The sequence below is a fragment of the Pseudomonas sp. P20 genome (genome assembly GCF_016463925.1).
Classification (GTDB): domain Bacteria; phylum Pseudomonadota; class Gammaproteobacteria; order Pseudomonadales; family Pseudomonadaceae; genus Pseudomonas; species Pseudomonas aeruginosa.
On sequence record NZ_JAEMVM010000008.1, the window covers coordinates 1 to 56621 of the forward strand.

49 protein-coding genes, 1 other RNA gene and 1 pseudogene are annotated in these 56621 nt (G+C 64.7%); 21 read left to right on the forward strand and 30 right to left on the reverse strand.

Annotated elements, in window-relative coordinates:
* Window positions 1-44 precede the first annotated feature (44 nt).
* The 4 genes from JHD77_RS10570 to JHD77_RS10585 all read left to right on the forward strand — a co-directional run bounded on the left by JHD77_RS10570 (window position 45) and on the right by JHD77_RS10585 (window position 4446).
* A complete protein-coding gene (locus JHD77_RS10570) occupies window positions 45-335 on the forward strand; it encodes a hypothetical protein (RefSeq protein ID WP_174818327.1) in 291 nt (96 codons plus the stop codon).
* Between the two features lie 228 nt (window positions 336-563).
* A complete protein-coding gene (locus tag JHD77_RS10575; RefSeq protein ID WP_003449595.1) occupies window positions 564-1088 on the forward strand; it encodes an RNA polymerase sigma factor in 525 nt (174 codons plus the stop codon).
* Window positions 1085-1927: a FecR family protein gene (locus JHD77_RS10580; RefSeq protein ID WP_003101998.1), complete on the forward strand. Its 843-nt coding sequence runs from the start codon at window positions 1085-1087 to the stop codon at window positions 1925-1927. Before JHD77_RS10575 ends, JHD77_RS10580 begins: the two co-directional genes overlap by 4 nt.
* Window positions 1928-2004: 77 nt before the next feature.
* Complete coding sequence (locus tag JHD77_RS10585; protein WP_003082867.1) at window positions 2005-4446, forward strand: TonB-dependent siderophore receptor; 2442 nt, start codon at window positions 2005-2007, stop codon at window positions 4444-4446.
* 195 nt (window positions 4447-4641) lie between these two features.
* Here JHD77_RS10585 and JHD77_RS10590 read toward each other — a convergent pair whose 3' ends face one another.
* The 3 genes from JHD77_RS10590 to JHD77_RS10600 all read right to left on the reverse strand — a co-directional run bounded on the left by JHD77_RS10590 (window position 4642) and on the right by JHD77_RS10600 (window position 6673).
* Complete coding sequence (locus tag JHD77_RS10590; protein ID WP_023112887.1) at window positions 4642-5412, reverse strand: Fic/DOC family protein; 771 nt, start codon at window positions 5410-5412, stop codon at window positions 4642-4644.
* Window positions 5409-5669: a hypothetical protein gene (locus JHD77_RS10595; protein ID WP_003102002.1), complete on the reverse strand. Its 261-nt coding sequence runs from the start codon at window positions 5667-5669 to the stop codon at window positions 5409-5411. Before JHD77_RS10595 ends, JHD77_RS10590 begins: the two co-directional genes overlap by 4 nt.
* Window positions 5670-5836: 167 nt before the next feature.
* A complete protein-coding gene (locus JHD77_RS10600; RefSeq protein ID WP_003082875.1) occupies window positions 5837-6673 on the reverse strand; it encodes a PhzF family phenazine biosynthesis protein in 837 nt (278 codons plus the stop codon).
* 268 nt (window positions 6674-6941) lie between these two features.
* Here JHD77_RS10600 and JHD77_RS32340 point away from each other — a divergent pair, with 268 nt between their 5' ends.
* Entirely contained in the window at window positions 6942-8135 is a 1194-nt protein-coding gene (locus JHD77_RS32340; protein ID WP_176608084.1) for an HNH endonuclease, read from the forward strand.
* Between the two features lie 93 nt (window positions 8136-8228).
* Here the strand turns inward: JHD77_RS32340 and JHD77_RS10610 are convergent, their stop codons facing one another.
* Window positions 8229-9209: a Shedu immune nuclease family protein gene (locus JHD77_RS10610; protein ID WP_020750495.1), complete on the reverse strand. Its 981-nt coding sequence runs from the start codon at window positions 9207-9209 to the stop codon at window positions 8229-8231.
* A gap of 348 nt (window positions 9210-9557) precedes the next feature.
* Entirely contained in the window at window positions 9558-10826 is a 1269-nt protein-coding gene (gene fabF, locus JHD77_RS10615; protein WP_003122983.1) for a beta-ketoacyl-ACP synthase II, read from the reverse strand.
* Window positions 10827-10934: 108 nt separating this feature from the next.
* On the opposite strand from fabF, the gene JHD77_RS10620 reads away from it, so the two are divergent.
* A complete protein-coding gene (locus JHD77_RS10620) occupies window positions 10935-11441 on the forward strand; it encodes a winged helix-turn-helix transcriptional regulator (protein ID WP_003086962.1) in 507 nt (168 codons plus the stop codon).
* 214 nt (window positions 11442-11655) lie between these two features.
* Window positions 11656-12798 (forward strand): 4-phosphoerythronate dehydrogenase PdxB, encoded by a 1143-nt coding sequence (gene pdxB / locus JHD77_RS10625; RefSeq protein WP_023085067.1) that lies wholly within the window; start codon window positions 11656-11658, stop codon window positions 12796-12798.
* Window positions 12799-12832: 34 nt separating this feature from the next.
* On the opposite strand, the gene aceK is transcribed toward pdxB, so the two are convergent.
* Window positions 12833-14566 carry a bifunctional isocitrate dehydrogenase kinase/phosphatase gene (gene aceK, locus JHD77_RS10630; protein ID WP_003082886.1) on the reverse strand — a complete coding sequence of 578 codons (1734 nt, stop codon included), beginning with the start codon at window positions 14564-14566 and terminating at the stop codon, window positions 12833-12835.
* A 135-nt stretch (window positions 14567-14701) separates the two neighbouring features.
* Here aceK and JHD77_RS10635 point away from each other — a divergent pair, with 135 nt between their 5' ends.
* Window positions 14702-15235, forward strand: coding sequence for a GNAT family N-acetyltransferase (locus JHD77_RS10635; protein WP_003082887.1), 534 nt, complete (start codon window positions 14702-14704; stop codon window positions 15233-15235).
* 158 nt (window positions 15236-15393) lie between these two features.
* On the opposite strand, the gene guaD is transcribed toward JHD77_RS10635, so the two are convergent.
* From guaD to alkB2, 5 genes are all read right to left on the reverse strand, one after another.
* Entirely contained in the window at window positions 15394-16698 is a 1305-nt protein-coding gene (gene guaD / locus JHD77_RS10640) for a guanine deaminase (protein WP_003117776.1), read from the reverse strand.
* A 69-nt stretch (window positions 16699-16767) separates the two neighbouring features.
* Window positions 16768-17607, reverse strand: coding sequence for a xanthine dehydrogenase accessory protein XdhC (gene xdhC, locus JHD77_RS10645; RefSeq protein WP_003083344.1), 840 nt, complete (start codon window positions 17605-17607; stop codon window positions 16768-16770).
* Window positions 17608-17633: 26 nt separating this feature from the next.
* Window positions 17634-20033: a xanthine dehydrogenase molybdopterin binding subunit gene (xdhB, locus tag JHD77_RS10650; RefSeq protein ID WP_003102015.1), complete on the reverse strand. Its 2400-nt coding sequence runs from the start codon at window positions 20031-20033 to the stop codon at window positions 17634-17636.
* Entirely contained in the window at window positions 20026-21480 is a 1455-nt protein-coding gene (xdhA, locus tag JHD77_RS10655; RefSeq protein WP_034022147.1) for a xanthine dehydrogenase small subunit, read from the reverse strand. The genes xdhB and xdhA overlap by 8 nt, the downstream gene beginning before the upstream one ends.
* 220 nt (window positions 21481-21700) lie before the next feature.
* Window positions 21701-22834, reverse strand: coding sequence for an alkane 1-monooxygenase AlkB2 (gene alkB2, locus JHD77_RS10660; RefSeq protein ID WP_003083349.1), 1134 nt, complete (start codon window positions 22832-22834; stop codon window positions 21701-21703).
* A gap of 180 nt (window positions 22835-23014) precedes the next feature.
* Between alkB2 and JHD77_RS10665 the strand changes: the two genes are divergently transcribed.
* The 7 genes from JHD77_RS10665 (at window position 23015) to JHD77_RS10695 (ending at window position 32703) form a co-directional block, all read left to right on the forward strand.
* Window positions 23015-23674 carry a GntR family transcriptional regulator gene (locus JHD77_RS10665; RefSeq protein ID WP_003087224.1) on the forward strand — a complete coding sequence of 220 codons (660 nt, stop codon included), beginning with the start codon at window positions 23015-23017 and terminating at the stop codon, window positions 23672-23674.
* 25 nt (window positions 23675-23699) lie between these two features.
* Window positions 23700-27188 (forward strand): chromosome segregation protein SMC, encoded by a 3489-nt coding sequence (gene smc / locus JHD77_RS10670; protein ID WP_003083351.1) that lies wholly within the window; start codon window positions 23700-23702, stop codon window positions 27186-27188.
* Between the two features lie 164 nt (window positions 27189-27352).
* Window positions 27353-28222, forward strand: coding sequence for a cell division protein ZipA (gene zipA / locus JHD77_RS10675; RefSeq protein WP_003083352.1), 870 nt, complete (start codon window positions 27353-27355; stop codon window positions 28220-28222).
* 90 nt (window positions 28223-28312) lie between these two features.
* On the forward strand, window positions 28313-30697 hold the full coding sequence (gene ligA / locus JHD77_RS10680; RefSeq protein ID WP_003083353.1) for an NAD-dependent DNA ligase LigA: 2385 nt from the start codon (window positions 28313-28315) through the stop codon (window positions 30695-30697).
* Between the two features lie 45 nt (window positions 30698-30742).
* On the forward strand, window positions 30743-31120 hold the full coding sequence (locus JHD77_RS10685) for a hypothetical protein (protein ID WP_003083354.1): 378 nt from the start codon (window positions 30743-30745) through the stop codon (window positions 31118-31120).
* A gap of 110 nt (window positions 31121-31230) precedes the next feature.
* Window positions 31231-31327, forward strand: an RNA gene (ffs, locus tag JHD77_RS10690) — signal recognition particle sRNA small type.
* Between the two features lie 293 nt (window positions 31328-31620).
* Window positions 31621-32703, forward strand: coding sequence for a type I restriction endonuclease (locus tag JHD77_RS10695; RefSeq protein ID WP_003133016.1), 1083 nt, complete (start codon window positions 31621-31623; stop codon window positions 32701-32703).
* A gap of 178 nt (window positions 32704-32881) precedes the next feature.
* Here the strand turns inward: JHD77_RS10695 and JHD77_RS10700 are convergent, their stop codons facing one another.
* Window positions 32882-33748: a substrate-binding periplasmic protein gene (locus JHD77_RS10700; protein WP_031278138.1), complete on the reverse strand. Its 867-nt coding sequence runs from the start codon at window positions 33746-33748 to the stop codon at window positions 32882-32884.
* A 36-nt stretch (window positions 33749-33784) separates the two neighbouring features.
* Here JHD77_RS10700 and dnaX point away from each other — a divergent pair, with 36 nt between their 5' ends.
* The 4 genes from dnaX (at window position 33785) to JHD77_RS10720 (ending at window position 38214) form a co-directional block, all read left to right on the forward strand.
* Window positions 33785-35896: a DNA polymerase III subunit gamma/tau gene (gene dnaX / locus JHD77_RS10705; RefSeq protein WP_023110180.1), complete on the forward strand. Its 2112-nt coding sequence runs from the start codon at window positions 33785-33787 to the stop codon at window positions 35894-35896.
* 45 nt (window positions 35897-35941) lie between these two features.
* A complete protein-coding gene (locus tag JHD77_RS10710) occupies window positions 35942-36268 on the forward strand; it encodes a YbaB/EbfC family nucleoid-associated protein (protein ID WP_003087236.1) in 327 nt (108 codons plus the stop codon).
* A 78-nt stretch (window positions 36269-36346) separates the two neighbouring features.
* Window positions 36347-36943, forward strand: a complete 597-nt coding sequence (recR, locus tag JHD77_RS10715) for a recombination mediator RecR (protein ID WP_003087237.1) — start codon at window positions 36347-36349, stop codon at window positions 36941-36943.
* A 122-nt stretch (window positions 36944-37065) separates the two neighbouring features.
* A complete protein-coding gene (locus JHD77_RS10720; protein WP_003103930.1) occupies window positions 37066-38214 on the forward strand; it encodes an acyl-CoA dehydrogenase family protein in 1149 nt (382 codons plus the stop codon).
* A 12-nt stretch (window positions 38215-38226) separates the two neighbouring features.
* On the opposite strand, the gene JHD77_RS10725 is transcribed toward JHD77_RS10720, so the two are convergent.
* From JHD77_RS10725 to JHD77_RS10735, 3 genes are all read right to left on the reverse strand, one after another.
* The gene (locus tag JHD77_RS10725) at window positions 38227-38766 is read right to left on the reverse strand and encodes a CbrC family protein (RefSeq protein WP_003103931.1); all 540 of its coding nucleotides are present in this window, start codon (window positions 38764-38766) and stop codon (window positions 38227-38229) included.
* A gap of 73 nt (window positions 38767-38839) precedes the next feature.
* Complete coding sequence (locus JHD77_RS10730) at window positions 38840-39727, reverse strand: SDR family NAD(P)-dependent oxidoreductase (RefSeq protein WP_003103932.1); 888 nt, start codon at window positions 39725-39727, stop codon at window positions 38840-38842.
* Window positions 39724-41307, reverse strand: a complete 1584-nt coding sequence (locus JHD77_RS10735; RefSeq protein ID WP_003121915.1) for a flavin-containing monooxygenase — start codon at window positions 41305-41307, stop codon at window positions 39724-39726. Before JHD77_RS10735 ends, JHD77_RS10730 begins: the two co-directional genes overlap by 4 nt.
* 122 nt (window positions 41308-41429) lie before the next feature.
* Here JHD77_RS10735 and JHD77_RS33080 point away from each other — a divergent pair.
* Window positions 41430-41597: pseudogene (locus JHD77_RS33080) on the forward strand (TetR family transcriptional regulator); the annotation flags it as partial.
* A gap of 525 nt (window positions 41598-42122) precedes the next feature.
* Here JHD77_RS33080 and mdtI read toward each other — a convergent pair.
* From mdtI to anr, 5 genes are all read right to left on the reverse strand, one after another.
* Window positions 42123-42452, reverse strand: coding sequence for a multidrug/spermidine efflux SMR transporter subunit MdtI (gene mdtI / locus JHD77_RS10745; protein ID WP_003117768.1), 330 nt, complete (start codon window positions 42450-42452; stop codon window positions 42123-42125).
* Complete coding sequence (locus JHD77_RS10750) at window positions 42446-42814, reverse strand: multidrug/spermidine efflux SMR transporter subunit MdtJ (protein ID WP_003087256.1); 369 nt, start codon at window positions 42812-42814, stop codon at window positions 42446-42448. The genes mdtI and JHD77_RS10750 overlap by 7 nt, the downstream gene beginning before the upstream one ends.
* 408 nt (window positions 42815-43222) lie before the next feature.
* Entirely contained in the window at window positions 43223-44059 is an 837-nt protein-coding gene (locus JHD77_RS10755; RefSeq protein WP_003087258.1) for a metal-dependent hydrolase, read from the reverse strand.
* Between the two features lie 239 nt (window positions 44060-44298).
* A complete protein-coding gene (locus tag JHD77_RS10760; protein ID WP_003087259.1) occupies window positions 44299-44847 on the reverse strand; it encodes an adenine phosphoribosyltransferase in 549 nt (182 codons plus the stop codon).
* Window positions 44848-44932: 85 nt separating this feature from the next.
* The gene (gene anr / locus JHD77_RS10765) at window positions 44933-45667 is read right to left on the reverse strand and encodes a transcriptional regulator Anr (protein WP_031755760.1); all 735 of its coding nucleotides are present in this window, start codon (window positions 45665-45667) and stop codon (window positions 44933-44935) included.
* A 245-nt stretch (window positions 45668-45912) separates the two neighbouring features.
* On the opposite strand from anr, the gene JHD77_RS10770 reads away from it, so the two are divergent.
* On the forward strand, window positions 45913-46380 hold the full coding sequence (locus JHD77_RS10770; RefSeq protein WP_003103936.1) for a hypothetical protein: 468 nt from the start codon (window positions 45913-45915) through the stop codon (window positions 46378-46380).
* 48 nt (window positions 46381-46428) lie between these two features.
* On the opposite strand, the gene hemN is transcribed toward JHD77_RS10770, so the two are convergent.
* The 10 genes from hemN to ccoN all read right to left on the reverse strand — a co-directional run bounded on the left by hemN (window position 46429) and on the right by ccoN (window position 56616).
* Window positions 46429-47811, reverse strand: a complete 1383-nt coding sequence (gene hemN, locus JHD77_RS10775; RefSeq protein WP_003087267.1) for an oxygen-independent coproporphyrinogen III oxidase — start codon at window positions 47809-47811, stop codon at window positions 46429-46431.
* Between the two features lie 127 nt (window positions 47812-47938).
* Window positions 47939-48622, reverse strand: a complete 684-nt coding sequence (locus tag JHD77_RS10780; RefSeq protein ID WP_003087270.1) for a sulfite exporter TauE/SafE family protein — start codon at window positions 48620-48622, stop codon at window positions 47939-47941.
* On the reverse strand, window positions 48615-48824 hold the full coding sequence (ccoS, locus tag JHD77_RS10785) for a cbb3-type cytochrome oxidase assembly protein CcoS (RefSeq protein ID WP_003087273.1): 210 nt from the start codon (window positions 48822-48824) through the stop codon (window positions 48615-48617). The genes JHD77_RS10780 and ccoS overlap by 8 nt, the downstream gene beginning before the upstream one ends.
* Window positions 48803-51238: a heavy metal translocating P-type ATPase gene (locus JHD77_RS10790; protein WP_003111083.1), complete on the reverse strand. Its 2436-nt coding sequence runs from the start codon at window positions 51236-51238 to the stop codon at window positions 48803-48805. Before JHD77_RS10790 ends, ccoS begins: the two co-directional genes overlap by 22 nt.
* Window positions 51235-51774 carry a FixH family protein gene (locus JHD77_RS10795; protein WP_003159982.1) on the reverse strand — a complete coding sequence of 180 codons (540 nt, stop codon included), beginning with the start codon at window positions 51772-51774 and terminating at the stop codon, window positions 51235-51237. The genes JHD77_RS10790 and JHD77_RS10795 overlap by 4 nt, the downstream gene beginning before the upstream one ends.
* Before the next feature lie 11 nt (window positions 51775-51785).
* Complete coding sequence (gene ccoG / locus JHD77_RS10800) at window positions 51786-53201, reverse strand: cytochrome c oxidase accessory protein CcoG (RefSeq protein WP_003087288.1); 1416 nt, start codon at window positions 53199-53201, stop codon at window positions 51786-51788.
* Window positions 53202-53418: 217 nt separating this feature from the next.
* Window positions 53419-54375, reverse strand: a complete 957-nt coding sequence (gene ccoP / locus JHD77_RS10805) for a cytochrome-c oxidase, cbb3-type subunit III (RefSeq protein ID WP_003103943.1) — start codon at window positions 54373-54375, stop codon at window positions 53419-53421.
* On the reverse strand, window positions 54372-54557 hold the full coding sequence (locus JHD77_RS10810) for a CcoQ/FixQ family Cbb3-type cytochrome c oxidase assembly chaperone (protein ID WP_003087298.1): 186 nt from the start codon (window positions 54555-54557) through the stop codon (window positions 54372-54374). Before JHD77_RS10810 ends, ccoP begins: the two co-directional genes overlap by 4 nt.
* A gap of 5 nt (window positions 54558-54562) precedes the next feature.
* Complete coding sequence (ccoO, locus tag JHD77_RS10815) at window positions 54563-55174, reverse strand: cytochrome-c oxidase, cbb3-type subunit II (RefSeq protein ID WP_003087303.1); 612 nt, start codon at window positions 55172-55174, stop codon at window positions 54563-54565.
* 14 nt (window positions 55175-55188) lie between these two features.
* Window positions 55189-56616, reverse strand: a complete 1428-nt coding sequence (ccoN, locus tag JHD77_RS10820; protein ID WP_003087306.1) for a cytochrome-c oxidase, cbb3-type subunit I — start codon at window positions 56614-56616, stop codon at window positions 55189-55191.
* Window positions 56617-56621: the final 5 nt, after the last annotated feature.

Sequence of the window (56621 nt, forward strand, 5' to 3'; positions counted from 1 at the left end):
AGGTATTTCTCACCCTCTCTCACGATGATACGTCGAATCCCGCAATAACCGCACAGTCCCCTTCCACCTTCATCCCCCTGCGACGCACCTCGCAATGCAACCAGCACCCCGGTTGCGCCACCCTCTACCTGGACAGCAGCGCAGCCAGCGAAGACCTGTTCGACACCGCCCGCCGCCGGCTGGAGTCGGCGATCGGAACGCTGAGCGTCCTCGACCTGCTCGACGAAACCGAAGAGCCCGGTGAAAGCATCTGCCGCATCACCGGTTCCCTGCTGTCGTTGCTCAGCGACGCCCTGTCACTGTTCGAGGCGGAATACGCACGCAGACACCGATAACCGACGGAGGCGGTGCCCCCCGGCAAGGCCGGGGGGTTGAGTAGCGGGGCGAAAAGGGGATCCCTCTCCGCCCTGGCTCGGCAGTTGCGCGGTCGGGCGAAAGCCACCCGCCCGCTACGCACGCCAGCCCAGGCAATCCCTGACGATGACCGGTCTTTCATCTGCGACTGTTTCTCATTTACACTCGCCCCCCATTCTTCGGAGCCAGGCTCCTTTCCTGGGTGCATCGTGCCGTTCGATCCCGCCAAGCCGACGCTGTTGTCCACACTGGTTCGTCACTACGAGGAACTGGTCGACCATGTTCGCCGGCGCTTCGGCGACCGGGGCATGGCGCGCGAAGTGGTGCACGACGTGTGCGTGCAGTTGCTCGAACGCGACGAGAAGGAGGACGTGCACACGCCCCTGGCCCTGCTGCGGAAAATCTCCCACGACACCGCCGTGAGCCGCTATCGTAGCGACCGTCGTCGAACCGCCTGGGTGGAAGCCGTCGCCGAGCTTCCGGAAGTCGCCTGCATGGCGGCGACGCCCATGGGTCGCCATGAGGCCGAGCGCGAGTTCCAGGCACTGGTCGACGCCATCGCCACGCTTCCTCCTCGCTGCCAGGCCGTTTTCGTCATGCACAAGATCCACGAAGTTCCCCAGGCGCAAGTCGCCGACCGCCTCGGCATCTCCGTCAAGACCGTGGAAAAGCACCTGCGCCTCGGACTGGCGGCCTGCCGGGAACGGCTCGGCCGCGGCGAGGCACGGCCATGACCCAGCCCTCGAAACGGAATGGGCAGGTTCCGCTGGACGACGCCCTGGAGCGCCATCGCGACGCGCTGAAGGACCTGTTCCCGCTGCCGCCCTCCCGGCCGAAATCGCGCAAGGCAAGCAAGGCGGCCGGCGTCGCGCTATTGCTGGCGCTGGCCATCGGCGCCCTGGCCTGGCTGGACCCGGCCTACAAGCGCGAGCGCTTCGCCACCGCCATCGGTGAGCGGCGCGACGTGACCCTGGCCGACGGCAGCCAGCTCCTGCTCGACAGCGGCAGCCAGATCGAGGTCAGTTGGCACCCGCTCAGCCGCCGGGTCGCGTTGCGCGCGGGGCAGGTGCTTTTCGAGGTATCCCCGGCGCGCTATCGGCCCTTCGTGGTGTCCGCGGGTTCGACCGACATCCGCGTGCTCGGCACCCGGTTCAACGTGCGCCGCCTGGACGACGATGTCCGCGTGACCCTGGAGCGTGGCCGGGTGGAGGTCGGCACCTCGGCTACGGCGCAAGCGCCAGTCGTGCTCCTGCCGGGCCAGCAGGTCGATGCCATTGGCGGGCAACTGATGCCGCTGGCCAAGGTCGATGCCGCCACGGCGATGGCCTGGAAAGACGACCGCCTGGTCTTCGAGCGCACGCCCCTGGGCGAAGCCGTCGCGCTGCTGCGCCATTATCGCAAGGCGCCCATTCTCCTGGACGACCCCAGCCTGGCCTCCCTCCGACTGACCGGCGTCTTCGCCGCGCACAACGCCGACCGGCTGCTCGACCTGCTGCCGAGCATCCTTCCCGTGGCCGTGTCGCGGCAGGAGGACGGCAGCGTCGAGATCCAACGCAAATCGACGCGAAAATAATTCTCGGACGCAGGTAGGGTTTCCCGCGCGCCGTGGCGGCTATCCAGGAAAAGCCAACCTGCATAGGAAATCGAGACGTGCATTTTTCCCTCCGCAGTCGCCACCTGCGTCCTTCATTGCTCGCCAGCAGCCTGCTCCTGGCGGTGTCGGCCCAGGGCCAGGAAAAGCTCGACGTGGATCTGCCCGCCGCGCCGCTCGGCCAGGCGATCAACGCCCTCGCGCAACAATCCTCGGTACAGATCCTTTTCGCCGGCGATCTCGGCGCCGGCCGCCAGGCGCCCGCGCTGAAGGGGCGTTTCACCCCCGAAGAGGCATTGCGCCAGTTGCTCAGGGATAGCGGCCTGAAGGCGCAGGCCAGGGACGAACATACCTTCATCGTCGTTCCGGCCAGCGAAGCCGCCGTGCCCGCTACGCAAGCCCGCAGCGAACCGCTGGACATGGAGCAGATGGAAATCACCGCCTCGCGCACCAGCAGCGACCTGGTCTCCGCCACGCGCCAGTCCACCGTCATCGAGCATGCCCAACTGGAGGAGCTGCGCCAGGGCTCCGACAGCCTGGCCACCGTGCTGGCCAAGGCGGTGCCGGGGATGTCCGATTCCAGCCGCACCATCACCGAATACGGCCAGACCCTGCGCGGGCGCAGCATGCTGGTGATGGTCGACGGCGTGCCGCTGAACACCAACCGCGACTCCTCGCGCAACCTGGCCAACATCGACCCGGCGCTGATCGAGCGGATCGAGGTCATCCGTGGCAGCAGCGCCATCTACGGCAGCGGCGCCACCGGCGGGATCATCTCCATCACCACCCGTCCGGCCGGCGGCGAGAACCGCGCGGAAACCCGCCTCAGCGCCACCTCGCCGCTGACCCGGCTGGGCAGCGATGGCCTCGGCGGCCAGTTCCAGCAATACTTCGCCGGCTCCCTGGGGGCGCTCGACTATTCGTTCGACTTCGGCACCCGTCACGTCGGCGCTTCCTACGACGCCCATGGCGACCGCATCGCCCCGGAACCCAGCCAGGGCGACCTGTTCGACTCGAACGTCTACAACATCGGCGGCAAGCTCGGCCTGCGCATCGACGAGAACCAGCGCGTGCAGCTCGCCCTCAGCCACTACGACGCCCGCCAGGACACCGACTACGCCACCGACCCGAGGGTCGCCAGGCTGCCGCCGGGCTCGGTCCCGGCCAACGCGATCAAAGGCCTGGAGCTGGACGAGCAGAACCGCATCCGCAACACCCTGGCGAACCTCGAGTACGAGAACCTCGACATCCTCGGCAGCCGGCTCTCCGCGCAGCTCTACTACCGCGACTATTTCACCCGCTTCACTCCGTTCGACGCCCGCGCCGTCTCCACCCGCGGCGGCAATGTCGACCAGATCATGCAGAACAGCGAAGTGTTCGGCAGCCGCCTGACCCTGCGCACGCCGCTGGGCGAAAGCGGCAATACCGAACTGGTCTGGGGCGGCGACTACAACCAGGAACGCAGCGACATGCCGCTCGACGTGTTCGACCCGGCGGCCTACGACGCCAGCGGCGGGCTGGTCTTCGACAAGATCGGCAAGCTCACCTACATGCCGCCGCTACGCACCCGCAGCGCCGGCGCGTTCGCCCAGTTGCAGCATCGCTTCGACGAACACTGGTCGATCGACGGCGGCCTGCGCTACGAATACTCCACCGCCGAATTCGACGACTTCGTCCCGCTCTCCGAGTCCAAGGCCGCCTCGCCGGTGACCGTCAAGGGCGGCGACCTCGACTACGACGCGGTGCTGTCGAACCTCGGCATCGTCTATTCGCCGGTGGCTGGCCAGGAAATCTATGCCTCCTTCAGCCAGGGCTTCCAGCTGCCCGATGTCGGCATCCAGCTGCGCAACGCCCGCCGTGGCTTCGATATCGGCTCCTCGAACCTCGAACCGGTGAAGACCAACAACTACGAACTCGGCTGGCGCGGCGCCATCGGCGGCAACACCCTGGGCAGCCTGGCGCTGTTCTACACCACCTCCAAGCTGGGCGACGTGCAGAGCTTCAACAACGGCCTGATCCTCACCCGCACCAAGGAGCGCATCTACGGCGTCGAGGCCAGCGCCGACTGGCTCAGCGACGACGAAGTCTGGGGCGCGGGCGGCAGCGCCACCTGGATGCGCGGACGCGAGAAGCCGGACGGCAAGGACTGGCAGGACATGACCGGCTACCGCGTGCCGCCGCTTAAGCTGACCGCCTACCTGCAATACAAGCCGGATGCCGACTGGAACAACCGCCTGCAGGCCACCTTCTTCGACTCCAAGGACTACCGCCTCGACGGCGTGGAAAGCTTCGGCCGGCGCCAGGTCAGCACCTACACCACGGTCGACCTGGTCAGCCAGTACCGCATCACCCCCGACGACCAGTTGAGCCTGGGCATCCAGAACCTGTTCAACCGCGACTACTACCCGCTCTACAGCCAGCTGCTGCGCAACAACAACAACACCAGCCACCTGCCGGCGCCGGGCACGGTGCTGACGGCGAGCTATACGCACAACTGGTGAGGGGAGGGCGGAGCCACCGGGCCTGGGCGGCCCGGTGGGGGGCTGGGCCGCAGCGTCGAGGGCTGCACGCCTTCGGAGAGAGGACGGTTGGGGGCGGGTTCTTGCGGGGCGGCAGCTACCGGCCAATTGCGCTCAGTGTGCTGGGCACTCCGGGCCTGGATTACGCGAAATCCCATACCTCCTCCGGCCTGCAGCTTAGGGCTCGGAGTCGGGTGTGCCATCTTTGGCTGGGTAGGGATGCTCGGCGTGATACACCGCATAGACTTTCTGAACCTCGGGATCATCGAGGTTCTCGTAGGTAATGTTCTCACCATCCATACCATCGAGTCCGTTGATTTGCCCGATGATCTCAGGCCACTGATCACGGCTGTGGATAGGCACAACGAATGGGACAAGGTAGCGGTCCAGGTGACCCTTGCCAGGATTGTGAATCTCATCGTCCAGGGCCTGGAGATAGTCGTCCTTGCGTGTGCTGGCCCAGTCGATGGCAAAGCCGGCTCGATAACTGAGCTCCATGTAGAACAGCAGAATCGAGCGTCCGTTGCCGTCTAGAAAGGGATGCGCAAAGCAAAGAAGTCCCATGACCTCACCGGGCTTCTGCATGAATCCCTGCTTCTTGCTCGCCAGGCTCAGGGCATAGTCCACCGCGCGTTCGATCATCGCGGGACTTTCGAAGAAGGTACGTCTGGGAGCGCCCTTGGGACCTTTCCAGACAGAAAGATGAGGGACCAGCTCGAGACGGTCACGCCCGGCCCAGGGGTAGAATTTCTCGAACAACAACCTGTGTACCTGCAAAAGGGCCTGGTAGTTCAGGTCCTTTGTGCGTTCGAGATAGGAAAGGGCTTCATCGAGCCCCATTTCGAAGGAGAAGTGTTCGTTTTCCTTCACTTCCGCCGGATCTTTCAGACCCAAGCTGTTGCGCAGGTAGCCAGTCGTTTCGAAGTCACCAAAGGGATCGAAACTCATCCACCAGGTATCTCTTTCGCCTTGCGCTTCTCGATGACGTAGCGGCGCTGGAGATCGAACGCCTGGGACTTGCTTAGTGCGCCTTTGCGCTTGAGGTTGATCAGCATCTGCTCAACGCTGTCGAGAGATACCGAGTCGCCGGCCAGGCACGTGATGGTGAGCGCCATCCGGCTCAGACCATCGCGCTCCGCGCTAACGCCATTGGCCTGGGCAAGTCTCTGAATTTCGGTTGCGACTAAGCCTTTGCTCTTTTTCATCGGTAAACCTCTTTCCATTCCGCAACTTTAGCATCAAAGCCATATATACGCGGGACCGCTCGACAGTACGAACTCGGGCTGCCCCAGCACGTCAGTGTCGCGGCACGCATCCTCCAGCCCTGCATCGAGTGTCCGCTCACGACCGGTTTTGCCTGCGACGAATGGGCTCAGAACACGACCCGCCCCGACATGCCCGGCTGTACCTCACCGCCGATCCAGATATCGCCGCCGACCTGCTCGACGCTTATCCGCCCCCGGCGACCCAAGGCCGTGCCCTGGCTTGCCGTGTAGCGCCCGGGCATGACTCCCGTGCCGATCAGCCATTGCGCCAGGCTCGCGTTGAGGCTGCCGGTGACGGGGTCTTCATTGAGCTCCTCGCCCATGAAGGCGCGCACTTCCACATCCGCCTCCGCCTGGGGACCTTGCCAGGGCGCGACCACGCCCACGTTGAGCCCGTCGAGCTTCGCGTAGTCCGGGCGAATGGCCAGGACCTCGTCACGCGTGGCCAGCCGAACGGCGACCCAGCCGGGTCCGTTGTCCACCCATTGGCTGCCGAGTACCTGCCCCGGGGACAGGCCAAGCCCGCTCTCGATCCGTCGCAACACCTCGTCTTCGACCGCTCCGCCACGAAGCAGGGGAGGCGCCGCGAACGACAGCAAGGCGCCCTTGCGGCGGATGCGGATCAGGCCCGCCAGACACTCCTGGACGATCTCGTCAGCAGCATTGCCGCCCCCCTGGTTCAGCCAGACCTGGCAGCTCCCCAGCGTCGGATGCCCGGCAAAGGGCAGCTCCCGCAGCGGGGTGAAGATTCTTACGCGGTAGTCTGCTTCGGCAGTGGTCGGCCGCAACAGGAAGGTCGTCTCGCTCAACTGGGTCCAGGCGGCGAACTCGAGCATCTGCCGGCTGCTCAGGCGGTCGGCGCCAATCACCACGGCAACGGCGTTGCCTTTGAAGGGCTGTTCGGAGAAGACATCGACTTGCTCGAAGGGTAACGAAACCGGCATGGGGCCTCCTGGGGTTGTGGCGGGGGAGGATAGGGCAGGGGGCGGATGTCTGAAACCGGGGTGCAGATCTTCGGGGGCTTGGGGCTTCTTGTCAGGGGCAGCAATCGGCCAATAGCGGCCTGCTACCCGCGCCAGCCGAGCCCGAACTCCGCGCTGATATCGAAGACCTAAAGCAGTGACGGGATGGGCTCGCAAATCAACGCAAAAAGGCGTAGAGATTGGATGCAGAAAAACTCATCTCTAACCTCAGAAGGGAACATAGAGCCACATGGGATACCCATTTTCCGACAATCCACTTGACGAGTATCTTCCCAAGATATTTCAGCTGAAAATAGATGAATTTAACGCTAATTGTACTAGGGAAGATGCAACAGCAACGAAGGAGGAAAGAGATGCCGCTGGGGTTGAAATCGCTAACTTAAGCACAAAAATTCGCGAACTAAAAAATAAATTCAGATTGCCAGAGCGGGATTTCGATCAATTCAAAAGCTCACCTGAGCTTGCAGTTGAGAGATTTCTACTTGAGAACCCTGAGCCTCCAAGGCCGGAGGCATATGGCTGCAGGCATAGCCAAACGCGTGTAGTTCGGCGAAAGTTTCGCAACGAAACATTGCACGTCGTCACTCAATGCGTAACGTGTGGCGCTCAGTCAAAGGCGCTACAGAAGAAAGAATACGACATTGAAAAACTACCAGAATTTGATGAGGGCTTATATAAGCGGCTCACGTTTGAATGGGATATTTGGAATTCAGCTCGCCATGATGTTTACGTTACTGAATTAAATAAGGGAAATAGTCTCCCCGAGTTCGACGAGGTGGGATTTAATACTGTATTTCAGTTAGAAGACCCGCCTCCCAACTTCGAAGGTTGCGATCACAGCCACACTGATGCTCGCTTACGCACTTATAAATCGGGAGGGACTGCTGTCGTTATGCAATGTACTCTCTGTGGGCATCACACAGGCAGCGTTAGTAAAAGCAAGTATCCAGACCTAGCATCGCTCCCCTCTTTCGATGAGTTCCTGAAAGAACGATCCAAGGAAGATCTTACAGCTTGGTACAGAAGAAGAGGAGATGCTTGGAGAAGGGCATATCTAGAACATCGGGAACGAATTCAAAGATTGATTCAAGCTGGCGAGTTAGCGACGAAAGATAACTCAAGATTTGGAACCTATTATAAATCCCCGGAATGGGAAAGAACGCGAGCCCGAATTCTTCATAGAGATGACTACGAATGTCAAGCTTGTAAGCGACCCGCTGAATGCGTGCACCACATCGTCTATGACAGGCTCGGTGCCGAGAATGATTTAGATCTTATATCTCTTTGCAACAGCTGCCACAATCTTATCCACCAAGAACAAAGGCATCTCCAGAATATCTTCCGGATGCCCCCTAGCCAAATTCGCGAGTTGCATGAAGATTCAGATGAGTATTCTGAGGATGATCATGCCGAGGACGATTGAATCGCACCTACTAGCTAGACACTTAATGACCGCTTCTGGCCGGCTTCTGCCCGTAATGAGAGGCAGAAATCGGCTCAGAACCGTCAACCAGTGTTATTTGACCATATCTAAAATGTCTTGAGCCTTTTGAAAAAGCTCATCGTAAGTGACAATCTCTACATTCGTCATGCTATTTCTGAATAGCTCAAAAGATTTGTATTGATTCCCATCTTTAAGCTCTGATTCAAGCGTGCCAATAACAATTAAGCATTTTGGGTTGAATGCAGAAAAGGAACTACCTTCGTCGCCCTCGCTTAGCTTGTAATACTCTTTCATCAGTTGGTCTTTGTAATTTAACACCTGAATAAATGATCCGGACATCTCCTCGCTAATTGAATAGGCATTAGATCTATACTTTTTTCCAAGCAATTTAGTCTTCGGGGTTTTTATTTCGACCAATGCTATATTGCCAGTCAGCCTGCTTGCGTAGATAAAGTCGACGAGATTTCCACCCGAGTTTGTTATAGATTTTCCACCAACGTAGCATTTATTACCTAGCTGAAACATACTTTGCGGAAATATCTGTGACAATACAGCTGGACATTTTTGCAGAAGAGTTTGCCAGAACTCCTCGGATGAGTTTTCACGATTTACTTTCCAAACACCTATTGCTTCCTCTAAGGAAACTTCAACCTGCTCATCTAGTTTTATCTCGTCTACAAAGTTCGAGGCAGACAGTGCTTCTGACACTTTACTTAGATGATCTTCCCTAGCCTTTTTTAGCCACTCAGTCGAATATATTTCAGGCTGCCTATCAATAACCGCATGATGATTAGGGCATAAGAGAAGATAGTTGTCTATTTCAAGTAGCTCGTCTCCATCCTTAGACGGGTTGTGTCTTGGGCCGTGAGAATGAACGGCTTCGATCGAAGATATTTCCCCGATAAATGACGAGCCATCGAGCATGAGGTCTTGGTCACAGCCTGGGAACGAGCATCGATAGCCACTCAATATAGCTACCTGCCGTTTCACGCTGGCGGTGAGAATACGCCTTTTTTTAATCTCAACAGTTCTTGATCCTACCTCAAATTCCATTTGCGCGCTCTCAACTTTCGCGGTGTATTTTGTATTTGCCTAAGCATGAATTTTGCAGAAGCATATAGCATCTTCGAGTGTTTCTACGGGCAGGCTACGGTTTTGCCAGTATGGTGTCCACTGACAGCTTATGAGTGTGGATTCAACCGCAGGATGCGAGAGACAGCTTCTGGCCGAAATCGGCCATTGAACGCCCACTCCACAAGCAATTGCCCCACGAATCCAGATCGCGCCTACAGACTGTCACGACGCAGCTACCAGGAAAACCCACACGCCCTGAGGCATGCGACATGAGTGGCTTCCCCTCCGCCAGTGTGCTCAGGAGTGCCTGGCGGAGGGCCGGCCGCGCTACACCCAGCGCCGGAACAACAGGCTGGCATTCACCCCGCCGAAGCCGAAGCCATTGGACAGCGCGTGTTCCATCGGCCAGCGCCGGGCTTCGCCGCGAACCAGGTCGAGGCCCTCGGCGTCGGTGTCGGGCGTTTCCAGGTTGAGTGTGGCGGGGGCGAGCTGGTCGCGCAGCGCCAGGACCGTGAAGATCGCCTCGATGCCGCCGGCGGCGCCCAGGAGGTGGCCGGTGGCGGATTTGGTCGCGCTGATGGCGAGCCCGCTGCCGGTGCCGAACACGGCCTTGATGGCGGCCAGTTCGCCCTTGTCGCCTACCTGGGTGGAGGTGGCGTGGGCATTCAGGTGCTGCACCGCAGCCGCTTCCACGCCGGCCTGGCGCAGCGCCTGCTGCATGGCCCGGCGGGCACCGCTGCCATCTTCCGGCCCGGCGGTCATGTGGTAGGCGTCGGCGCTGGTGCCGTAGCCCACCAGCTCGGCGATGGGCCTGGCGCCGCGCGCCAGGGCGTGCTCCAGTTCCTCGATGACCAGTAGGCCGGCGCCTTCGCCCATGACGAAGCCGTCGCGGGCCTGGTCGAAGGGGCGCGAGGCGCGTTCGGGGCTGTCGTTGAAATCGCTGGACAGGGCGCGCGCGGCGGCGAAGCCGGCCAGGCTGACCCGGTGGACGGTCGCTTCCGCGCCGCCGCAGAGCGCCACGTCGACCTCTCCCGCGCGGATCATCCGCGCCGCGTCGCCGATGGCTTGCACGCCCGCCGCGCAGGCGGTCACCGGGGCGCCCAGCGGTCCCTTGAAGCCATGGCGGATCGACACATGGGCGGCCGCCATGTTGCAGAGAAAGGACGGGATGGTGAAGGGCGACAGGCGTCGCGGTCCCTTGCCGTCGGTGGTCCGCACCGCTTCGGCGATGGCATGGAAGCCGCCCACCCCGGAGGCGATGACGGTCGCCGTGCGCTCCTGCGCCTCGGCGCTCTGCGGCGCCCAGCCGGCCTGGGCCAGGGCCTCTTGCGCGGCGGCCAGGGCGAAGAGGATGAAGCGGTCCATCTTGCGTTGTTCCTTGGCGGCCAGCAGCAGGTCGGGATCGAAGCCGGCCTGCGGGTCCTGGACACGGTCGGGGACCTGGCCGCCGATGCTGATGGGCAGGTCGCCGATCAGCTCCGCCGGGAGCGTGGCGATGCCCGATTGCCCGGCCAGCAGGCGTTGCCATATGGGTTCGACTCCGCAGCCCAGCGGGCTGACCGCGCCCATGCCGGTGACGACGATACGTTTGCTCATGAGGGTCCGAGTCCTTCTGTTCCGTTGGAATAGCAGTCAGTGGACGTAACTATCATCATGAAAGTAACATGCGGACCAGCACTTTGTGAGCCTCGCCAAGGAAGAACCATGCAACGCAAGACCTTCGCCGATGCCGAATGCCCCATCGCCCGCAGCCTGGAACGGGTCGGCGAATGGTGGAGCATCCTGATCATGCGCGATGCGCTACAGGGCCTGCGCCGCTTCGACGAATTTTCCCGCAGCCTGGATATCGCGCCGAACATGCTCACCCGGCGCCTGAACGCGCTGGTGGAGGCGGGCCTGCTCGAACGCCAGCCCTACAGCCAGCGCCCGCTGCGCTATCAGTACGTGCCCACGGCCAAGGGCGAGGATTTTCGTGTCGTGCTCATGGCTTTCGTCGCCTGGGGCAATCGCCACTACGCAGAGGAAGGGCAGAGCGTGCAGCTCGTCGAGCGAACAAGCGGGCGGCCGGTGCGCTCGTTCATGGCGGCTCTCGCCGATGGCCGAACGGTACCGCTGGAGCAATGCACCGTACAGGCCGGGCCTGCCGCCAGCGAGGAAATGCGCCAGCGCCTGGCGGCCATGCCGGAGCGGAGCGAGCTACCGGCTCGATGAACGGGCTCCCTGGCGTCCGCCGCCTGGTCGAGGAGACGGACGAGGCGTTCGCGGTTCTGTTCCTTGTAGCTGGCCATCGTTCGCGGTCGTGGTTGGGAAAAACGCGATCGTCGAGGCTTGCGCATGGCGCTGGCAGGTCCGCCTCGCGAGCCGTTCGGCAACACCGCGAGCCCTCGGCCTGCTAGAGTGTGCAGCCTCGTTCGCGGAGGTCTGCATGCGTATTCTCGCCGATGAAAACATTCCCGTGGTCGACGCCTTCTTCGCCGACCAGGGCTCCATTCGCCGCTTGCCCGGGCGCGCCATCGACCGCGCGGCGCTGGCCGAGGTCGACGTGCTGCTGGTGCGCTCGGTCACCGAGGTCAGCCGCGCCGCGCTGGCCGGCTCGCCGGTGCGCTTCGTCGGCACCTGCACCATCGGCACCGACCACCTCGACCTCGACTACTTCGCCGAGGCCGGCATCGCCTGGTCCAGCGCGCCCGGCTGCAACGCCCGCGGGGTGGTGGACTATGTGCTCGGCTGCCTGCTGGCGATGGCCGAGGTGCGCGGCGCCGACCTGGCCGAACGCACCTATGGGGTGGTCGGCGCTGGGCAGGTCGGTGGGCGGCTGGTGGAGGTGCTGCGCGGGCTGGGCTGGAAAGTGCTGGTCTGCGATCCGCCGCGCCAGGCGCGCGAGCCGGACGGCGAATTCGTCTCGCTGGAACGGCTGCTGGCCGAGGCCGACGTGATCAGCCTGCACACTCCGCTGAACCGCGACGGCGAACACCCGACCCGCCACCTGCTGGATGAACCCCGCCTGGCCGCCCTGCGTCCCGGCACCTGGCTGGTCAACGCCAGCCGTGGCGCGGTGGTCGACAACCAGGCCCTGCGCCGCCTGCTCGAAGGCGGCGCCGACCTGGAAGTGGCGCTGGACGTCTGGGAAGGCGAACCGCAGGCCGACCCCGAGCTGGCCGCGCGCTGCCTGATCGCCACGCCGCACATCGCCGGCTACAGCCTGGAAGGCAAGCTGCGCGGCACTGCACAGATCTACCAGGCCTACTGCGCCTGGCGCGGCATCGCCGAACGCGTGAGCCTGCAAGACGTGCTGCCGGAAACCTGGCTCGCCGGCCTGCAACTCAACCCCGGCTGCGACCCGGCCTGGGCCATGGCCACGCTGTGCCGCGCGGTGTACGACCCGCGCAGCGACGACGCCGCCTTCCGCCGCAGCCTGACCGGCGACAGCGCCAACCGCCGCGCCGCCTTCGACGCCCTGCGCAAACACTACCCGCCGCGCCGCGAGATCACCGGCCTGCGCGTCGCCACCGGTGGACAGGCGGGGTTGCAGCGGGTGGTGCGGGCGCTGGGGGCGCAGTTGGTGTAGGAACGTGCGACTGGTTCGATTCCTGTCTCCGCACCTACCCGAGCAACTGCTCAGGCGTCTCCTGCCGCCGATAGGGAAACACGTCGATCACCTTGCCCTCGCGGATCTGCTCCTGGAGGCCCTGCCAGTATTTGGCGTCGTAGAGGTTGCCGTGCAGCTTGGCGAATAGCCGGCGCTGGTTGAGGTCGACGAACAGGAAGCGCGGGAATTCTTCCGGGAACACGTCGTTGGGCCCCACCGAATACCAGGGCTCGGACGACATCTCGTCCTCGGGGAAGCGCGGCTCGGGGATGTAGCGGAAGTTCACCTCGGTGAGGTAGCAGATCTCGTCGTAGTCGTAGAACACCACCCGGCCATGGCGGGTCACGCCGAAGTTCTTCAGCAGCATGTCGCCGGGGAAGATGTTCGCCGCCGCCAGTTGCTTGATCGCCAGCCCGTAGTCGTTCAGCGCCTCGCGGGTCTGCGCCTCGCTGGCGTTCTCCAGGTAGATGTTCAGTGGGGTCATGCGCCGCTCCGTCCAGCAGTGGCGGATCAGCACCACGTCGCCTTCCATCACCACCGTCGACGGCGCCACTTCCAGCAGTTCGGCCAGGCACTCCGGCTCGAACTTGCTCACCGGGAAGCGGAAGTCGGCGAACTGCTGGGTGTCGGCCAGGCGTCCGACCCGGTCGTGGTTCTTCACCAACTGGTACTTCTGGATCACCGTGGCGTGGTCGACGCTCTTCGACGGGTTGAAGCGGTCCTTGATGATCTTGAACACCGTGTTGAAGCCGGGCAGGGTGAACACGCTCATCACCATGCCGCGCACGCCGGGGGCCATGACGAAGCGGTCGTCGGTGGTCGCCAGGTGGTTGATCAGGGCGCGGTAGAACTCGCTCTTGCCCTGCTTGTAGAAGCCGATCGAGGTGTACAGCTCGGCCAGGTGCTTGCCCGGCAGCAGACGTTTGAGGAAGGCCACCAGCTCGGCCGGCACCGGCACGTCGACCATGAAGTAGGAGCGGGTGAAGGAGAAGATGATCGAGACTTCCGCCTCGTCGGTGATCACCGTGTCGAACTGGATACCGTGGCCCTCGCGGTGCAGCAGCGGGAACACCAGCGGCCACTGCTCGTCCGGGGTGAACAGGCGGCCCACCAGGTAGGCGCCCTTGTTGCGATAGAACACCGAGCCGATCAGCTCGATGGCCAGGTCCGGGTCCTTGCACACCCAGTCCGGCAGGTTGCTGTGCAGCAGTGCGTCGATCCGTTCGAGGTCGCGCTCGCGGTCGTCGTAGGGCACGTCGAAGCGGTAGTCGTCGAAGATCTTCTCCAGCGCCTGGCGCAGGTCGCCGCCCGGCCGGTAGGTGCGGGTGTAGGGCGCGCGGGCGTGGGCGCGCAGCGAGGGCCGGGTGGTGTGCACGAACATCGTGCCGTCGCTGATGTTGTCGTGGCTGAACAGCCCGCAGAAGATCGAGTTGAACCAGGTCTCGGCCAGCTCGTCGTCCAGCCGCAGGTCGATCTGCGCGATGTAGGCGCTCTTGATGATCGGCCAGCGCTCCACGTCCAGCAGCTCGCTGTCGGCCAGCCCCGCGCGCAGCCCGGCCACCGTCTCGGCGACCTTTTCCTCGTAGAGGTTGATCCGCTGCGCCGAGGCGCGCTGCGCTTCCTGCCACTGCGCCTGCTCGAAGCGGGCACGGGCGCCGTCGGTGATCTCGCGGAACTGCTCTCGGTAATCGTCGAAACCGCGCAGGATGAGGGCGGCGATTTCGCTGGCTGGGGCGCTCTGGACCATGCTGGCGTCCTTTCGTTGTTCGAAGGTCGAGCTTAGCCAGAGCCGCGCGGCAGGGAAAGCGCGATCTCCGACCGGCTGGTCGAGCCCGGCGCAGACGCTTATGCTGGGTGGCCAGACAGCCCAGGGATGACCGCAATGACCGCCGAATCGCCGACGATCCGCCTCGAACGCTACAGCGAACGCCACGTGGAAGGCCTCACCGCCCTGTACAACGACCCCGCCGTGGCCCGCCAGGTCCTGCAGATGCCCTACCAGTCGGTGGAGCAGCGCCGCAAGCGCCTGCACGACAGCGCGGACGACGACCGCCTGCTGATCCTCGTCGCCCTGCACCAGGGCGACGTCATCGGCAGCGCCAGCCTCGAACAGCACCCGCGCATCCGCCGCAGCCACAGCGGCAGCATCGGCATGGGCGTCGCCGTCGCCTGGCAGGGCAAGGGCGTCGGCAGCCGCCTGCTCGGCGAACTGCTGGACATCGCCGACAACTGGATGAACCTGCGCCGCGTCGAACTCACCGTCTACACCGACAACGCCCCGGCGCTGGCGCTGTATCGCAAGTTCGGCTTCGAGACCGAAGGAGAGATGCGCGACTACGCGGTGCGGGATGGGCGCTTCGTGGATGTGTACAGCATGGCGCGCTTGCGGAGGGTCGAGGGGCGGGTGGGGGAGTGAGGGTGGCCGGGAGACTGCCTCCGGCCAGCAGTGGCCTATTTAAGGACCGCTCCAGCCCACCGATACAGGTGACTCAGCCACGCGAAACTCAGCAGTGCAGAAGTGTGGCTCCCCCCAGCTAGAGTTCGGACACCTTCGGGGCTTTTTTCATGAGCGTGTCAGTCGCGGCGATGCACCGAGCGACCGGCGGCGAAGGTTTCCTTCACCGTGCGGTCGTCGCCGAGGATGGTCAGCGCGAACAGCCGTTCGGCCAGGCTGCCGGCCTGGCTCAGGCGGTAGGAGAGCAGCGGGGTGGCGTGGTAGTCGAGGACCACGAAGTCCGCCTCGTTGCCGGTGGCGAAGCTGCCGATCCGGTCGTCCAGCTCCAGCGCGCGGGCGCCGCCGAGGGTGGCGAGGTAGAGCGACTTGAACGGATCGAGGCGGGCGCCCTGCAACTGCATGACCTTGTACGCCTCGTTCAGGGACTGCAGCTGGGAGAAGCTGGTGCCGGCGCCGACATCGGTGCCGAGGCCGACCTTGACCTTGTAGCGCTCCAGCTTCGGCAGGTCGAACAGACCGCTGCCGAGGAACAGGTTGGAGGTCGGGCAGAACGCCACTGCCGAGCCAGTCTCCGCCAGGCGCTGGCATTCGCCGTCGCACAGGTGCACGCCATGGGCGAACACCGAGCGCGGCCCGAGCAGGCCGTGGTGGTCGTAGACGTCCAGGTAGCCGCTGCGCTCGGGGAACAGCTCCTTCACCCACTCGATTTCCTTGAGGTTCTCCGACAGGTGGGTGTGCAGGTATACGCCGGGATGCTCGCGCAGCAGCCGCGCCGCCATGTCCAGCTGTTCCGCGGTGCTGGTCGGGGCGAAGCGCGGGGTCACCGCGTAGAGCAGACGGCCCTGGCCGTGCCAGCGCTCGATCAGCGCCTTGCTGTCGCGGTAGCTGCTCTCGGCGGTGTCGGTCAGGTAGTCCGGCGCGTTGCGGTCCATCATCACCTTGCCGGCGATCAGGCGCAGGTCCAGGCGCCGGGCGGCCTCGAACAGCGATTCCACCGATTGCCGGTGCACGCTGCCGAAGACCAGCGCGGTGGTGGTGCCGTTGCGCAGCAGTTCCTGCAGGAAGATCTCGGCGACCTGGTCGGCGTGGGCCTGGTCGCCGAACTGGCGTTCGGTGGGGAAGGTATAGGTGTTCAGCCAGTCCAGCAGTTGCTCGCCGTAGGAGGCGATCATCCCGGTCTGCGGGAAATGGATGTGGGTGTCGATGAAGCCGGGGGTGATCAGCGCGTCGCGGTACTCGAAGACCTCGACGTCGCCGATCTCGCCGAGCAGGGCCTCGGCGTCACCGAGGCGAGCGACCTTGCCGTCCTCCACCAGCAACAGGCCGTCCTCGAAGTATTCGTAGGAGCGTTCGACGCCGACCTCTGCGGGGTCGGCGATGCTGTGCAGGATGGCGGCGCGGTAGGCTTTGGCGTTGCGGGTCATGGCAGTCTCGAAAAAAGGTTCGTGGGAGGTCCGCCGCCTGCCGGCGGACGCGGGGGAGCGGGAGGCCGCTCAGGATTCGTGGGCGCGGCGCGACTCCGGGGTCAGCCGGGTGACGCTCGACGGCCCCTGCTTGCGTTCCAGGCCGAAGGCGGCGTTGTAGGTGGCGATCACCTCGCCGGCGATGGAGATGGCGATCTCCGCCGGCAGCTTGCCTTTCACCTGCTCCAGGCCCATCGGGCAGCGCATCCGTTGCAGGCGTTCGGCGTCGACGCCACGTTCGCGCAGGCGGTGCTCGAACTTGACGCGCTTGGTCTTCGAGCCGATCAGGCCGAAGTAGGCGAAGTCGTTGCGCGCCAGGATCGCCGCGGTAAGCTCCAGGTCCAGCGGGTGATTGTGGGTCATGACGATGAAGTGGCTGCCGGGCGGCATCCGCTCGACCTCGTCGAGCACTTCGTCGTTCACCACTTTCTCCACGCCGTCGGGCAGGAGCGCGGGAAATTCGTGTTCCCGCGAATCGATCCAGCGCACCCGGCAGGGCAGGCTGGCGAGCAAGGGTACCAGGGCGCGACCGACGTGGCCCGCGCCGAACACGGCGATGTGTGCCTGCGGCTGGCCCATCGGCTCGAACAGCAGCACCGTGGCGCCGCCGCAGCACTGGCCGAGACTGGCGCCCAGGCTGAAGCGCTCCAGGCGGGTGTCCTGGGTCCGCGCGGCGAGCATTTCCCGGGCAATGGCCTGGGCCCTGTATTCCAGGTGGCCGCCGCCGATGGTGTCGTAGAGCCGCTCGGCGCTGACCACCATCTTCGAGCCGGCGTTGCGCGGGGTCGAGCCGCGCTCCTCGATGATGGTCACCAGGACGCAAGGTTCGCCGCTACGCTGCAACTCGGCCAGGGCGCTGATCCAGTTCATCTCGTCATCCTCCCGATCGCGGCGGTTCAGGCCGGTTCGACCGCGGCGTCCGCCGCTTGCGCCTGGGCGGCCTTCAGCCGGCGCATCTGTTCCACGCCCCAGAGCACCCGCTCGGGCGTCGCCGGCGCGTCGATGGCGGGTTGCGCGCGGTAGTCGGCGAGGCTGGCCACGGCGTCCTTGATCGCGCACCAGACCGAGATGCCGAGCATGAACGGCGGCTCGCCCACGGCCTTGGAATGGAACACGGTCTGCTCCGGATTCTTGCGGTTCTCCAGCAGTTTCACCCGCAGGTCCAGCGGCATGTCGGCGACGGCGGGAATCTTGTAGCTGGCCGGGCCGCTGGTCATCAGCTTGCCCTTGGCGTTCCAGACCAGTTCCTCCATGGTCAGCCAGCCCATGCCCTGGACGAAGCCGCCTTCGACCTGGCCGATGTCGATGGCCGGGTTCAGCGAGTCGCCGACGTCATGCAGGATGTCGGTGCGCAGCATGCGGTATTCGCCGGTGAGGGTATCGACTACCACCTCCGAGCAGGCGGCGCCGTAGGCGAAATAGTAGAAGGGCCGGCCACGGGCCTGTTCGCGGTCGTAGAAGATCTTCGGCGTGCGGTAGAAGCCGGTGCTGGACAACGAGACCTGGCCGAAGTAGGCCTGCTGGATCAGTTCCTCGAACGGCAGGATCAGCTCGCGGATACGCACCTGGTTGTTGCGGAACTCGATGTCTTCCTCGCTGACCTTCCAGTGCCGCGCGGCGAACTCCACCAGGCGCCGCTTGATGGTTTCGGCGGCATTCTGCGCGGCCTTGCCGTTCAGGTCGGTGCCCGAGGAGGCGGCGGTGGGGGAGGTATTGGGTACCTTGTCGGTATTGGTGGCGGTGATCTGGATGCGCTCCACGTCGACCTGGAAGACCTCGGCGACCACCTGGGCGACCTTGGTATTGAGGCCCTGGCCCATCTCGGTGCCGCCATGGTTCAGGTGGATGCTGCCGTCGGTATAGATGTGGATCAGCGCACCTGCCTGGTTGAGGAAGGTCGCGGTGAACGAAATGCCGAACTTCACCGGGGTCAGCGCCAGGCCTTTCTTCAGGACCGGGCTGGCGGCATTGAAGGCACGGATTTCCTCGCGGCGGCGGGCGTACTCGCTGCTCGCTTCCAGCTCGGCGGTCATCTCCGCCAACAGGTTGTGCTCGACGGTCTGGTGGTAATGGGTGACGTTGCGCTCGTTCTTGCCGTAGTAGTTGAGCTTGCGCACCTCCAGCGGGTCCTTGCCCAGGCTGCGGGCCACGGCGTCCATGATCTCCTCGATGGCGACCATTCCCTGGGGCCCGCCGAAACCGCGGTAGGCGGTGTTCGAGGCGGTGTTGGTCTTGCAACGGTGGCCGTTGATGGTGGCGTTACCCAGGAAGTAGGCGTTGTCCGAGTGGAACATGGCGCGGTCGACGATCGAGCCGGAGAGGTCCGGCGAATAGCCGCAATTGCCGGCCAGGTCGATCTGGATGCCGTGCAGGCGGCCATCGTCGTCGAAGCCGACGTCGTATTCGACGTAGAACGGGTGACGCTTGCCGGTGATCTGCATGTCCTCCATGCGCGGCAGGCGCATCTTCGCCGGACGCCCGGTGTGGTAGGCGACCACCGCGCACAGGCAGGCCGGCGCCGCGGCCTGGGTTTCCTTGCCGCCGAAGCCGCCGCCCATGCGGCGCATGTCGATGACGATGCGGTTGAAGGAAACCCCGAGGACCTCAGCCACCAGCTTCTGCACTTCGGTGGGGTTCTGCGTCGAGCAATAGACGATCATGCCGCCGTCTTCGCTGGGCATTACCGAGGAAATCTGCGTCTCCAGGTAGAAATGCTCCTGGCCGCCGATGTGCAGCGTGCCTTGCAGGCGATGCGGCGCGCCGGCCAGCGCGGCGGCGGAATCGCCGATGCGGTGCTGGTGGCTGTCGAGGACGAAATGGCGCTTGCGCAGGGCCTCGACCACGTCGAGCACCGGCTCCAGGTCTTCGTACTCGACGATCGCCGCCATGGCCGCCTTGCGCGCGGTTTCCAGGCTGTCGGCGGCGACCGCCAGGACCATCTGTCCGACATACTCCACCTTGCCATCGGCCAGCAGCGGGTCGCCGGCCACCACCGGGCCGATGTCGAGCTGGCCGGGAACGTCGGCGGCGGTGAGGGCGATGGCGACGCCGGGGAACTGGTAGCAGGGCGTCACGTCGAGGCGGGTGATGCGGGCGTGGGCGCGCTCGCTCAGGCGCGCATAGACGTGCAACTGGTTGGGAAACTCCAGGCGATCGTCGATGTAGATCGCCTCGCCGCTGACGTGCTTGGGGGCGCTTTCGTGCTTGACGCTGCGGCCGACTCCGGTGGTCAGCTCGGCGCGGAACAGGTCGGCCAGCTCTTCCTGGCTCTTGTGCGGCTTGCGATGGTTAGACATAGGCGGTCACCCGGGTTTCGACGGCGGGAGCGTGCAGCTCCAGGAAGCATTTGCGCAGCAGGTTCTGCGCGGTCAGCAGGCGATATTCCTTGCTCGCGCGGAAGTCGCTGAGCGGGGTGAAGTCGTTCGCCAGGGCGGCGGCGGCGCGTTCGAAGCTGGCGGCTTCCAGGCGCGCGCCTTGCAGCGCCGCTTCGCAGGCGGCGGCGCGCTTGGGAATCGCCGCCATGCCGCCGAAGGCGACCCTGGCGCGGACGATCCGGCCATCTTCCAGGTCGAGGCTGATGGCGGCGCAGACCGCGGAAATATCGTCGTCGATGCGCTTGGAGACCTTGTAGGCCTTGAACGCCTGGCTGGGCCGGGCACGCGGGACCAGGATCTTCTCGATGAATTCGCCTTCTTCGCGGGCGGTGACCTTGTAGTCGAGGAAGTACTCCTCCAGCGGCAGCTCGCGGCGCCGTTCGCCGCGGCGCAGGACGATCTTCGCGCCGAGGGCGATCAGCAGCGGCGGGGCGTCGCCGATCGGCGAGGCGTTGCCGATATTGCCGCCGAGAGTGCCCTGGTTGCGGATCTGCAGGGACGCGAAACGCTGCAGCAACTCGCCGAAGTCCGGGTAGTCCGCGGCCAGCGCCTGGTAGCAGTCGGTCAGCGGGGTGGCGGCGCCGATTTCCAGGCAGTTGGCGCCCACTTCGATGCGTTTCATTTCGCGGATGTGGCCGACATAGATCATCACCGGCAGTTCGCGATGGAACTGGGTGATCTCCAGCGCCAGGTCGGTGCCGCCGGCCAGCAGGCGTGCCTGCGGATTGGCGCCGTAGAGGTCGGCCAGGTCGGCGACGGTGAGCGGCAGCAGGCAGCGCCGGTCACCGCTGTTCAGCTCGGCGGTTTCGCGCGGAGCGATGGCGCGCAATTGCTCGATGGTGGCGGCTTCCCGGGCGTCGAACTGGTCTGCGCGCTTGTGGCAGCAGGCCTGCTCGGCGGCGTCGAGGATCGGCCGGTAGCCGGTGCAGCGGCAGAGGTTGCCGGCGAGCGCCTCGTGGGCCTTGGCCGGATCGGCGCCGGCGCTGTTCTTCTGCAGGGCGAACAGCGACATGACGAAGCCCGGCGTGCAGAACCCGCACTGCGAGCCATGGCAGTCGACCATCGCCTGCTGCACGTCGTGCAGGCGGTCCTGGTGCTTGAGGTCCTCGACGGTGATCAATTGCTTGCCGTGAAGGGCGGAAACGAAGGTCAGGCAGGAGTTCAGGCTGCGATAGCGGATGCGTTCGGCACCATCCTCGCCGGTGACCAGTTCGCCGACCACCACGGTGCAGGCGCCGCAATCGCCGGAGGCGCAGCCTTCCTTGGTGCCGGTCTTGCCGAGGTGCCGGCGCAGGTAGTCGAGGACGGTGAGGTTGGGGTCCAGGCGTTCTTCGACGCGGATCTCCCGGTTGAGCAGGAACCTGATCAAGGCGTGCCTCCAGGCGGGTTCTTGTTATTGAATTCTAGGCCTTGCAGGAGAACCGGCCGGAGTGGGGCGGTTTCCGCACAGGGCTCCACGGTAGGAGCTATGGAGGCGAATCTAGAAAAAACTGACTTTTGAGTCAAATAATTTTTTGACCTGTAGGTCAGTCAGTTTCCCCATAAACGAAAACGGCACCCGAAGGTGCCGTTTCCCAGGGGCGGGACGCTCAGATGCGCTGGGTGTCGGTAAGCTGGTATTCCTCGCCGGCATAGTAGGCGCGCACCTTCGGGTCCATCACCGCGCGCCAGAGCGGTGGGAACAGGGCGAGGACGATCATCCCGGCGTAGCCGTTGGGCAGTTGCGGGCTGCTGTCGTAGTGGCGCAGCACCTGGTAGCGGCGCTTGGCGTAGGCATGGTGGTCGGAATGGCGCTGCAGGTGGAAAAGGAACAGGTTGGTCAGGAGGAAATTACTGTTCCACGAGTGTTCCGGCGTGGTGCGTTCGTAGCGGCCGTTGTCCAGACGCCGCCGATGCAGGCCGTAGTGCTCGACGTAGTTGACGATCTCCAGCAGGGTGAAGGCCATCACCGACTGGCCGAGGAAGAAGATCGCTCCCAGCCAGCCGAAGGCCAGGCTGAAGCCGAGCAGGAAGAGGGCGCTGATGGCGTACCACCAGATCAGCTCGTTGCGCCAGTGCAGGGCCGGCAGGCCCTTGCGCTTCAGGCGCTCGGCCTCCAGGCGCCAGGCGTTGAGGAAGTTGTGCTTGTAGGCGTGCGGGAGGAACGAGTAGAGGCTCTGGCCGTAGCGCGAGGACGAGGCATCTTCCGGGGTCGAGACGTGTACATGGTGGCCGCGCACGTGTTCGACCTTGAAGCCGGCATAGCACACCGCTGCCAGCAGCAGGCCGCCGGCGTTCTGTTCCAGTTGCGGGTCCTTGTGGATCAGTTCGTGGGAGACGGTGATGCCGATGGCGCCCATCACGGTGCCCACCGACAGGATCCAGCCCAGTTGGCCGACCCAGTCCCAGCGGGTCTCGTGGGCGAGGATCCAGCCGGACCAGACGAGCATGCCCAGCAACAGCGGGACGGTGGCCAGGGACAGTACGCGGTAGTAGCCCTGTGCTTCCATCTCCGGCACTTCGCTGGCTTCCTCGGGGTTGGCCGGATCGCGGCCGACGATGGCATCGAGGATCGGGATCAGCCCGAACACCACGCTGATCACCAGCCAGGGCCAGGCGTTGGGGTAGTCGCTACCGAGCGACCACCAGTAGCTGAGCGGGATGCCGAGCACCGCGATCAGCCAGATCCAGTAGCCGTACTTTTTCAGACGCAGCATCCAGGCAGAGGAAAGCGAGGCAAACATGGGAAGTCCTCGTATTTATCTTGTTAGATTGTCTGACAATTGTCCTCCCTTGGCCGGCCTGCCCCATCCCAACCTTCGTTCTGTCCGCCGCTTCGCCGGGAAGCCGGCGGGGTAACGCCCTGTGTTACACTTCCCATCCATATACCCCCGGAAAACGCGCCCCTGGATAAAAGGATCACCATGACGTTCAAGGCCCCGGACAGCCTGGCAGAGCAGATCGCCCACCACCTCGCGGAACGCATCATCCGGGGAGAACTCAAGGAACGGGAACGTATCCAGGAGCAGAAGGTCACCCAGACCCTCAACGTCAGTCGCGGCTCGGTCCGCGAGGCGCTGCTGATTCTCGAACGCCGCCACCTGGTGAACATCCTGCCGCGCCGCGGCGCCCAGGTGTCCGAACTGTCCCCGCAACATGTGGAAAGCCTCTACGCGCTGATCGTGCAGCTCTACATCCTGCTGGCGGAAAGCGTCGCCCGGCGCTGGCGCAGCGAAGCCGAGCTGGCACCGTTCCTGGCCATCCAGCAGCGCCTGCTGAACAACCTGGCGCAAAGCGATATCGACGGCTTCGTCGAGGCCAGCTTCGACATCATGCGCGCGGCCTTTCCTTTCGCGAACAATCCCTACCTGCAGGAGACCGTCGAAAACCTGCTGCCGGCGGTGAGTCGCGCCTACCACCTGGCGCTGGAGCGGCGCAAGGCGGAAATGAACCAGTTCCTCGGCAGTTTCGCCCAGCTCCTGCAAGCGGTGATCGCCCGTGACGAGGCGAGGATCCGCGAGGTCCTGCTGGAATACGGCCGCCACAACTGCCAGCTGGTGCTGGCCGCGCTCGCCGAACGCTGATGGCGACCCTGGCGGGAGCGCACGCATGCGCCTGAAGAGCATCAAGCTGGCGGGGTTCAAGTCCTTCGTCGATCCGACCACGGTGAACTTCCCCAGCAACATGGCGGCGGTGGTAGGGCCGAACGGCTGCGGCAAGTCGAACATCATCGACGCGGTGCGCTGGGTGATGGGCGAAAGCTCGGCGAAGAACCTGCGCGGCGAGTCGATGACCGACGTCATCTTCAACGGCTCGAATACCCGCAAGCCGGTGAGCCAGGCGAGCATCGAGCTGATCTTCGACAACGCCGAGACCACCCTGGTGGGCGAATACGCCCAGTACGCCGAGATATCCATTCGCCGGCGGGTCTCGCGGGACGGGCAGAACACCTATTTCCTCAACGGCACCAAGTGCCGGCGGCGCGACATCACCGACATCTTCCTCGGCACCGGCCTGGGGCCGCGCAGCTACTCGATCATCGAACAGGGCATGATCTCCAAGCTGATCGAGGCGCGTCCGGAAGACCTGCGCAACTTCATCGAGGAAGCCGCGGGCATTTCCAAGTACAAGGAGCGCCGCCGCGAAACCGAAAGCCGCATCCGTCGGACCCAGGAAAACCTGGCACGCCTCACCGACCTGCGCGAAGAGCTGGGGCGGCAACTGGAACGCCTGCACCGGCAGGCCCAGTCGGCGGAAAAATACCAGGAACACAAGGCCGAGGAGCGCCAGCTCAAGGCCCAGCTGGGTGCCGTGCGCTGGCGCGACCTGAACGAGCAGGTCGGTCAGCGCGAGCGGGTCATCGGCGACCAGGAGATCGCCTTCGAGGCCCTGGTGGCCGAGCAGCGCGGTGCCGATGCCGGCATCGAACGGCTGCGCGACGGCCATCACGAGTTGTCCGAACGCTTCAACCAGGTGCAGGCGCGCTTCTATTCGGTCGGCGGCGACATCGCCCGGGTCGAGCAGAGCATCCAGCATGGCCAGCAGCGCCAGCGCCAGTTGCAGGACGACTTGCGCGAAGCCGAACGGACCCGCCAGGAAACCGAATCGCACCTCGGGCATGACCGTACCTTGCTCGCGACCCTGGCCGAGGAAATGGCCATGCTCGCACCGGAACAGGAACTCAGCGCGGCCGCCGCGGAAGAAGCGGGCATCGCCCTGGAACAGGCCGAGCAGGGCATGCAGGCCTGGCAGCAGCAGTGGGATGCCTTCAACCAGCAGAGCGCCGAACCCCGCCGCCAGGCCGAGGTGCAGCAGTCGCGCATCCAGCACCTGGAGCAGAGCCTGGAGCGCCTGCAGGATCGCGAGCGGCGCCTGCAGGAGGAGCGTGGCCAGTTGGCGGCCGACCCCGAGGACGCGGCGATCCTCGAACTCAACGAACAGGTGGCGATCGCCGAACTGGCCCTGGAAGAACTGCAATTGCAGGAGCAGGGCCAAGCCGAGCGACTCGAACAATTGCGCCAGGAATTGCAGCAACTGGCCGCCGAACAGCACCAGGCGCAGGGCGAGTTGCAGCGCCTGAACGGGCGCATCGCTTCGCTGGAGGCCCTGCAGCAGGCCGCTCTCGATCCCGGACAGGGCGCCTTGGAGTGGTTGCGCGAGCAGGGCCTGGAACAACGTCCGCGCCTCGCCGAAGGCTTGCGTGTCGAGCCGGGTTGGGAGCTGGCGGTGGAGACCGTGCTCGGCGCGGATCTGCAGGCGGTCTTGCTGGACGGCTTCGACGGGCTCGCCCTGGCCGGCTTCGGCAAGGGCGAGCTGCGCCTGCTCAGCCCCGCTCGCGGAGCCGCGACGGCGGCCGGTTCGCTGCTGGACAAGGTCCGCGCCGACGCCGACCTGAGTCCCTGGTTGGCCCGGGTGAAACCGGTGGAGACCCTGGAACAGGCGCTCGCCCAGCGCGGCGCCCTGGACGACGGCGAGAGCCTGATCAGTCGCGATGGCTACTGGGTCGGCCGGCACTTCCTGCGGGTCCGGCGCAGCGACGAGGCCCAGGGCGGCATGCTCGCCCGCGCCCAGGAACTGGAGGCGTTGCAGGAGCGGCGGGAGGCCCTGGAAACCCGTGTCGCCGAAGGCGAGGAGCGTCTGGCTGCGGCCCGCGACGAGCAGCGCGAGCTGGAAGGCGCGCGCGAGCAGGTGCGGCGCCAGGTCCAGGAGGAGGGGCGCCGGCACGGCGAGCTGAAGGCGCAGTTGTCCGCGCAGCAGGCCAAGGTCGAGCAACTGGTACTGCGTCGCCGCCGTCTCGACGAAGAAGTGGCGGAACTGGCCGAGCAGCGCGCGCTGGAACAGGAGCAACTGAGCGAGGCGCGCCTGACCCTGCAGGAAGCGCTGGATAGCATGGCGCTGGACACCGAGCGCCGGGAAACCCTGCTGGCGGAGCGTGACGCCCTGCGCGAACGGCTCGACCGGATTCGCCAGGATGCCCGCACCCACAAGGACCATGCGCACCAGTTGGCGGTGCGGGTCGGCTCGCTGAAGGCGCAGCACAATTCCACCCAGCAGGCCCTGGAGCGCCTCGACCAGCAGTCGGCGCGCCTCAACGAGCGTTGCGAACAGCTCAACCTCAATCTGGAGGAGGGGGCGGCACCGCTGGAAGAGCTACGCATGAAGCTCGAGGAGTTGCTGGAGCGGCGGATGGCCGTCGAGGACGAACTCAAGCAGGCGCGGCTGGCCCTGGAAGACGCCGATCGCGAACTGCGCGAGGTGGAGAAGCGCCGCGGCCAGGCCGAGCAGCAATCGCAACTGCTGCGTGGCCAGCTGGAGCAGCAGCGCCTGGAGTGGCAGGGGCTGGTGGTGCGGCGCAAAGCCTTGCAGGAGCAGCTCGCCGAAGACGGCTACGACCTGCATACGGTACTGGCCAACCTGCCCCTGGATGCCAGCGAACGCGATTGGGAGGAGCGTCTCGAGAGTCTCGCGGCGCGCATCCAGCGTCTGGGGCCGATCAACCTGGCGGCGATCGAGGAGTACCAGCAGCAGTCCGAGCGCAAGCGCTACCTGGACTCGCAGAACGACGACCTGGCCGAAGCGCTGGAGACGCTGGAAAACGTCATCCGCAAGATCGACCGGGAAACCCGCAATCGTTTCAAGGAAACCTTCGACCAGATCAATGCTGGCCTTCAGGCATTGTTCCCGAAGGTATTCGGCGGCGGTACGGCATATCTGGAACTTACCGGCGAAGATCTACTCGATACCGGTGTGGCGATCATGGCGCGCCCGCCGGGCAAGAAGAACAGCACCATCCACTTGTTGTCCGGCGGGGAAAAGGCGCTGACCGCGCTGGCGCTGGTATTCGCCATCTTCCAGTTGAACCCGGCGCCGTTCTGCATGCTCGACGAAGTCGATGCGCCATTGGACGATGCCAACGTCGGACGTTATGCGCGATTGGTGAAGGAGATGTCGGAAAAGGTGCAGTTCATCTATATCACCCACAACAAGATCGCCATGGAAATGGCCGATCAGTTGATGGGCGTGACCATGCATGAGCCGGGCTGTTCACGGCTTGTTGCAGTTGACGTGGAAGAGGCGGTCGCATTGGCTGAAGCCTGAGTGTCAGGCAGTGTAAACTTGTGCATGGGCATGTTAGTTTAATGGCCACTTTTTGTATCGCGTGGGAAAGTTCTGTCAGAACAAGGTTGGCTCCACGTTTCAAGGGACAGGACGTCCTTTTTTCATTTTTTATTCACCATTTTCACTAGGGGCTACGGAATTACATGGATATCGGTCTGCGCGAATGGCTTATCGTTATCGGGCTTATCGTGATCGCCGGCATTCTCTTCGACGGTTGGCGGCGGATGCGGGGCGGCAAGGGCAAGTTGAAGTTCAAGCTCGACCGCAGTTTCGCCAATCTGCCGGACGACGACGGCGACTCGGCTGAACTGCTGGGGCCGGCGCGCGTGGTCGAGCATCGCGAGCCATCCTTCGACGAACAGGACCTGCCCAGCGTCAGCGCCCGCGAAGCCAAGGAACGCAAGGGCGGCAAGCGCCAGGAAGAGCCGCGCCAGGGCGATCTGGACCTCGACGAGGGGCTGGCCCTGGAGGCGGACCCGAGCGATGCCGCCGAGACGGTGGAGCCGCGCAAGGGCAAGTCGAAGGGCCGCAAGGAGAAAGAGCGGGAGAAAGCCCCTGCGGTTGCTGCCGAACCCGCCCCGGTCGACGAGGTGCTGATCATCAACGTCATCGCCCGCGACGAGAGCGGCTTCAAGGGGCCGGCATTGTTGCAGAACATCCTCGAGAGCGGCCTGCGCTTCGGCGACATGGACATCTTCCATCGCCACGAAAGCATGGCCGGCAATGGTGAGATCCTGTTCTCCATGGCCAATGCGGTGAAACCGGGCACTTTCGACCTGGACGACATCGACAACTTCAGCACCCGCGCCGTGAGCTTCTTCCTCGGCCTGCCGGGGCCGCGCCATCCGAAGCAGGCCTTCGACGTGATGGTTGCCGCCGCGCGCAAGCTGGCCCACGAGCTGAACGGCGAGCTGAAGGACGAGCAGCGCAGCGTGTTGACCGCCCAGACCATCGAGCACTACCGCCAGCGCATCATCGACCATGAGCGTCGCAGCCTGATGCAGAAGCGCTGATCCGGCCACAGCCCCTTTCTTCGTACGGGAGGGGGCGAACTACTCTATAGAGCAGCCGAGGCTGCTCTTTTCGTTTCACGGACTCCCACCATGACCGACACCCAGGCTGCCGCCGAACGCATCGCGCAACTGCGAACCGAACTGGACACCCACAATTACCGTTACTACGTGCTCGACGAACCGAGCATTCCCGACGCCGAATACGATCGCCTGTTCCGCGAGTTGCAGGCGCTGGAGGCCGAGTACCCGCAACTGCTGACGCCCGACTCGCCGACCCAGCGGGTCAGCGGCACGCCGGCCTCGGCGTTCGGCGAAGTGCGCCATGAGATCCCCATGCTCAGCCTCGGCAACGCCTTCGAGGAGCAGGACCTGCTGGACTTCGACCGCCGCGTACGCGAAGGACTGGCCGACCTGTTGCCTGGCGGCGACCTGCTCGGCGGTGGCGCGGAGGTCGAGTACAGTTGCGAGCCGAAGCTGGACGGCCTGGCCGTCAGCCTGCTCTACGAACGCGGCCAACTGGTGCGCGGCGCCACCCGCGGCGATGGCAGCACCGGCGAGGACATCACCAGCAACGTACGCACCATTCGCAACGTACCGCTGAAGCTGCACGGCGAAGGCTGGCCGGAGATCCTCGAAGTGCGCGGCGAGGTGTTCATGTCCAAGGCCGGTTTCGAGGCGCTCAACGCCAAGGCCGTGGAAACCGGCGGCAAGACCTTCGCCAACCCGCGCAACGCGGCGGCCGGCAGCCTGCGCCAGCTGGATTCGAAGATCACCGCCAGTCGCCCGCTGGAATTCTGTGCCTACGGCTTCGGCCAGGTCAGCGGGACGCTGCCGGACACCCAGGTGGGCATCCTCGAGGCGTTCCGCGGCTGGGGTATCCCCATCAGTCGCGAGCTGCGCCTGGTCAAGGGCGCCCAGGCCTGCCGCGACTACTACGACGACATCGGTCGCCGACGCGATGCGCTGGCCTACGAGATCGACGGCGTGGTGTTCAAGGTCAACCGCATCGCCTTCCAGCGCGAACTGGGCTTCCGCGCGCGCGAGCCGCGTTGGGCGATCGCCCACAAGTTCCCCGCGCGCGAGGAGTTGACCGAGCTGCTGGGCGTCGAGTTCCAGGTCGGCCGCACCGGCGCCGTGACCCCGGTGGCACGCCTCAAGCCGGTGCAGGTGGCCGGCGTCACGGTGTCCAATGCGACCCTGCACAACATGGATGAAGTCGCCCGCCTGGGCCTGCGCATCGGCGATACGGTGGTGATCCGCCGTGCTGGCGATGTGATTCCGCAGGTCATGCAGGTGGTGCTCGAGCGCCGCCCGGCGGATGCGCAGGCGATCGAGGTGCCCGAGCATTGCCCGGTCTGCGGCTCGGCCGTGGAGCGGACCCAGTTGGTCAAGCGCAGCAAGGGCAAGGAGTCGATCAGCGAGGGCGCCATCTATCGCTGCGTCGGCCGTCTCTCCTGTCAGGCGCAGTTGAAGCAGGCGATCATCCATTTCGTATCGCGTCGGGCAATGGACATCGACGGTCTTGGCGACAAGATCGTCGAGCAACTGGTGGATCGCGGGCTGGTCGCCTCGCCGGCGGATCTCTATACCCTGACCTATGAACAGGTGTTCGAGCTGGAAGGGTTCGCCGAGCTGTCCACCAACAACCTGCTGGCGGCCATCGCCGACAGCCGCAAGCCTTCGCTGGCGCGCTTCATCTTCGCCCTGGGGATTCCCGACGTCGGCGAGGAAACCGCCAAGCTGCTGGCGCGTTCGCTGGGTTCGCTCGAGCGGATCGGCAAGGCGCTGCCGGAAGTGTTGACCTACCTGCCGGACGTCGGCGCCGAGGTGGCCTACGAGATCCACAACTTCTTCGCCGACGAGCACAACCGCCAGGTGATCGCCCAGTTGCGCGATGCCGAACATGGCGTGCAGTTGCAGGAAGAGGGCGAGGTCGCCGCGGAGTTCGCCGCCTGTGCCTCGCTGGCCGGTTTCATCGACAAGCTGAACATTCCCTTCATCGCCGCCACCGGCGCGGAAAAGCTGGCCAGCCGCTTCGGTTCGCTCGACGGCATCATCCGTGCCGACTGGCTCGATCTGCGCCAGGTGGAGCGTCTGCCCGAGCGAGCGGCGAAAAGCCTGCGCGATTTCTTCGACGAGCCGGCCAACGTGCAGCGTGCCCTGGCCATCGAGGCGCAGTTGCGTGAGTTCGGCATGCATTGGCAGAGCGAGCGCAAGGCGGTCGAAGGCCTGCCTCTGGCCGGGCAGACCTGGGTGCTGACCGGCACCTTGGAGGCGATGAGCCGGGACGTAGCCAAGGACAAGCTGGAAGGGCTCGGCGCCAAGGTGGCCGGCTCGGTGTCGGCCAAGACCCACTGCGTGGTCGCCGGGCCCGGCGCCGGCTCGAAGCTGGCCAAGGCCAACGAGCTGGGCGTGAAGGTGCTCGACGAAGACGGTCTGCTGAAACTGTTCGACGAGCACGGCGTCGCCCGCTGAAGCGGCGGCGCTGCTGCGAAAGATTTCCGAAGACTGGAGTTAACGATGGACAAGGCAAGAAAGCAGCGGTTGCTGGGCGTGCTCGCATTGGTGGTGCTGTTCGGCGCCTACGTGGGTTGGAGCGAGCGGCCGCGCATCCTGCTGCATTACAGTGGCCAGGCTTCGGCGCCGATCGCCTACAGCTACAAGGAGCAGGGCGTGGAAACCTTCTCCGGGGAGATCCGGCCCGGCCAGGTCCGCGAGTTTCCGGTGAAGCTGTTCGGCGGCAGCGATTACCGGATCGCCTTCTCCTTCCATCGCGGTGAGGAGAAGTATGCGTCGTTCAGCACCAAGCCGGGCTGGGGCACCCTGGACCTGTATGTCGATACCGAGCTGAGCGTATCGACCCAGCCGCCGCCGGAGGGTCTGATCCAGCAGCAATGAACCGCTTTCGCGAAATGGATTGCAAACGTAAGTGCTTGAAGTGGTTGTAACTTACGCGCAAGCCGGTAGAATGGCGCGGCCTACCCGAGGGTAGGCTGCAATGGTGGCCCTGTCGGTCCCCCCGCAACGATTACCCGTCAACCTGGTCAGGTCCGGAAGGAAGCAGCCACAGCGGGAACATCGTGTGCCGGGGTGTGGCTGGCGGGGCCGCCTCCATTTCGTAGGTCCTTAATTCTAAAGGACTTCCTCTCCTGAAAAACTCTGAGTGTGACAGCGCCCTGGTACACCTGTGTGGTGCGCCGTAAGGGCGATTCTAGCCGTCCGCTTTTCTCTGATGTAGGCCGTCATACCGCTGAATCGCTGTAGAGCTGGTGCTCTGCTGTCCGTACCGAAGCCTTCGCTGCTGCCTTTGAGCTGGGTCAACTGGCGGGCTGTGCTTGCCAATTGCCAGTATCGACGCCTGTTACTACGATGAATGTGTTCTCAACAAGGAGCGTGACATGGAATTCGTAGAGCGACTGAATGCACTCTCAGCCAAGGTTCGACAGCAAGGCGGGGCGATCCAGACGGAGGAAGGCACCAAGACTGCCTTGGTGATGCCCTTCATAAACTCTGTGCTCGGCTACGATGTGTTCGACCCGTCCGAGGTGACGCCTGAATACATCTGCGACATCGGTACCAAGAAAGGCGAGAAGATCGACTACGCCATTCTGAAGGATGGCCAGATTCAGATTCTGATTGAGTGCAAGAAGATCGGTGAGCCTTTGCACATCAATCATGCCAGCCAGCTTTTCCGCTACTTCCACGTCACGAGTGCCCGAATCTCCATCCTCACTAACGGGCAGGTCTACAAGTTCTTCACGGACCTAGACGCTCCCAACAAGATGGACGAAAAGCCGTTCCTGGAGCTTGATCTGCTGGATGTTGATGAGCACGTATTGCCCGAGCTCCAGAAGCTAACCAAGGCTGCATTCGATGTTGATTCGATCATCAATGCGGCTGGGGAGCTGAAGTACGTGAGTCAGATCAAGCGGGAAATGGCCAATCAGTTCAATCAGCCTGACGACGATTTCGTGAGGTTTTTCGCTGCGCGCGTATACGACGGAATCATCACGCAGAAGGTGCGAGAGCAGTTTGGTGTTCTAACCCGAAAGGCTGCGTCTCAATTTCTAGGAGATCAGGTCAACGACCGCTTGAAGTCGGCCATGAGCGGTGCAATTCAGCCGGCGATCACGATGGCGCCCGCAGAGCCTTCCATGGCATCTCAGGCTGAAAGCAATACTGACGATGACCGAGTCCACACCACGCTGGAGGAGCTGGAGGGGTTTCATATCGTTAAGGCTATTGTTCGGGCTGTCGTTGATGCGAAGCGGATTGTGCATCGCGATACGCAGAGCTACTTCGGCGTGTTGCTGGACGATAACAACCGGAAGCCGATTTGCAGGCTTCACTTTAATCGTAGTCAGAAGTACATTGGCCTGTTCGACCAAGAGAAGAACGAAACTCGTCATCCTATCTCCTCCCTGGATGACATCTACACATTCGCAGATCAGCTCAAGGGCTCCATTGCTTACTACGAATGAGCTGCGTGCTGCTAATAGGAGCCCGCTGACTAGCGGGCTTTTTCATTTCCTGTATTACTTCGCCCCGTTCCTGAGGCGATACCAGTTGGCGTCGGGTGATGCCTTGCCGGCGTTAGGATGCTACTGGCGGGGCCGCCTCCATTTCAGGCCCGCCATTTTTCGCAGGCCGTCGACGCTCTCATCGGTAGCGCTGCAGTATCTCCTCGATCTCTCCGCTGCGCTTCATTTCCTCGAACGTCTTCAGTATCGCTTCCACCGGAACCTCCGCGGAATCCCGCACCAGGCAGCCCACCGCCGTTTCCTCGAGCTGCGCGGCTTCCTGGAGTGGCGGCTGCCCCGGCGCCTGGCGGTTGCTCCAGTGCAGCGACAGTTGATGGCTGACCGCGTAGCGGTAGCGGCCGGCGCGCAGCTTTTCCAGCACCAGATCCTGGGTGCGCGCATCGTCGCGGCGCAGTCGGCCGATGTCGAACAGCGCTTGCAAGCGGGGATAGCTGTAGCCAAGGACGGTACCGATACGCTGGGCCGGCAGCGCCTCGGGAATCGGCGCGAAGCCTTCGCGGGCGACCAGGATGTCGCGTTGCACCAGCAGCGCGACGCTCCAGCGATAGCCGGGGAAGTCGTGGCTGAGCCAGGCGGGGCTGATGTAGCAGCGGACATCGATTTCGCCAGCCTTCATCGCCTGCTCGATGCGCCCGCGCGGGTAGGGGTGGTAGAGCGCCTTGCGGCCGACCTGCCGGGCAAGGGAGCGGGTGATGTCGTAGACGATGCCGTCGATCGGCTGGCCCCGTTGCAGGCGGACCAACGGCATGCTCCAGCTTTCCATCACCGAGAAGCGCAATGGCGTCGCGTCGGTCTCCGCGGCCGTCGCTGGCAGGGCCGCGAGCAACTGCAGCAGGAGCAGCGCAGGTGCGCCGAAATGAGGCATGAACGATGTCAGGGAAGGTAGAGTCATTGCCACCGACGAGGGCTGCTGAAGGGCCAGGGGAATTCTTAGCACGCAGTTTGCCAAGTCGGCGAGCGCAGAAGGGGTAAATTGCGCTAGCATTGGCCGACTTGTGCTTCCCTTCTGCGACGGTTTTCGATGAGTTATCAAGTTCTTGCGCGTAAATGGCGTCCCCGTTCCTTCCGTGAAATGGTCGGCCAGACCCATGTGCTCAAGGCTCTGATCAACGCCCTGGACAACCAGCGGCTGCACCATGCCTACCTGTTCACCGGTACCCGCGGGGTCGGCAAGACCACCATCGCGCGGATCCTGGCCAAGTGCCTGAACTGCGAGACCGGGGTCAGCTCCACGCCGTGCGGCGAATGCTCGGTCTGTCGCGAAATCGACGAAGGCCGCTTCGTCGACCTGATCGAAGTGGACGCCGCGAGCCGGACCAAGGTCGAGGATACCCGCGAGCTGCTCGACAACGTGCAGTACTCGCCGACCCGCGGACGCTACAAGGTCTACCTGATCGACGAAGTGCACATGCTCTCGTCGCACAGTTTCAATGCGCTGCTCAAGACCCTCGAGGAGCCGCCGCCGCACGTCAAGTTCCTGCTGGCCACCACCGACCCGCAGAAGTTGCCGGTGACCATCCTCTCGCGCTGTCTGCAGTTCTCCCTGAAGAACATGCCGCCGGAGCGGGTGGTCGAGCACCTGACCCACGTGCTCGGAGCCGAGAACGTGCCCTTCGAGGATGACGCCCTGTGGTTGCTCGGGCGCGCCGCCGACGGCTCGATGCGTGACGCCATGAGCCTGACCGACCAGGCCATCGCCTTCGGCGAGGGCAAGGTGCTGGCCGCAGACGTGCGGGCGATGCTCGGTACCCTCGATCACGGCCAGGTCTATGGCGTGCTCCAGGCCTTGCTGGAGGGCGATGCGCGCGCCCTGCTCGAAGCGGTGCGCCACCTGGCCGAGCAGGGCCCGGACTGGGGCGGCGTGCTTGCCGAAATACTCAACGTGCTGCACCGCGTCGCGATCGCCCAGGCCCTGCCGGAAGCGATCGACAATGGCCAGGGCGACCGCGAGCGGGTGCTGGCCCTGGCCCAGGCGTTGCCGGCGGAAGACGTACAGTTCTATTACCAGATGGGCCTGATCGGCCGCCGCGACCTGCCGCTGGCGCCCGATCCGCGTAGCGGCTTCGAGATGGTGTTGCTGCGGATGCTCGCGTTCCGCCCGGCGGACGCCGACGGCGTGCCGAGGACGCCGCTAAAGGACCTGGGGATCAGCAAGGCCACGACTGATCCCGCCAACTCCCCCGTGGCCGGCGCGGCCTCGCCTGCGCCGGTCGCTACCGTTGCTCCCGCGCCTGTCGTGGCTGCGCCCGTCGAAGCCCCGGCTGCCCCGCCGGCAGCGCCATCCGCGCCGCCGGCGGCGGTCGAGGCGCGCGTCACGGAAGCGGTTGTCGAAGAGCCCGCCGCCGCGGCAGAGGTCGTCGACTTGCCCTGGGAAGAGCCGGCGCCGAGCCTCGCTGCCGAGCCCGAGCCCGAGCCCGAGCCCGAGCCCGAGCCCGAGCCCGAGCCCGAGCCCGAGCCCGAGCCCGAGCCCGAGCCCGAGCCCGAGCCCGAGCCGCTAGCCGTGGAGGCTCCCTCGGTCCCTCCGGCAGTGGCGGTCGAGGCGGTGGTGGAAACCGTTCTGGAAGCCCTGCCGGCTGCGTTGCCGGTAGCACCTGACGAGCAGGACGAGCAGGACGACGAGCCACCGCCCGCAGACGACTACTACGAAGTCGACATGGATACCCTGGCCTACCTGGATGCCGCGCCCGAGCCTGACGTGGTCGTGGTGGAGGAGCCGCTGCCGGCGGCGAAGCCGGCCACCGGCCTGGCCGCGGAGTGGCTGGAGCTGTTCCCGCGGCTCGGCCTCGGCGGCCTGACCGCCAGCATCGGTGCCAACTGTACGCTGGTAGCTGCCGACGGCGACCACTGGCATCTGCATCTCGATCCGGGCCAGAGCGCGCTGTTCAACGCCACCCAGCAGCGGCGGCTGAACGATGCGCTGAACCAGCACCTGGGGCGCACCCTCAAACTGGAGGTGACCCTGCAGAAGCCTGAGCAGGAGACCCCGGCTCAGGCAGCGGCACGCCGGCGTGCCGAGCGCCAGCGGGCGGCCGAGGCATCGATCGATGCCGACCCGTTGGTCCGGCAGTTGCGCGAGCAGTTCGCCGCGGTGGTCCGTGACGGTACCATCGAACCTTTGGAAGCCAAGGCCTGACCGGCGCTTGGCGCACGCAACAAGACGACATTCGAGGTGAAGAACATGATGAAAGGTGGCATGGCCGGCCTGATGAAGCAGGCGCAGCAGATGCAGGAAAAGATGCAGAAGATGCAGGAAGAACTGGCCAACGCCGAAGTGACCGGGCAATCCGGCGCCGGTCTGGTCAGCGTGGTGATGACCGGGCGCCACGACGTCAAGCGCGTCAGCCTGGACGACAGCCTGATGCAGGAAGACAAGGAAATCCTCGAAGACCTGATCGCGGCCGCGGTCAACGATGCGGTGCGCAAGATCGAGCAGAACAACCAGGAAAAGATGTCCGGCTTCACCTCGGGCATGCAACTGCCGCCCGGCTTCAAGATGCCCTTCTGATCCCGCGTTCGTGCCGGGTCCGCCTTCTTCGGACGGCGCCCGGCAGCCATTCCCCTCCCTCTATCCGACGAGTCCTGCATGAGTTTCAGCCCGCTGATCCGCCAACTGATCGAGTCCCTGCGCATTCTTCCCGGTGTCGGGCAGAAGTCGGCCCAGCGCATGGCGCTGATGCTGCTGGAGCGCGATCGCAGCGGCGGCCTGAAGCTGGCCCAGGCGTTGACCGCCGCGATGGAAGGGGTCGGTCATTGCCGGCAGTGCCGTACCCTCAGCGAGGAGGAGTTGTGCCCGCAGTGCGCCGACCCGCGACGCGACGACTCGCTGCTCTGCGTGGTGGAAGGCCCGCTGGACGTATTCGCGGTGGAGCAGACCGGCTACCGCGGCCGCTATTTCGTGCTCAAGGGACACCTGTCGCCGCTCGACGGCCTGGGGCCGGAGGCGATCGGCATTCCCGAACTGGAAGCGCGGATCAGGGACGGAGCCTTCAGCGAGGTGATCCTCGCCACCAACCCCACCGTCGAAGGCGAGGCCACCGCCCACTATATCGCCCAGCTACTGGCCGGCCGCGGCCTGACCTTGTCGCGTATCGCCCATGGCGTGCCGCTGGGCGGCGAGCTGGAGCTGGTCGATGGCGGCACCTTGGCCCACGCCCTGGCCGGACGGCGGCCGATCTCCTGAGCTCTGTGCCTCCCGTATCCGTAGGACGGGCGGCCTATACGCCCTCGCCGATGGCCAGTTTCCCGTATTGAAAACCAAGCAAGCGCTAGGTAAGTTCTGAGGCTCCCATCAGGAGCCCGGCCATGACTGACTTCCAGCAGTACTTCGACGAGTCCCATCAACTGATCCGGGATTCGGTGCGCCGTTTCGTCGAGCGCGAGGTGTTGCCGTACATCGATGAATGGGAGGAGGCCGAGGAATTTCCCCGCGAACTCTATCTCAAGGCCGGCGCGGCCGGGATCCTCGGCATCGGCTACCCGGAAGCCTACGGCGGCAGTTGCGAAGGCGATCTGTTCGCCAAGGTGGCGGCCAGCGAAGAGCTCATGCGCTGCGGTTCCGGCGGCTTGGTCGCCGGGTTGGGATCGCTGGATATCGGCTTGCCTCCGGTGGTCAAGTGGGCCCGTCCCGAGGTGCGCGAGCGGGTAGTGCCGGCGGTGCTGCGCGGCGAGAAGATCATGGCCCTGGCGGTCACCGAGCCCTCTGGCGGCTCCGACGTGGCCAACCTGAAGACCCGTGCGGTGCGCGATGGCGATCACTATCGCGTCAGCGGCAGCAAGACCTTCATCACCAGCGGCGTGCGCGCGGACTACTACACGGTGGCGGTGCGTACCGGCGGCGAGGGTTTCGCCGGCATCAGCCTGCTGCTGGTGGAGAAGGGCACTGCCGGGTTCAGTGTCGGCCGCAAGCTGAAGAAGATGGGCTGGTGGGCGTCGGATACCGCCGAACTGTTCTTCGACGACTGCCGGGTGCCTGCGGAAAACCTCATCGGCGTGGAGAATGCCGGCTTCGCCTGCATCATGGCCAATTTCCAGAGCGAGCGCCTGGCCCTGGCGGTGATGGCCAACATGACCGCGCAACTGGCTCTGGAGGAGTCGCTGCGCTGGGCGCGCGAGCGAGAAGCGTTCGGCAAGCCGATCGGCAAGTTCCAGGTGCTGCGCCATCGTCTCGCGGAAATGGCCACGCAACTGGAGGTTTCCCGGGAGTTCACCTATCGCCAGGCAGCGAAGATGGCCGCCGGCAAGAGCGTGATCAAGGAGATATCGATGGCCAAGAACTTCGCCACCGATGTCGCCGATCGCCTGACCTATGATGCCGTGCAGGTGCTCGGCGGCATGGGCTACATGCGCGAAAGCCTGGTGGAGCGGCTGTATCGCGACAACCGGATTCTCTCCATCGGCGGCGGTTCGCGGGAAATCATGAACGAGATCATCGGCAAGCAGATGGGGTTGTAGGGCCGCGTTCTATCAGGTGAAGTCCAGGTCGTAATGCGCCTGGCCACAGTGCAGGCAGTCGAAGCGGTAGATGGCCGGATTGCCGCCGGGCGTATAGGCGTCGACGAGGCGTTGCCAGGTGATAGCCGGCCAGGCGAAATCGGCGAAACGCTGCGCCAGGCCCTCGGCTCCCAGTTGCCCGATTTCCTCACGCCCCGCGTCGCCGCGAAAGGCGCAGGCATCCTCGCAGCAAACCAGCCAGCGCTCCTGCTGCCAGGAGGTGTAGCCGGGCGTGCGCTCGCAGACTTCGGTGACGATATCCGCGGCGACGCCGGCGTCGAGCAGCGGATAGTCGTCGGAAAAGCTCGCTTCGTAGCGCGCGGCCGCGCTGCCGTCGGCTATGCACCAGGGGCAAAGGCTGCCGGGCGGCAACTCGTGGCGGGAATAGGGCGAACCGGTGTAGACGTAGCCACGAGCCTTGCCACAGCACTGGCAGGTGGTGGCGGAAGCCTCGATGCTGCCGCTGGCGAGCGGTTCGGGATGGTAGCGGAAGTGAGGAAGGGGAGGGTTCATGACGGCCGTACCCTGGAGACTGGCCGTCGAGTATGACGTGCCGGGCAGCCTAGCGGCTACCCGGCGGGCCTGTTCACTCGCTGGCTTCGCGGGCGCCCTGGGGGCTCTTCGGGCGCGGCGCGAAGCGCGCTGCCAGGCGCATGCTGGCGGTGACCAGGCGCTGGTAGAGCACTGGTGCCAGGCGCAGCATCACGTCGATCGCGTGGGCGTCGGTGCCGATCAGGATGCGCCGGCTGTCGCGCTGCACGCCGCGCAGGATGACCTGGGCGGCCTTCTCCGGGGTGGTCCGCAGCAACTGGTCGTTGAATTGCTCGCGAGCCTTGTCCGGAGCCTGGCCGGTGACCTTGGCCATGCTCTCGTTCATTCGCGCGGTCTTGGCGATGTTGGTCTTGATCCCGCCGGGATGCACGCAACTGGCGGAGACGCCGGAGTCCTCCATGTCCAGTTCCTGGCGCAACGACTCGGTGAAGCCGCGCACCGCGTACTTGGTGGCGTTGTAGGCGCTCATGCCGGGCTGGGCGAACAGCCCGAAGACGCTGGAGACATTGACCACGTGGCCGTTGCCGGAGGCCTTCAGGTGCGGAAGGAACGCCTTGGTACCGTTCACCACGCCCCAGAAGTTGATGTTCATGATCCACTCGTATTCCGAGTAGTCGCTGCCTTCCACGGTACCTGCGTGGGCGACGCCCGCGTTGTTGAAGATCAGGTTCACCCGGCCATGTTCGCTGGCCGCCTTGTCGGCCCAGGCCTGCACCTGCTCGCGGTCGGCCACGTCGACGACCGCGGTGGAGACGCGTACCCCGCTGCTGGCGAGCAATTGGCGGGTTTCCTCGAGAGCTGCGGCATTGACGTCGGCCAGGGCCAGGTGACAACCCTGCCTGCCCAGCTCCACGGCCAGGGCGCGACCGATGCCCGAGCCTGCGCCGGTGATGGCGGCGACTTTGTTTTCGAACGACTTCATGCGGGTACCCCTTCGGCCTGTTGGCGGGCTTCGTTGCTCAGGGCGGCGAGCGGTGTCGTGGTGAGGTGGTAGGCGGAGGCGTCGAACTGCCGGGTCAGGGCACGGAAGCGCCAGGTGAATCCCGGCCACAGGGTGCAGTTGCGGCCGCTGACCGGATGCAGGTACCAGCTCTTGCAACCGCCCACGCTCCAGACGCTGCGGTCCAGCTTGCGCTGGAGGTATTCGTTGTAGCGTTCCTGCACCGGGGCCTTGACCTCGAGACTGAGCAGTTCGCGGCGCTTCATCAGCTTCAGCGCATCGAGGACGTAGGCGATCTGCGACTCGATCATGTAGACCATCGAGTTGTGGCCGAGGCCGGTGTTCGGTCCCATCAGGAAGAACAGGTTGGGGAAGCCGGCGGTGGTAGTGCCCTTGTAGGCTTCCGGGCCCTTGGTCCAGCTGTCCAGCAGGTCGCGGCCGTCGCGACCGAAGACCACTCCGCGGGGGATAGGGTCGTTGGCGGTGAAGCCGGTACCGAAGATGATCGCGTCGACCTCGCGTTCCCGGCCGTTGCCGTCGACGATTCCATTGGCGGTGACGGCGCGGATGCCTTCGGTGATCACCGTGGAGTTGGCGGCAGCCAGGGCAGGGTAGTAGTTGTGCGACATGAGGATGCGCTTGCAGCCGATGGTGTAGTCCGGCGTGACCTTGCGGCGCAGTTCCGGATCCTTGATCTGCTTGTGGATGTGGCGGATCGCCAGGCGCTGCACCAGCTTCATTACCTGCGGGGCGAAGGTGAAGCCCAGCACCCGCCCTTCGAGCAGGCTGTAGAGGCCGCCGCGCCAGAGCTTCTGCACCAGCGGGAAGCGCCGGAAGCGCCGGCGCTCGGTTTCGCTGATTGCCCGGTCGGGTTTGGGCAGGATCCATGGCGGAGTGCGCTGGTAGAGATCGAGCGCGGCCACCAGCGGCTGGATCTCCGGGACGAACTGGATCGCCGAGGCGCCGGTGCCGATCACCGCCACGCGCTTGCCCTTGAGGTCGTAGTCATGGTCCCACTGCTGGGAATGGAAGACCTTGCCCTGGAAGTTCTCCAGGCCATCGAGGCGTGGATAGGCCGGGGTGGACAGGCCGCCCATGCCGGAAACCACGGCGTTCGCGGTGTAATGGTTGCCCTGGGCGTCATGCAGGTGCCAGAGGCTTTGCCGCTCGTCCCAGGCCAGTTTGCCGATCTCGGTGTTCAGCAGGGTCTTTTCCTGCAAGCGGTATTTTTCCCAGCACTTCTCCAGATAGGCGCGGATTTCCGGCTGGCGGGCGAACATCCGCGTCCACTCCGGGTTCGCTTCGAAGGAGAAGGAATAGACGTGGGATTGCACGTCGCAGGCGCAGCCAGGGTAGTTGTTGACTCTCCAGGTGCCGCCGACGCCGGCGTCCTTTTCGAAGATCAGGAAGTCGTCCTCGCCTTCCTGGCGGAGACGGATCGCCATCCCCAGCCCGGAGAAACCGGTGCCGATGATGGCGACCTTGCAGTGCCGGGCGGCGGCAGGGGTGGGTTGGGTACTCATGGCCAAGCTCCTGTTATGATTGTTTGCTGGCGTATACACTCGTCTACCTGAGAATGTAGACATCTGTATACTTCAGGGTCAAGCCAACCTTAGGTAGGGTCGGCGCGGCGCAACGGCCGAACTTGTGGCGCATGGAAACAACCAGGTGGAACATGAGCGATATGAACGAAACGAAGGACAGGGTTGCCGACGCTCCCGGCAAACGCGCCTTGCTGGAGGCGGCCTTGCGCCTGGGCAGCAGCAGCCGCAGCCTGGGGGCCATCGGCTTGCGCGAGCTGGCGCGCGAGGCGGGCCTGAATCCGAACACCTTCTATCGGCATTTCCGCGATATCGACGATCTTGGCCTGACCATGATCCGCGACATCTCTACCCAGCTGCGCCAGCCGCTGCGCCAGCTTCGCCGCGAGGCCGCGACTCGTGCGGCGCCCAGCGCCCGAGCGCAGACGACGCCGTTCGGGCTGGACCTGGAAAGGGGGCGGCGGGTCTGCCGGGAGACGGTGCGGCTGTTCTTCGACTTCGTGGAGAGCAATCCCGCCGCGTTCATCGTCGGCGTGCGCGAACTGCATGGGGCTTCGCCGGTGCTGCGTGGTGCCCTGCGTCAGATCATGGATGAGTTCGCCGAGGACATGTCGGAGGACATCATCGAATTCAGGTTGTTGCCGGCGGTGAGCGAGGCGACCATCCGTCGCCTCTCCAGCCTGATCGGCCGCCAGCTGTTTCAGTTGTCGCTGGACTATATCGGCCAGCCGGAGCGGCGTCGGGAAATCTGCGCCCTGGGTGAGGAACAGATACTGCTGTTGTTCACCGGCGCCGCGGTCCTGCAGATGATGGGCGTTTCGTTGGACGCCGAGGCGTCAGGCCAGCTTGAGCAGGCTCATGCCGGCCAGCAGCAGCAACAGGCCGAGCCAGCCGCGCCAGGCCAGGCGCTGGCCGAACAGCGCCCAGCCCATGGCGACGGTGGCGAGGATGCCGAAGCCGCCCCAGATCGCATAGGCGAGTGACAGCTCGATGTCCTTCACCGCCTGCGCCAGCGCGGTGAAGGCGGCCATCACGCAGAGGATCGAGGCGATCCCGAGGCTGCGCCTGCGGAAACCGTCGGAGTATTTCAACAGCAGGTTGGCGACGACCTCGAGGGCGATCGCCAGGCCGAGCCAGGCGAAGGGAATCCAGTTCAGGGTCAGCATGTGACGGCCTCCCCACGGGGCTGCGCCGGCGTGCCGCTGGCGTTGCGGGTGCCGGACTTGATCAGCAGGATGCCGGCGATCATCACGCCGAGGCCGACGGCCTTGTACAGGCCGATGCTTTCGCCCAGCCAGGCGACGCTGACCGCCGTGATCAGGACGATGCCAATGCCTTCCCAAAGGGCGTAGGCGACTCCGACGGGGACACGCTTGACCGCCAGGGCGAGGAAGAAATAGGACAGGCCGATCATCCCGTACATCAGCAGCATGCCTGCGACAGGGGCGTGGGTGGCGGCCAGTTTCATCGAGGTGGTGCCGATCACTTCGGCGCCGATAGCCAGTAACAGATAGATCCAGGAACGCATGTTGCCCTCCCATGGGCACCGCGGAATGGAGGCCGCGGCCAAAGATGACGAAGAGCGCTGGCGAGGGGCGGGAAAGACCCCGAAGCGCAGGGGCGGTCGCCACCGACAGCAGGGGTCGAGGGAGGGAGCTAGAGGTCGCCGGTCCAGTGACGCTCGCGGGAGACCAGACGGGAAGTGGGGAGAGGTAATGCCCTAGTGTTCAACATAATGAACATGATATTACCTCAGGGCATCGTAAAAAGCCAGTCGATAGGAATTGACTAATTATTTCCTCCGTAAAATGGCGGATTCAGGAACGCTAGTCGAAACGGAGGCTTTTCCGTGTGCAATATCCTGTTCTTCTCTCGAATAAGAAACGCCAGGCGGGGCCTGGCGTCGGGGGCGGAGCGGCACTGGCGGAGGCGGGCTTCAATCGGCGAAGGCCAGTTTGTCCTTCCAGTATTTCTCCAGTTTCGCGGTGTCGTGGTCGCTGGGGTGGAAGCCCGGCCGGTAGTAGTCCAGGTAGGGCAGCAGCAGGCGGGTGAAGAAGCCCTTGCGCAGGCCGAACAGGGTGCCCAGGCCATGCTTCCAGGAGCGCCAGTTGAACAATTGGCCGTCCTTGCGTAGCAGGTCGAGCTGGAACCAGCCGATGACGCCGAAGAACATCAGGGTGGTCAGCATCATCACCAGAACCCGGGTGAAGTAGCCGCCGTAGACTTTCTGGTACACATCGTAGGCGACATTCTTGTGTTCGTTCTCCTCGATGGCATGCCACATCCACAGCTTGTACATCTTCGGCGACTGCATCTGGATGGTCAGGTCTTCGCGCTTGAGCAGCTGCGCGGCCATGGTCGCGGTGAAATGCTCGAGGGCGCAGGTGATCGCCAACTGGTGTTTCCTGGTGGTGACCTTGCTGACGTTTTCCAGCAGGACCTTGATCCGCAGTTCGAGGCACTCCAGGTCGACCCCGTGCTCCTCGGCATATTCGTTGTAGGCGGCATGCTCCTTGGAGTGCATCGCCTCCTGGCCGATGAAGGCGCTGACGTCCTTCTTCAGTTGCGGATCCTCCAGGCGGTCGCGCACCGCGCGCACGCTATCGACGAAGAATTTTTCGCCGTAGGGGAAAAGCGAGGACAGGTTGTTCATGAACTGGGTCATGAAGGGTTGGCCGTCCCACCAGTACTTCGGGGTTTCGCTGAAGCTGAAATCCATCCGCCGCACGGGGAAATTGGCGCGAACCGGGGAGGCGGTGCCAGTGGCAGTCATGGCTAACTCCTTTTGTTGTTCTGGGGAGGGGAAACGCACAGGTTTCCTCGGGTTCCCTATGGCGAGTTCGCTATAACACCTCTGAATGTGTCATTAGCTGATGTAATTATTGCAGGATTGTCCAACAGCGGGAGGTCATTCCTGGCCATTTCGAAGTCATTAATGGCCAGGTCGGCTCGACCAGACGGAAGATGGGGCGCAAGGAGCGAGCGCGGGGCGCCAGGGCGCCCCCCGGCGTATCAACGCTCGTCGAGAGCGAACGCGGTGAGACTGAAGGTGGAGATGCCGGCGTCCTGCAGGCGAGTGGAGCCGCCGAGTTCCGGCAGGTCGATGATCGCCGCGGCCTCGAAGACCCTGGCCCCGAGGCGTCGTACCAGGCTCGCGGCCGCCAGCAGGGTCCCGCCGGTGGCGATGAGGTCGTCGAAGATCAGTACGCTGTCGCCTTCGCAGAGGCTGTCGGCATGTACTTCGAGGAAGGCCTCGCCGTATTCGGTCTGGTAGCCCTCGGCGAGTACGTCGGCGGGTAGCTTGCCCTGCTTGCGGAACAGGACCAGCGGCTTGTTCAGCGCATAGGCCACCGCCGAGCCGATGAGGAAGCCGCGGGCATCCATGGCGCCGATGTGGCTGAAATCGGCCTCGATGTAGCGCTGGACGAAGCTGTCCACGGTCATGCGCAGCGCGCGTGGCGACTGGAACAGCGGGGTGATGTCGCGGAACACCACGCCGGGCTTGGGAAAGTCCGGCACGGCGCGGATCTGCGACTTGAGGGTGAACTCGTCGAAAATCATGGAAGATCCTGGGCTGGGCGTTTTTCGGGGCCCATCATACAACGGGCCCGCGCTGAGGCGGGCCCGTTGGCGGTTCGCAGGCGCTTCAGCCTTCCAGCTGGCCGCCGGCGAGGGCGCACAGCTCGATGGCGTCGAGGATGTGCACTTCCTTGCCTTCCGCGCTGATCAGGCCGTTCTGCTGGAAGCGGGTGAAGACCCGCGACACGGTTTCCACGGCCAGGCCGAGATAGTTGCCGATCTCGTTGCGCGACATGGCCAGGCGGAACTGCTGGGCGGAGAAGCCACGGGCACGGAAGCGCGCCGACAGGTTGACCAGGAAGGTGGCGATGCGCTCGTCGGCAGTCTTCTTCGACAGCAGCAGCATCATCTGCTGGTCATCGCGGATTTCCCGGCTCATCAGGCGCATCAGTTGGCGGCGCAGTTGCGGCAGCTGCTCGGACAGTTCGTCCAGGCGCTCGAAGGGAATCTCGCAGACCGAGGTGGTTTCCAGGGCCTGGGCGGATACCGGATAGGTCTCGGTATCCATCCCGGACAGGCCGACCAGCTCGCTGGGCAGGTGGAAGCCGGTGATCTGCTCTTCGCCGGCATCGGTGATGCTGAAGGTTTTCAGGGCGCCGGAGCGCACGGCAAAGACCGAGCCGAAAGGATCGCCCTGGCGGAACAGGAATTCGCCTTTCTTCAGGGGACGACCGCGCTTGACGATCTCGTCCAGCGAATCCATGTCTTCCACGGTCAGCGACAGGGGGAGGCACAGCGGGGCCAGACTGCAATCCTTGCAGTGTGCTTGGGGCAGTGCGCGCACCTTGATGGTTTCGGCCATTGAGGGGTCCTTGCTAGGTTAAAGGCACAACAGGAGTAAGGGTAACGCAGCCACGATGCGGGTGCCAGCCATAGGTCTGGCAACGACCATTTCTGACAGGCCGATGGCGTTTCCAATCAGTGACTTGCGTCAAACAACTGCGACTACCTGTCGCACCCTGTCAAGGGGCGACGAAAAGGGGGCTCAAGTTCGCGACGCGTGGGCCGATCCAATGGAAGAATTCCATTTTTCCCGGAGTGACTGGAATGTTGACCCTCAGTGGCTGGATCACCACCCAGGTGCCGCCCTCGTCGCGCGCCGCCGCGGACGCCAAGGCCGCGCGGACCGGCACCGCCGAGCAGGCGGAAGACCCGGCCGCCGGCACCGACGCCGCCGATCAGCATGTACGGCTTTCCCAGGCAGGGCGCGAGCTGGCCGCCACCATGGGGGTGCCGGTGGAGGAGGAGGACGAGGATATCCCGCAGGAGTTGCGGCCGATGGTGAAGATGATCCGCCAGTTGAAGAAGAAGATCGAAGAGAAGCTCAGGGAGCTGCAGGAGGCCATGAGGTCGTCCGATCCGGGGGCGAAGGAGGCTCGCGTGCCTGAGTTGCAGAAGGAGTTGCAACAACTCAACTCCGCCCTGCAGACGGCGACGGCAGCGATGGCATCGGCCATCAAGGAGATGGGTATCAGCGACCCGGCGCTGATCATGAAGGTCATGGGCAGCCGGTAGAAGGGGCGGGGATTCACCGCCCTGTCGTGCGGGCAGGGCGGTGCGCTTTCAGATCACCCGGGAGAAGCGCTGCCGGTTGAGGCTGGGCAGGTAGCGGTCGAACAGCATGCAGATCGAACGCACCAGCAGACGTCCGGAAGACGTGATGTCGATGCCCTTGGCGTCCAGGCGGATCAGGCCATCGGCGGCGAAGCGTTCGAGATCGGGCCACAGCTCGGCGAAGTAACTGCGGAAGTCGATGCCGAACTCTGTCTCGATATCCTCGAAGGCCAGTTCGAAGTGGCAGATCAGTTGCTGGATCACCGCGCGCCGCACCCGGTCGTCGCTGTTGCAGTGCAGGCCGCGACGGATCGCCAACTGGCCGTTGTCGAGGCTGGTCTGGTAGTCGTTGATGTCGCTGCTGTTCTGGCTGTAGAGGTCGCCGATCTGGCTGATCGCCGAGACCCCGAGACCTACCAGGTCACAGTGCCCGTGCGTGGTGTAGCCCTGGAAATTGCGTTGCAGGGTGCCGTCTTCCTGGGCGCTGGCCAGCTCGTCGTCGGGCAGGGCGAAGTGATCCATGCCGATATAGCGGTAGCCCGCCGCGGCGAGTTGCTCGGTGGTGCGCTGGAGCATTTCCAGCTTCTGGCCCGGGCTCGGCAGGTCGTCGGCGTTGATCCGCCGCTGCGGCATGAAACGCTCGGGCAGGTGGGCGTAGTTGAACACCGAGAGGCGATCCGGCTGTAGCGCGATCACTTCGTCGACCGTGCGGGCGAAGCTGTCCGGCGTCTGTTTCGGCAGTCCGTAGATCAGGTCGAGGTTGATCGAGCGGTATTGCAGGGTGCGCGCGGCCTCGACGATGGTACGGGTCTCCTCCGGGGTCTGCATGCGGTTGACCGCCTTCTGCACCTCCATGTCGAAGTCCTGTACGCCGAGGCTGACGCGGTTGAAACCGAGTTCGCGGAGCAGGCCCATGGTCGACCAGTCGGCCTCGCGCGGGTCGATCTCGATGCCGTAGTCGCCCGAATCGTCGTCCAGCAGGTTGAGGTGGGTGCGCAATTGCGACATGAGTTCGCGCAACTGGCCGGGACTGAGGAAGGTCGGGGTTCCGCCACCGAAGTGCAGTTGCTCGACCACCTGCTCGCGGGAGAGGTGGCGGCTGACGATCTCGATCTCGCGGACCAGGCGCGCAAGGTACGGCGCGCTGCGCCCGCGATCCTTGGTGATCACCTTGTTGCAGGCGCAGTAGTAGCAGATGTTGGCGCAGAACGGGATGTGCACGTAGAGCGACAGGGGGTGTCCGGCCTTCCGGCTGTCGCGCAGGGCGTGCAACTGGTCGAACGGGCCGATGCCTTCGTGGAACTGCACGGCGGTCGGATAGGAGGTGTAACGCGGGCCGGAAAGGTCGTAGCGCCGAATCAGGTCAGCGTCCCAGCGAATGGTGTCGAGCATGCCAGAGATCCCCAGTTGGCGAGCTTTAGTCGGGAAGTCTAGGGATTGCGCCGGGAAGGCCTGTTGATTTGTATCAAGCGGGTGAATGTATACAGGATGTGTCGCCCGATGTTGGGACGGGCGTCCGTCAATGCCCCATCAGCCAGGCCTGGTGCGGTCCTGGGAGGGTCCAGAGGCCGAAGAGGATGACCATCAGGCCGCCCACGATGCGTACGCCGCGACGGCGCAGCAGGGCGGTCACCCGTTCGGCGGCCATGCCGGTGGCCAGCAGAACCGGCCAGGTGCCGAGGCCGAACGCCAGCATCAGCAGCGCGCTGTCCAGTGCCGATCCCTGGCTGGTGGCCCAGAGCAGGGTGCTGTAGACCAGCCCGCAGGGCAGCCAGCCCCAGATCGCTCCGAGCAGCAGGGCCCGTGGCAGGCTGGAGACCGGCAGCAGGCGCCGGGCGAAGGGTTCCAGGTGGCGCCAGAGGCCGCGACCGAGCGCCTCGACGCGGGTCAGGCCGCTCCACCAGCCGGCCAGGTAGAGTCCCATGGCGATCAGCAGCAGCCCGGCGACCACCCGCAGCGCGCCGGCCAACGGGGTACGCGCCACCGCCCAGCCGGCCAGGCCGAGCAGCAGGCCGGCGCAGGCGTAGCTGAGGATGCGGCCGAGGTTGTAGGCCAGCAGCAGGCGCAGACGACGGCCGCGCTGTTCGGCGGGAATGGCCAGGGTCAGGGCGCCCATCAGGCCGCCGCACATGCCCAGGCAGTGGCCTCCCCCGAGCAGGCCGAGGATCAGCGCGGAAACCAGCAGCGGCGCCAGTTCAGCCACGCGGTCGGTCCTCGGGTTTCGACGGCTTCTCCGCTTCGTCGACGCCGGCCTGGTGCTTCGGGTCTTCGTCGTCGAAGAGAATGCTGTGGGCGGGGCCGTCGAGATCGTCGTACTGGCCGCTGTCCACCGCCCAGAAGAACACGTAGATGGCGATGGCGACGATGACGATCGCGACGGGGATCAGGATGTAGAGCGCGGCCATACGGACCTCGGCGAAGGGATTCGGGTCAGCCGCAGGGCGTTGACCACCACCAGCAGCGAACTGACCGACATGCCGATCGCCGCCCAGCCCGGGGTGATCCAGCCGAGCGCGGCGAAGGGCAGGACCAGGCCATTGTACAGGCTGGCCCAGGCCAGGTTCTCGATGATGATATGGCGGGTGCGGCGCGCCAGCCGGAAAGCCTGCACCAGGCTGTCCAGGCGGTTGGACAGGAGCACCGCGTCGGCGCTGGTCTTGGCCAGGTCGGTGGCGCTGCCCATGGCGACGCTGATGTCGGCACCGGCGAGCACCGGTACGTCGTTGACTCCGTCACCGAGCATCAGCACCCGGCGGCCCTCGCCGTGCAGGCGTTCGAGCATGGCCAGCTTGTCGTCCGGGGTCAGGCCGCCGCGGGCTTCGTCGATGCCCAGTTCGGCAGCGACGCTGGCGACCATCGGCGAGGCGTCACCGGATAGCAGGAGGGTGCGCCAGCCGCGCGCCTTGCAGGCGGCGAGCAGGGCGGGGGCGTCGCTGCGCAGGCGGTCGTCGAGACCGAACCAGGCCAGCGGTCCCTGCTCGTCGCCGAGCAGCAGCCACTGTCCGGAGTCGCCGGGCATCGCGGGCGTGGCGCTGCCGCCCAGGTTGCTGACGAAGGCGGCCTGGCCGATGCGCAGGCGGCGGCCTTCCACCAGGCCTTCGAGGCCCAGTCCCGGATGGCTTGCGACGCTGTCGGCGGCCTCCGGCGCACGGCCGAAGGCGCGGGCGATGGGGTGTTCGGAACGGTTCTCGAGGGCGGCGGCGAGGGCCAGGCAGCGATCCGCGTCGAGATCGCGCAGGGGTAGCACCTGCTTGAGCGTCAGGCGGCCTTCGGTGAGGGTGCCGGTCTTGTCGAAGATTACCGTGTCGATGTGGTTCAGCCCTTCCAGCACGTGCCCGCGCGTGATCAGCAGGCCGAGCTTGTGCAGGCTGCCGGTGGCCGCGGTGAGCGCGGTGGGCGTGGCCAGCGACAGGGCGCAGGGGCAGGTGGCGACCAGCAGCGACAGCACCACCCAGAAGGCGCGCTGGTGGTCGACCTGCCACCACAGCGCGCCGACCGCTGCGGCGACCAGCAGGACGATGAGCAGGAACCACTGCGCCACCTTGTCGGCCAGTTCCGCCAGGCGCGGCTTGTCCGCCTGGGCGCGTTCCAGCAGGCGGACGATGGCCGACAGGCGGCTGTCGTCGCCAAGGGCGCCGACCTCGACGGTCAGCGGCCCCTCGACGTTCAGGGTACCGCCGGTGACGGTGTCGCCGGCCTGGCGTGGATGGGGTAGGTACTCGCCGGTGAGCAGCGACTCGTCGACGCTGGACTGGCCGTCGAGGATCACTCCGTCGGCCGGCAGCACGGCGCCTGGCGGTACCAGCACGCGGTCGCCGACGCGCAGTTCGCTGAGCAGGATGCGCTCGCCCTGGTTGGCGGCGTCCAGGCGCAGGCAGGACGCCGGCAGCAGGTTGACCAGTTGCGCGGTGGAGGCGGCGGTGCGCTCCCGCGCGCGGCGTTCGAGGTAGCGGCCGGCGAGGAGGAACAGGGCGAACATGCCGACCGCGTCGAAATACAGCTCGCCCTGGCCGGTGATCGTCGACCAGATGCCGGCGACGTAGGCGCCGCCGATCGCCAGCGACACCGAGACGTCCATGGTCAGGTGGCGGGTGCGCAGGTCGCGCAGGGCGCCACGGAAGAACTGGCCGCAGCAGTAGAAGACGATCGGCGTGGTGAGGATCAGGCTGACCCAGCGCAGGATGCGGTCCATGCCGGCGGAAAGGTCGAGGTTGAATTCCGGCCAGGTCGCCATCACCGCCATCATCACCTGGATCCACAGCAGCCCGGCGACACCGAGCTGGCGCAGGGCGCGGCGGTTCTCCATGGCCAGGCGCTCGGTGGCGTGGTCGGGTTGGTAGGGATGGCCGGCATAGCCGATCTGGCGCAGTTCGCCGAGCAACTGGCTGAGCGGCAACTGGCTGTCCTGCCAGCGCACGTGCAGGCGATGGTTGGACAGGTTGAGCCGCGCCTCGGCCACGCCAGGCAACTGGCGCAGGTGCTTCTCGATCAGCCAGCCGCAGGCGGCGCAACTGATGCCTTCGATCATCAGGCTGGTTTCCGCCAGCTCGCCCTCATGGCGGACGAAGCCGCCCTGTACGTCCGGGCGGTCGTAGAGCTGCAACTCTTCGCTGAGCGCCTTGGGCAAGGCTTCGGGGTTGGCGGCGTTTTCGCTGCGGTGCCGGTAGTAGCTTTCCAGGCCGCCGGCGACGATGGCCTCGGCCACCGCCTGGCAGCCCGGACAGCACATGGCCCGCGTCTCGCCGAGCACGCGGGCCTCGAAGCGGCTGCCGGCGGGGACCGGCAAGCCGCAGTGGTAGCAGGGCAGGGGGGCGCTCATGGGCGCTTCGCTTCTGCTCCCTGGAGCGGTTCGTCACCCAGCTCCATGACCACGGTCGGCGATACCACCTCTTCCTCGAAAAGACGCCACTGGCCGCTGCCTTCCTGGCCGAGCAGTTCGACGAAGCGACGGCCCTCGACGGCGTCGGTCAGTTGCCCGACGTAGCGCTCGCGGTCGGAGTTGCTGCGCAGCAGCTCCACGCGGCGGTCCTTCTCCGGCTGGGTCGGCGAGATCAGGTTGAGGGTGAGCTGATCCGGACGGCTGTTGCCGGTCAGGCGCACTTCGACTTCGCCGGTCAGGTCGTCGACCTTGACCTTGGCGTGGACTTGCAGGCGTACGGCCAGGTTCTCGCGTTCCAGGGAGCGGTTGATGCCCTTGCCGGCCTCGTAGTAGTTGTCGGTGACCAGGGTGTCCTGGTTGCGCACCGCGATGGTGACCAGGCTCAGCCCGAGCACCACCGAGGTCGCCAGGAGGGCCACAATGAACCAGGCCCAGAAGTGTTTGTACCAGGGTTGAGGGTGGGTCTCGGACTGCATGCTCAAGTTACTCAACGGGTGCGTGGGCCAATGAAGCGACTCTTCGCTTCTTTATGGATGCTCGGGTCGTCGGCCGACTCGATGGTGAAGACGATCTCGTTGGTGGTCGAAGGCAGCTTCTCCGGCTCGATGGACAGTTCCATCGGCAGGTTGAGGATGTCGCCCGCCGCCACCTTCAGCTCGCGCCGGCCTTCCAGGGTCAGGCCTTCGAGGCCCTTGGCGCCGAGGATGTAGGTGTGGTCCTGCTGATCCTTGTTCATGATCTTCAGGCTGTACACGTTCTCGATGCGGCCGAGTTCGTTCTCGCGGTAGAGCACGCGGTCCTTGCTAACGTCGAAGCCGACCAGCGGACGCAGGACCACCGCGGTGATCAGGGCGGAGATCATCAGCACCAGGGCGATGGCGTAGCCGATCAGGCGCGGCCGGGCCAGGTGGGTCTTCTGGCCGTTGAGGTTGTGCTCGGTGGTGTAGCTGATCAGCCCTTTCGGGTAGTTCATCTTCTCCATGATGCTGTCGCAGGCGTCGATGCACGCCGCGCAGCCGATGCACTCGATCTGCAGGCCGTCGCGGATGTCGATGCCGGTCGGGCAGACCTGCACGCACATCGTGCAGTCGATGCAGTCGCCCAGGCCCTGGGCCTTGTAGTCGAGGGACTTCTTGCGCGGGCCGCGCTTCTCGCCACGACGCGGATCGTAGGAGACGATCAGGGTGTCCTTGTCGAACATCACGCTCTGGAAGCGCGCGTAGGGGCACATGTAGATGCACACCTGCTCGCGCAGCCAGCCGGCGTTGCCGTAGGTGGCCAGGGTGAAGAAGCCGACCCAGAAGTAGGCCCAGCCGTCGGCCTGGCCGGTGAGCAGCTCGGGAATCAGCTCGCGGATCGGCGAGAAGTAGCCGACGAAGGTCAGGCCGGTGACCAGGCCGATCAGCAGCCACAGGCTGTGCTTGGCGGTCTTGCGCAGCAGCTTGTTGCCGCTCATCGGGGCCTTGTCCAGCTTGATGCGCTGGTTGCGGTCGCCTTCGGTGACCTTCTCGCACCACATGTAGATCCAGGTCCATACGCTCTGCGGGCAGGTATAGCCGCACCAGACGCGACCGGCGAACACGGTGATGAAGAACAGGCCGAAGGCGCAGACGATCAGCAGCCAGGACAGCAGCATGAAGTCCTGCGGCCAGAAGGTGGCGCCGAAGATGTAGAACTTGCGCTCGGGCAGGTCCCACCAGACGGCCTGGCGGCCGCTCCAGTTGAGCCAGACGGTACCGAAGTAGAGGAGGAAGAGCGCCGCACCGCCCACCATGCGCAGTCGGCGGAAGATACCGGTGAAGGCCCGGGTGTAGATCTTCTCGCGCTTGGCGTAGAGATCGTTGTTATTGGTGTCGCCCTTGGCAGGCGGGGTGACGTCTTGAACGGGAATCTGTTTGCTCATCAGTGCGTACCACGGCAGTGGGGGGCGCCCGGCCGGTACATGCCGACAGGGTCAGAAAATAGTTGCACGCCTACTGATTATACGCCTGATCTATCAGGCTTTTTGCGGTAACTGTGCGACTTTTGGTCGCGTATTGTCCCATTCGCGCTTTTCTTTTGCACAAAATAAAACGGCGCCGGGGTTGCCGGCGCCGTCTGGGTCGTGGGGGAGGGAGCGCTTATTCGGCGCTCTTCTCGCCGTGCGACAGGCTGTATACGTAGGCGGCCAGCAGGTGCACCTTGTCGTTGCCCAGGTGTTCCTGTTGCGCCGGCATCACACCCTGGCGACCGTAGCGGATGGTCTGCTGCAGTTGCGCGAAGCTGGAGCCGTAGATGAACGCGCCGGGGTGGGTCAGATCGGGAGCGCCCATCGCCGGGGTGCCCTTGCCTTCCGGACCGTGGCAGGCGACGCAGGTGGTAGCGAAGACCTGCTTGCCGGCCTCGATGTCTGCCTTGGCGCCTTCCGGCAGCTTACGGCCATCCATCTGGGTGAGGACGAAAGCGGCGACGTTCTTCACGCCTTCCTCGCCGATCACTTCACCCCAGGCCGGCATGGCGGCGTGGCGGCCAGCCATGATGGTGGTCTTGATGGTTTCCGGCTCGCCGCCCCAGCGCCAGTCGGCGTCGGTCAGGTTGGGGAAGCCGTAGGCGCCCTTGGCGTCGGAGCCGTGGCAGATCGAGCAGTTGGAGGCGAACAGGCGACCGCCCATTTTCACCGCCTGCGGATCCTTGGCGACTTCCTCGATGGACATCGCGGCGAACTTGGCGAAGATCGGGCCGTATTTCTCGTCGGCCTTGGCCATTTCCTTTTCCCACTGGTGGACGCCGGTCCAGCCTTTTTCCTTGTCGGCGAATTCGTCGGCGGACTGGTAGCCCGGCATCAGGCCTTTCCAGGTGCCCAGGCCCGGGTACAGGGCCAGGTAGCCCACGGCGAACACCAGGGTGCCGACGAACAGCATGAACCACCACTTCGGCAGCGGGTTGTCGTACTCCTCGATGCCGTCGTAGGAGTGGCCCACGGTCTCGTCGGTGGTGCTGCTGCGCTGGCCCTTGCGGGTGGCGAAGATCAGCCAGGTCAGCGCCAGCAGGGTGCCGAGGGTGAGAGCTGTAATGTACAGACTCCAGAAGGTCGTCATTCTTTGTTACTCCTAGAAGCTTGCTCGACGTGCTTTTTGGCTTCGGGATCGTCTGCGAAGGGCAGCATCGTCGCTTCGTCGAAGCTCTTCTTGCGCTTGCCGCTGTAGGCCCAGATCACCAGGCCGATGAAGGCGACCATGATCACCACGGTGCCCAGTCCACGCAGAGTCCCGATATCCATCACACTCACCGTTTGCTCTTGATAGAGGTTCCCAGGCCTTGAAGGAACGCCACCAGGGCGTCCATCTCGGTCTTGCCCTTCACGGCTTCACGTGCACCGGCGATGTCCTCGTCGGTGTAAGGCACGCCCAGCTTGCGCAGGACTTCCATCTTGGTGGCGGTGTCCTTGCCATCAAGCTTGTTCTCTACCAGCCACGGGTAGGCAGGCATCTTCGACTCGGGCACCACGTTGCGCGGGTTGTACAGGTGCGCGCGGTGCCAGTCGTCGGAGTAACGGCCGCCGACGCGGGCCAGGTCCGGGCCGGTACGCTTGGAACCCCACAGGAACGGGTGGTCCCAGACGCTTTCACCGGCGACCGAGTAATGGCCGTAGCGTTCGGTCTCGGCACGGAACGGACGGACCATCTGCGAGTGGCAGCCGACGCAGCCTTCGCGGATGTAGATGTCGCGACCTTCCAGTTCCAGGGCGGTACGCGGCTTCATGCCTTCGACCGGGGTATTGGTCACGTCCTGGAAGAACAGCGGAACGATCTGGGTCAGGCCGCCGATGCTGACGGCGATCACCATGAAGATGGCCAGCAGGCCGACGTTCTTCTCGAGTATTTCGTGGTTCTTCATTTACGTCGGGCTCCTCAGGCGATCTGCGCGGCGGCTTCGTATTCGGCCGGCTTGGCAGCACGCACGGTGCGCCAGGTGTTGTAGGCCATCAGCAGCATGCCGGTGAGGAAGAAACCACCGCCGATCATGCGCACGATGAAGCCCGGGTGGCTTGCGACCAGTGCTTCAACGAAGGAGTAGGTCAGGGTGCCGTCCTCGTTGACCGCGCGCCACATCAGGCCCTGGGTGATGCCGTTGACCCACATCGAGGCGATGTACAGCACGGTGCCGATGGTGGCCAGCCAGAAGTGCGCGTTGATCAGGCCGATGCTGTGCATCTGCGGGCGACCGAAGACTTTCGGGATCAGGTGGTAGAGCGAGCCGATGGAGATCATCGCCACCCAGCCGAGGGCGCCGGCGTGCACGTGGCCGATGGTCCAGTCGGTGTAGTGGGAGAGGGCGTTGACGGTCTTGATCGCCATCATCGGGCCTTCGAAGGTGGACATGCCGTAGAAGGCCAGGGACACCACCAGGAAGCGCAGGATCGGGTCGGTGCGCAGCTTATGCCAGGCGCCGGAGAGGGTCATCATGCCGTTGATCATGCCGCCCCAGCTCGGTGCCAGGAGGATCAGCGACATCACCATGCCCAGCGACTGCGCCCAGTCCGGCAGCGCGGTGTAGTGCAGGTGGTGCGGGCCGGCCCAGATGTACAGGGAGATCAGCGCCCAGAAGTGGACGATGGACAGGCGATAGGAATAGACCGGACGCTCGGCCTGCTTGGGCACGAAGTAGTACATCATGCCGAGGAAGCCGGTGGTCAGGAAGAAGCCCACGGCGTTGTGGCCGTACCACCACTGGACCATCGCATCGGTGGCGCCGGAGTAGGCGGAGTAGGACTTGAACCAGCTCACCGGCAGCGACATGTGGTTGACGATGTGCAGCATCGCCGTCACCAGGATGAAGGCACCGTAGAACCAGTTGCCCACATAGATGTGCTTGACCTTGCGCTTGACGATGGTGCCGAAGAACACGATCGCGTAGGTGATCCAGACGATCGCCAGGAGGATGGCCAGCGGCCATTCCAGTTCGGCGTATTCCTTGGAGGTGGTGAAACCCTGCGGCAGGGTCAGCACGGCGCCCACGATCACGGCCTGCCAACCCCAGAAGGTGAAGGCCGCCAGCGTGTCTGAAATCAGTCGGGCTTGCGAGGTACGTTGCACCACGTAGTACGAGGTGGCGAAGAGGGCGCACCCACCGAAGGCGAAGATCACCGCGTTGGTGTGCAGGGGGCGAAGGCGGCCGAAGCTCGTCCACGGCAGGTCGAAGTTCAATTCGGGCCATACCAGTTGGGCGGCGATCAGGACACCGAGACCCATTCCAATGACCCCCCAGACCACCGTCATAACGGCGAACTGGCGGACCACCTTATAGTTATAAGCAGTCTGACTGATTGCTGTGCTCATGCTAG

Excerpts from the sequence above, each read along its gene's own strand:
- JHD77_RS10620 (WP_003086962.1), top strand. The coding sequence starts at position 10,935 with ATGCAACGCAAGACCTTCGCCGATGCCGAATGCCCCATCGCCCGCAGC.
- JHD77_RS10610 (WP_020750495.1), bottom strand. The coding sequence starts at position 9,209 with ATGGAATTTGAGGTAGGATCAAGAACTGTTGAGATTAAAAAAAGGCGT.
- recR (WP_003087237.1), top strand. The coding sequence starts at position 36,347 with ATGAGTTTCAGCCCGCTGATCCGCCAACTGATCGAGTCCCTGCGCATT.
- mdtI (WP_003117768.1), bottom strand. The coding sequence starts at position 42,452 with ATGCTGACCCTGAACTGGATTCCCTTCGCCTGGCTCGGCCTGGCGATC.
- JHD77_RS10665 (WP_003087224.1), top strand. The coding sequence starts at position 23,015 with ATGACGTTCAAGGCCCCGGACAGCCTGGCAGAGCAGATCGCCCACCAC.
- JHD77_RS10700 (WP_031278138.1), bottom strand. The coding sequence starts at position 33,748 with ATGCTAGCGCAATTTACCCCTTCTGCGCTCGCCGACTTGGCAAACTGC.
- fabF (WP_003122983.1), bottom strand. The coding sequence starts at position 10,826 with ATGAGCAAACGTATCGTCGTCACCGGCATGGGCGCGGTCAGCCCGCTG.
- ligA (WP_003083353.1), top strand. The coding sequence starts at position 28,313 with ATGACCGACACCCAGGCTGCCGCCGAACGCATCGCGCAACTGCGAACC.
- hemN (WP_003087267.1), bottom strand. The coding sequence starts at position 47,811 with ATGCTCGACACCATTCGCTGGGACGCTGACCTGATTCGGCGCTACGAC.
- JHD77_RS10635 (WP_003082887.1), top strand. The coding sequence starts at position 14,702 with ATGACCGCCGAATCGCCGACGATCCGCCTCGAACGCTACAGCGAACGC.
- ccoP (WP_003103943.1), bottom strand. The coding sequence starts at position 54,375 with ATGACGACCTTCTGGAGTCTGTACATTACAGCTCTCACCCTCGGCACC.
- JHD77_RS10720 (WP_003103930.1), top strand. The coding sequence starts at position 37,066 with ATGACTGACTTCCAGCAGTACTTCGACGAGTCCCATCAACTGATCCGG.
- anr (WP_031755760.1), bottom strand. The coding sequence starts at position 45,667 with ATGGCCGAAACCATCAAGGTGCGCGCACTGCCCCAAGCACACTGCAAG.
- guaD (WP_003117776.1), bottom strand. The coding sequence starts at position 16,698 with ATGACCCGCAACGCCAAAGCCTACCGCGCCGCCATCCTGCACAGCATC.
- pdxB (WP_023085067.1), top strand. The coding sequence starts at position 11,656 with ATGCGTATTCTCGCCGATGAAAACATTCCCGTGGTCGACGCCTTCTTC.
- JHD77_RS10710 (WP_003087236.1), top strand. The coding sequence starts at position 35,942 with ATGATGAAAGGTGGCATGGCCGGCCTGATGAAGCAGGCGCAGCAGATG.
- zipA (WP_003083352.1), top strand. The coding sequence starts at position 27,353 with ATGGATATCGGTCTGCGCGAATGGCTTATCGTTATCGGGCTTATCGTG.
- JHD77_RS10600 (WP_003082875.1), bottom strand. The coding sequence starts at position 6,673 with ATGCCGGTTTCGTTACCCTTCGAGCAAGTCGATGTCTTCTCCGAACAG.
- xdhC (WP_003083344.1), bottom strand. The coding sequence starts at position 17,607 with ATGAACTGGATCAGCGCCCTGGCCGAGTTGCAGCGTAGCGGCGAACCT.
- JHD77_RS10725 (WP_003103931.1), bottom strand. The coding sequence starts at position 38,766 with ATGAACCCTCCCCTTCCTCACTTCCGCTACCATCCCGAACCGCTCGCC.
- JHD77_RS10810 (WP_003087298.1), bottom strand. The coding sequence starts at position 54,557 with ATGGATATCGGGACTCTGCGTGGACTGGGCACCGTGGTGATCATGGTC.
- xdhB (WP_003102015.1), bottom strand. The coding sequence starts at position 20,033 with ATGTCTAACCATCGCAAGCCGCACAAGAGCCAGGAAGAGCTGGCCGAC.
- aceK (WP_003082886.1), bottom strand. The coding sequence starts at position 14,566 with ATGGTCCAGAGCGCCCCAGCCAGCGAAATCGCCGCCCTCATCCTGCGC.
- ccoS (WP_003087273.1), bottom strand. The coding sequence starts at position 48,824 with ATGGCCGCGCTCTACATCCTGATCCCCGTCGCGATCGTCATCGTCGCC.
- dnaX (WP_023110180.1), top strand. The coding sequence starts at position 33,785 with ATGAGTTATCAAGTTCTTGCGCGTAAATGGCGTCCCCGTTCCTTCCGT.
- JHD77_RS32340 (WP_176608084.1), top strand. The coding sequence starts at position 6,942 with ATGGGATACCCATTTTCCGACAATCCACTTGACGAGTATCTTCCCAAG.
- smc (WP_003083351.1), top strand. The coding sequence starts at position 23,700 with ATGCGCCTGAAGAGCATCAAGCTGGCGGGGTTCAAGTCCTTCGTCGAT.
- ccoG (WP_003087288.1), bottom strand. The coding sequence starts at position 53,201 with ATGAGCAAACAGATTCCCGTTCAAGACGTCACCCCGCCTGCCAAGGGC.
- JHD77_RS10685 (WP_003083354.1), top strand. The coding sequence starts at position 30,743 with ATGGACAAGGCAAGAAAGCAGCGGTTGCTGGGCGTGCTCGCATTGGTG.
- JHD77_RS10595 (WP_003102002.1), bottom strand. The coding sequence starts at position 5,669 with ATGAAAAAGAGCAAAGGCTTAGTCGCAACCGAAATTCAGAGACTTGCC.
- JHD77_RS10695 (WP_003133016.1), top strand. The coding sequence starts at position 31,621 with ATGGAATTCGTAGAGCGACTGAATGCACTCTCAGCCAAGGTTCGACAG.
- JHD77_RS10795 (WP_003159982.1), bottom strand. The coding sequence starts at position 51,774 with ATGCAGTCCGAGACCCACCCTCAACCCTGGTACAAACACTTCTGGGCC.
- JHD77_RS10755 (WP_003087258.1), bottom strand. The coding sequence starts at position 44,059 with ATGACTGCCACTGGCACCGCCTCCCCGGTTCGCGCCAATTTCCCCGTG.
- JHD77_RS10730 (WP_003103932.1), bottom strand. The coding sequence starts at position 39,727 with ATGAAGTCGTTCGAAAACAAAGTCGCCGCCATCACCGGCGCAGGCTCG.
- JHD77_RS10590 (WP_023112887.1), bottom strand. The coding sequence starts at position 5,412 with ATGAGTTTCGATCCCTTTGGTGACTTCGAAACGACTGGCTACCTGCGC.
- JHD77_RS10770 (WP_003103936.1), top strand. The coding sequence starts at position 45,913 with ATGTTGACCCTCAGTGGCTGGATCACCACCCAGGTGCCGCCCTCGTCG.
- JHD77_RS10760 (WP_003087259.1), bottom strand. The coding sequence starts at position 44,847 with ATGATTTTCGACGAGTTCACCCTCAAGTCGCAGATCCGCGCCGTGCCG.
- alkB2 (WP_003083349.1), bottom strand. The coding sequence starts at position 22,834 with ATGTTTGCCTCGCTTTCCTCTGCCTGGATGCTGCGTCTGAAAAAGTAC.
- JHD77_RS10580 (WP_003101998.1), top strand. The coding sequence starts at position 1,085 with ATGACCCAGCCCTCGAAACGGAATGGGCAGGTTCCGCTGGACGACGCC.
- JHD77_RS10790 (WP_003111083.1), bottom strand. The coding sequence starts at position 51,238 with ATGAGCGCCCCCCTGCCCTGCTACCACTGCGGCTTGCCGGTCCCCGCC.
- ccoO (WP_003087303.1), bottom strand. The coding sequence starts at position 55,174 with ATGAAGAACCACGAAATACTCGAGAAGAACGTCGGCCTGCTGGCCATC.
- ccoN (WP_003087306.1), bottom strand. The coding sequence starts at position 56,616 with ATGAGCACAGCAATCAGTCAGACTGCTTATAACTATAAGGTGGTCCGC.
- JHD77_RS10750 (WP_003087256.1), bottom strand. The coding sequence starts at position 42,814 with ATGCGTTCCTGGATCTATCTGTTACTGGCTATCGGCGCCGAAGTGATC.